The sequence below is a fragment of the Actinoplanes sp. L3-i22 genome, from assembly GCF_019704555.1.
GTDB lineage: Bacteria > Actinomycetota > Actinomycetes > Mycobacteriales > Micromonosporaceae > Actinoplanes.
Window position 1 is genome coordinate 3,379,932 of sequence record NZ_AP024745.1, and the last position, 57,671, is coordinate 3,437,602.

Consider the following 57,671-nt stretch of genomic DNA (forward strand, 5'->3'; position numbering starts at 1 on the left):
GCCTGCTGAAGCTGGACACCGCGACGGTCTCGGTGCTCGGCTTCGAGCACGAGGTCGACCCGGTGATCAGCGCGTGGAACGCCCCCTGCTGATCGTTCTCATCGGGCGGCGGCGCTCGCTCTGATCGGGCGGGCGGCGCTTGTTATCACCGGGTGGGCGGCGCTCGTTTTCATCGGGTGGGCGGCGCTCGTTTTCATCGGGCGGGCGGCCTCGTGAGACAGGACGGTTGTCTCACGAGGCCGGCCCCGCCCGGTCACAGGGTGGCTCTGGTGTCGCCCGGACCGCGAGCGATCAGCAATTCTCCATCGGGGGCACGCTCCCATACTCCGGACGTGGCATTCCACACACGTCACATCCGGCTGCCGCTGGTCACCGCCACCGAGACCCCGGGCCGGTCACTCTCGTCGCGACGGGCGTCCCAGCCGGGCTGTAGGACAGTCGGATCTCGCGCGGACCGAGCTGCCCCGCGGCGTGCGGGTGACCGGCACAGCGGCGGTGAGCAGGACGATCTTGACAACCGGATCGAGTGTCATGCCTCTATGCTGACACGTGTAAGTAGTAAAGTCACCCCATGCCCGAGCCCCGCCGGATCACCAGCGCCGATGTCGCCCGCCGGGCCGGGGTCTCCCGCGCCACGGTCAGCTACGTCCTGAACGCCACCCCCGGCCAGAGCATCTCCCCGGCCACCCGCGACCGGGTCCGGAAAGCCGCCGCCGGGCTCGGCTACGCGCCGTCGGCCGCCGCCCGCGCGCTCCGCACCGGCCGCTCCGACGTGGTGCTCTGCCTGCTGCCGGACTGGCCGATCGGCAACGAGGTCGGCAACCTGCTCGGCAACCTGTCCACCGCGCTCGCCCGGGAGGGCCTGACCTTCGTCGCGCACCCGGGCAGCCGCGAGGACCGGCCGATCGCCGAGATCTGGAAGGCGATCACCCCGGCCGCGGTGCTGTCCTTCACCGACTTCTCCGACGACGAGACCGAGGCGATGCGGGCCGCCGGGGTCGCGCTGGTCGTCGCCCTGCTCGGCCGCGCCGGGCGGCACGGCCAGGAGCTCGAGGTACCACAGCGCCTGATCGGCCGCCGACAGGCGGAACACCTTTCCGGTACGGGGCATCGGCGGCTCGGGTACGCGTATCCCGATGACCCGCGCCTGCGGATCTTCGCCGAGCCCCGGCTGGCCGGCGTCCGGACGGTCGGCGAGCCGGTGGTCCGGACCGTTCCGCTCGACACCGAGCCGGCCGCCGCGGCCGTCGCCGGGTGGTGTGCCGACGGGGTGACCGGGATCTGCGCGTACAACGACGAGGTCGCCCTGGCCGTGCTGGCCGGTGCCCGCTCGCTGGGCCCGGCCGCGCCGTCCGGCCTGTCGGTGATCGGCGTCGACGACATCCCGGCGGCGCGGCTCGCGGTGCCGCCGCTGACCACCGTGACCACCGATCAGGGGACCCTAGCGGCGCATCTGGCACACACGATCGTGGCCGCGGTCGGGGGCCGGCCGGCCCCCGTTCTGGCCACGGATGACCTGGTCCGGGTGGTGGTGCGGGAGTCGGCGTGATCCTCTGGGCGGGCGCTGACAACCAACCCACAGGTACGGCACACGGCGCTTCAAGGTCCGGGGCGAATCGTGAAGTCATCACGAGGGACTCACCGAGGAGATGGCCACCATGATCGAGCAGCTGACCCGCGAGACCACCGCAGGCACTGGCACTCCCGCGTCGGCCGCCGATCCGGTCGTCGCCATCCTCGGCCAGCAGAGCCGGGTCGGCGCCCTGGCGCAATACCTTCCGTCCGGGTGGACGATGCGGGCGCCGAGCTCGATCGACGACGTCCGGCCCGGGGAGATCGTGCTGCTCAGCGGGGCACGGAGCGAGGACGTGAGCCGGGCCCGGGCGGTGCTGCCCCGGGCCAGCCGGGTGGTGGTGCTGATCGACGAGTGGGCGCCGGCCGAGCTGGTGGCCGGGGTGCTGACCGCCGGGGCGGACGTGTGCGTCCGGGGCGGGCATCCGGCGATCCTCGCCGGGCACCTGGTGGCCTGCCGGCGGCGGCAGCTGTCGGAGCGATGGGCGAACCTGGACCTGGCCCACACCGCGTGAGGCCCGGCTCCGGCCCGGTCCCGGCCCGGTCAGCGGGCGGCGAGCAGGTGGGCCATCTCGGTGCGGGAGCGGACGCCCAGGCGGGCGAAGACGTTCCGCAGGTGGTGGTCCACGGTCCGGGTGCTGAGGTGCAGCTCCTGGGCCACCTCCCGGTTGGTGGCGCCCTCGGCGACCAGGGTCGCGATCCGTTCCTGCTGGGCGGTGAGCGCCGCCTTCTCCGGCTCGGACCGCTCGCCGGGGCGCTCGCCGGCGGCGCGCAGCTCCCGGACGCTTTGCGCCGCCCACGGCTCCGCGCCCAGCAGCCGGAACGTCTCCGCCGCCCGCCGCAGATGCTCCCGCGCCGCCACGTGCCGCCGGCGGCGTCGTAGCAACCGCCCGTACAGCAACTCGGTGTGCGCCCGCGGGAACCCGCCCTCCCCGGCCCGCCGCAGCGCCGCGTGGAAGTGCGCCTCGGCCGCCTCGTCGTCCCGGGTCCGCAGCGCCCGGCACCGGTCCCGCAGCGCCAGCCAGCCGGCCTGCCCGGTCCGCCCGGCCCACTCGTCGAACGCGGCCGCCACCGGATTCAGCGCCGGCTCCGGCCCGGCCGCCTCCAGCAGATGCGGCACCACCGCGACCCGCAGCAGCACCGACCCGCGCCCGGGCGGCCCGGCCACCACCAGGCCCAGCCGTTCCGCCGCGACCCGGGACCGCCCGTCCACCAGATCGAGCAGGGCGAGCGCCCACTCACACAGCGGCCGCGCCTGATCGGTCCCGGTCGCGGCCCGGATCCGCGCCTGCCCGTCCGCACGGTCGCCGACCAGCGCCGCGAGCACCGCGAGCAGCCCCAGATGGGTCCCGGCCAGCGCGGTCTGCCCGGTGCTCCGGGCCACCGCCACCCCGTCGAGCGCCGCGGTCGTCGCCGCGTCGTAGTCCCCGGTCGCCATCCCGGCCAGCACCGCCAGCTCGAGCGCCCGCGGCACCAGACTGTGCGCGCCGGCCGCCCCGGCGAGGACCGCCGCCCGCCCGGCCGTCGCGGTCGCCCGCCGCGCGTCGCCGACCAGGATTCCCGCGGTGGCCGCCCGGATCAGCGGGATCGGGTCGGCCACGTCCCCGGCCAGGGCCAGTTCCAGCCGGAACCGCCCGAACGCGGCAGGCTCGTCCCCGCCGGCGATCGCGGCCAGGCCGGCCACGTGGTGGTAGGCCATCGTGACGGCGGGCGGCTCGTCCCCGCGTCGCGCGGCGGCCACCCGCCGGGCCAGCGCGGCGAATCGACGCTGTTCCCCGGGCAGACCGGCGGCCTCACCCGCCAGCGACAGCGCGTCCAGCGCGGCGGCCGGATCGGCGTCGGCGAGATTCGCGGCGACGTCCATCAGGATGTCGCGGGAGGCGGGGTCGTCCGGCCGCATCTCGGCGGCGAGCCCCCGCACCCGGACCAGCGTCCGAACCCGCGCCCGCCGGCCACCCTCACCCGCTCCGTCCTCACCCGGGCCGCACCCGCGTGTTCCGTCCTCACCCGCCCTGCCCTCACCCGCGCCGCACCGGCGTGTCCCGTCCTCGCGCGTTCCGCCCTCACTCGTTCCCGCCTGGCCCGCTCCGCTCTCGTGTGCTCGGTCGTCCCGCGTTTCGCGCGTGCCCGGGAGGCTCTCGCTTGCTTCGCAGGCGCTTGCTCCGGTGTCGCGCAGGAGTTGGGTGGCCTCGTGCGGGCGGCCGGCCAGCCATGCGGACCGGGCCGCGTGCAGCAGCGCGAAATCCCGGGCGCGGGGATCCGGGGTGAGCAGCGCCGCGTACCGGAAAGCCGCTGTTGCCCCGGACGGCGCGGCCTGCGCGGCCGCATCGGTGAGTTCGGCGGCGAGCGCGAGGTCCACGCTGGTCGCGGCGGCCGCGCGGTGCAGGAGGGCGTCGAGCCGCCGGCCGCGAGCGGCCGAGACCCCAGCGAGGGCGAGGTGCGCTGTCCGGCGCGCGATCGCCGGCATTTCGCGGTACGCCACCACGCGCGCGACCGGTGATCCGAAGCGGACATGATCCCCCTCGACCGTGATCAGCCCCGCCTGTTCGGCCGCCAGCAGATCACCCAGCCCGTCGTCGGCGGGCAGCGGCCCAGGAAGCCCGTCGTCGGCGGACGGCAGCAGGCCGGGAAGCCCGTCGTCGGAGGCCGGCAGGAGGCCGGAAGGCACGTCGTCGGCGGACGGCAGCGGGCCGGGAAGCACGAACGGCAGCGTGGCGGCGTCGGCGGCGGCGAGCGGATCGGGGATCGGGGGCGACGGGGTGGTGGCGAGCAGGTCTTGCGGCGGGGGCGCTGGAGTGGTGGCGTGCGCGGTGGGCAACGAGGTGGCCGCGTGGGCGGCGAGCAGGTCGGGGAGCGGAGCCGGGGGATCGGCGGCGGCCAGCAACAACAGTCGGCGGGTGGCCGGCGGAAGCGCGGCGAACTCGGCGTGCAACCGACGGCGGAGCCGGCTGCCCGGCGGCAGGTCGTCCGGCAACTGGGCGTATCCACGGCGCTGGGCCGGCGAGAGCGACCTGGCCAGATCGACCAGCGCGGCCGGATTGCCGCCGCACAGCCCGATCAGCCCGATCGCCACGTCGTCGGCGAGGTCCGGGGCGTGGGCGTCCAGCAGGAGGCGGGACTCCTCCGGGGACAGCGGCCCGAGATGGCGGGCCGGGAAGAGCGACAGCCCGGGCGGCCCGGCGGCCAGGAAGGCGATCCGATCGCCACCCACGCGACGGGCGGCATACGCGATGACCCGCAGGGACGGGGCATCGAGCAGGTGCGCGTCGTCCAGGAGGCAGAGCAGCGGGCGGTGGGCTGACGCCGTACGCAAGGAATGAAGCAGGGAATCGCCCAGGGTGACCAGATCGCCGGGTTGAAAGTTTCCGCAATCGGCGAGCCGGCCCAGCGCGGCGAGCGGCAGCTCACGCTCGGCGGCCCAGCCCGGAACACTGCGCACCGCCCACCCACCGACCTGCCCCGGAACCTCACGACCCGCCCGGTCGGGTGCGTGGCCCGAAACCTCGCGGATCGCGCGGTCGGCGACCTGGCCCGGAACCTCGCGGATCGCCTGGCCGGCGGCGTGGCGCGCGGCCGAGCGCAGGAGCGTGCTCCGGCCGGAGCCCGGCGCCCCGCAGATCAGGAGCGCACCACCCCGACCGGCCGCGGCGGCACGCAGCAGGCGCTCAACTTCCTGCACTAAAGGTGCATGAAACATGCCGGAAGTCTGGCCCGCAACGCCCCGAACCGAAAGAAGAACGTCAATGTCGTGCACAGGATGAAATTTCCGGGATGTTGCGGTGCGATGAACGCGCCACCGATGCGCGGCCCACGACGGGCTGGCGAGGATCGCGGCCGGCGGCGAGTGCCGTCCCCAGCCTACCGCCGCCGTCCACCCTGGTCACTCGGCCGAAAGACGGGTCCTGGCCAGGCGTTTCCTTGCGTAGGGTCGGTCACCGTCGCCGACCTGTGGAGGAATCCTGAACGTCGAAGACGTGCACCTGGCCCGCCTGCGCGGCCTGGGGACGAACCCGGCAATCCCCGACGACCTCTTCCGCCGGGTGCTCGACCACCCCGGGTCGGCGAGCTGGCTCCCCGGTTGGCTGATCACGAGCCGCGACCGGTGGACCGACGCGTCGTTCGCCGCCGTCGCCGCCCACCCCGATCCGGCGATCCGCGCGAAGCTGGCCCGGTCCTGGCACAGTTCCGGCGCGCAGCGAGCCCGCCTGGTGGACGATCCGGACGTCACGGTGCGCATCGCGCTCGCGGCCGGGCCGGAGGGGCCGTCCGAGCCGATGCCCGCCGAGGCGTACCGGCGGCTGGCCACCGATCCGGACCGCCGGGTGTGGCGCCGCCTGTGGATCTCGGACTCGCTGCCTGACGTGGCGGGCGCCGTCCTGGCCACTCTCGACCATCCCGTCACCGGGCGCAGGGAGCCGCAGGAGGTCGGGCCGGCGGCGGCGCCGCGGTTCGGCGGCCTGCCCGCGGACGCACCCGGCGACGTGGTGCTCCGCGCGTTTCTGGAGAGCCGCTCGATCAAACGGGACGAGCTGCTGCGGCATCCGGCGTTTCCGCGGACCGACCTGGTCCGGCACGCCGATTCGCCGGACTGGGAGGCCCGCGCCCTGGTCCCGATGGATCCGGGAGCGTCGGCGGAGCTGATCGACCGGCTGAGCCGGGACGAGCATCCGTGGGTCCGTGCCCGGGCCGCGGCCGACGGGCGGCTGAGCGTCGCGCGGGTGCTGGAACTGCTGGCCGACGAGGTGACCGCCGAGTCGGCCGCGAGCAACCCGGGCCTGCCGCGCGAGGTGATGGAGCGCATCGTGGCGACGGGCGGGGCGGATCCTCCGTACCCGGAAATCGGTGGTCTTTGAAACGAGAACGACCGTGCCGGCATCGTCACGACGGGGGGACGAACGATGCCGGCACGGTGGTCTGGTGGTGGGTTACGAGGTGGCGGTGGCTGTCGGCTGCAGCACCTTGCAGGTCTCGATCGCCTTCTTGGTGGTGGCGTCCGACGTGTTCAGGTTCGCGGTGTCGGTCACGCCGTTCTTCTTGAGGCAGTCGGTGTACGCCGCGTTCGCGCCGCCGCCGCCGTTGCCCCGGCCGTTGCCGCCGCCGAAGCTGGGCCGCACCGAGGCGCACGCCTCCTGGGCCTTCTGCCAGGTCGCGTCGTCCACGTTGTCCGGCTTCTGGAAGCCGCCGCCGCCACCGGGGAAGCCGCCGCCGCCACGGGCTCCGGCGCTGCCGGAGGGCCGGGGCTCACCGGAGGCCCGCCCGGCGAAGGAGGGCCGGGCACCGCCGGAGGGACGCATGCCGGTGCCGCCGGACGGCATCGTGATCGTGACGCCGTTCTTCGCGAGGCAGTCGGTGTACGCCGTGAACGCCGCGTTGTTGCCGCCGCCGTTCTGGCCGGTCGTGCCGCTTGCCGAGCTGCTGTCGTCCTTGCTGCCGCACGCCGCGGTGAAAGCGACCGAAACGAACGCCACCGCCGCGCACGCCGCGGCCCGGCGGGCCACCTTCGACTTGTTCACCGGCACAGGCGTCTCCTCCATCGACACGGACCCGCCTCCTTTTTGCTCGGGCGGGCACGACGGCAAAGGAAACCCGGCGTTCCTATGCGCAAGGTCGGACCAGCCTAGGAATTGCCTTTGAGGCCGCTCCCGGAGCTCCTAGGGAACTCCGAGGCAGGACCGAGCCCGCGGCGAGGACGACTGGCCACACTCCCTGACCATGGGTGTTGTACTGGCCGGTCGCCGGCGATGGATCTGGCTCGGCGTTGCGGTCGTCGTGCTCGCGTTGCTCGCCTATGGCGTGGTGCGTGCGCTGACGGCGGACGGCGCCGAGGAGTCGAAGGCGGCCGAGACCGTCGCGGTGGACAAGGGCGCGGTGACCACCGAGGTGGCCACCACCGGGACGCTGGCGGCGGCGCAGACCCGCAGCCTGTCGTTCGCGGTGGACGGCACGGTCGAGACGGTCAAGGTCCGCGCCGGTACGACGGTGACCGCCGGCCAGGCCCTCGCCACGGTCGACGACACCGACGCGAAGCAGGCGGTCACCGACGCGCAGGACGCGCTGGACACCGCCGAGGACGCGCTCGACACGGCGGAGAACGCGAGTTCGACGACGTCCACGTCGACCACCGGGTGCAACGCGGCCGCCGCGTACCGGTTGCAGACGACCGCCACGCCGACCGCGACCGCGAGCGCCTCGGCGTCGCCCAGCGCGACCGCCACGGCGAGCCCGTCGGCGACGGCCACCAAGACCGCGACCACCAAGCCCACCGCGACCAAGACCACCAGCGGCGGCAAGACCGGCACCGGTACGGGCTCCGGCACCGGCACGTGTTCCGGGAGCGGCACCAGCAGCGGCGGCGGCCAGCAGGGCGGCAGCCAGAACAGCAGCACCGACGCCATCCTCAGCGCGCAGCAGCGGGTCAACTCGGCCGAGGTCGCCCTGGACGAGGCCGAGGACGCCCTGGACGGCGCCACCATCACCGCGCCGATCGCCGGCCGGATCCTCACCGTCAGCGGCAAGGTCGGCAGCCAGGTCAGCTCCGGGTCGGCGTTCATCACCCTGGCCGACATCTACGACATGCAGATCACCGCCTCCTTCCCGGAGGCCGACGCGGATCACCTGGCGGTCAAGCAGAAGGCGGTGATCACCCTGGCCGACAAGCCGGGCGAGACCTTCGACGCCACCCTGGTGGTGGTCGACCCGGTCGGGACCAGCGACGGCACCCTGACCACGTTCGGCGTGGTGCTCTCCTTCGTCGACGCGCCCAAGGACCTGCTGGTCGGGCAGAGCGCGCAGGTGAAGGTGACCACCGGCAGCAAGGCGGACGTGGTGCGGGTGCCCAGCACGGCGGTGCACGACGTCTCCGGGACGTCGGCCACCGTGCAGAAGGGCGGCACCGAGGCGAAGGTGGAGATCGGCCTCCGCGGCGACCAGTACACTGAGATCACCTCTGGGTTGACGGAGGGTGACGTGGTGTCCCGCTCCTGGTAAAAGACAGCGGTCTCATAGCTGATTCAAAGAAAACGTTGATAAATCTTTGCGGTGCTTTCCGAAACCCGTTACTCCATGACCGTCGGTGACACGTCGGCGCGGGCCACCCGCGTTCTCGTCGTGGACGACGAGCCGAACATCTCCGCGCTGCTCAGCCAGACGCTGCGGCTCGTCGCCTTCGACGTCCGGGTCGCCGAGACCGGGCACTCCGCCCTGGTGGCGGTGGCCGAGTTCGAGCCCGACCTGATCGTGCTCGACGTGATGCTGCCGGACGTGGACGGGTTCGAGGTCGCCCGGCGGCTGCGCGCCGCCGGGTCGCGGACCCCGGTGCTCTTCCTCACCGCACGTGACGCGGTCGAGGACCGGATCCTGGGGCTCTCGGCCGGTGCCGACGACTACGTCACCAAGCCGTTCAGCCTCGAGGAGGTCGTGCTACGAATCCGCGCGATCCTGCGGCGCAGCCAGCCGGAGGAACCGAAACCGGACACCGGGGTGTTCCGGTACGCCGACCTGGAATTGGACGAGGACGCTCACGAGGTACGCCGGGCGGGCCGTCTGATCGAGCTGTCGCCGACGGAGTTCAACCTGCTCCGCTACCTGATGATCAACGCCGGTCGAGTGGTGTCCAAGGCCCAGATCCTGGACCGGGTGTGGAAGTACGACTTCGGCGGGGACGGGCGGATCGTCGAGTCGTACGTCTACTATCTGCGCCGGAAGATCGACAAGACCGAGCCGGCACTGATCCACACCGTCCGGGGAGTGGGGTACGCCTTGAGACTGCCCCGCAGCGGAGAAGAGTGATCCGGCGCCGATTGCCGTGGAGTCGCTGGACGCTTCGGTCCCGTCTCGTCCTGGTGGTCGGCATCCTCGCCGCGATCGCCCTGGTCGCCGCGAACGTCGCCGGTTTCCTGCTGATCCGCTACTACCTGCAGGACCGGATCGATCAGCAGCTCACCGGCATGACCCGGTTCGCGACGCAGCAGCCGGAGGGCAACGTCGTACCCCGGAACCGGTTCTTCCGGGTCGGGCCGGATCAGATCACCTATCTGTATCTGGCCGACGGCACCCTGGACACGGCGCGCACCACCCCGGCCGACACCTCCCGCCCGGCCATCCCGCCGTTCACCGAGCTGGCGGCGCGGGCCGCGGCCCCGAAGCCGTACACGATCTCCAGCCCGAACGGCACCGACTGGCGGGTGATCGCCATCCCGGTCGGCGAGACCGGCGGCTACGCCCTGTTCGGCTCCTCGCTCGACGAGGTGCGGCAGACCACCGACCAGCTGCTGACCATCGACGCCGGCGTGATGCTGCTGATCCTGGCGTTGCTCGGGCTGGGCGCCGCCTGGGTGGTCCGGATCGGACTGCGCCCGCTCACCGAGATGGAGCACACGGCCGCGGACATCTCCGGCGGTGATCTCTCCCAGCGGGTGCCCGGCGCCGACCCGCACACCGAGCCCGGCCGGCTCGGCCTGGCGCTCAACTCGATGCTCGCCCGGATCGAGGGCGAGGCCCGCGCCCGGACCGCGTCCGAGCAGCGGCTCCGGCAGTTCGTCGCGGACGCCTCGCACGAGCTGCGCACCCCGCTCACCTCGATCCGCGGCTTCGCCGAGCTGTACCGGCGCGGCGGCGCCCCGCCCGGCGAGATGCTGGACGAGACGATGAGCCGGATCGAGGCCGAGGCGGCCCGGATGGGCGTGCTCGTCGAGGACCTGCTGATGCTGGCCCGCCTGGACCAGCAGCGCACCCGGGAGCTGCGCCGGATCGACCTGCTGGAGATCGCCGCCGACACCATCCGGGACGCGCACGCGCGGGTGCCCGGGCGCAAGGTGCTGCTCTCCGGGCTCAGCGACGACGAGGAGACGTTCGAGCCGGCCACCGTGCTCGGCGACGACCACGGGCTGCGGCAGGTGGCCACCAACCTGGTCGCCAACGCGCTCAACCACACGCCGGCCGGCACCCAGGTCACGGTCCGGGTCGGGCATCAGCTCGCCGGCCGGGCCGAGGGCGCTGCGGCGTGCTCCGGACCGATCACCGTCAGTGAAGGTTTGCCGGTGGCGGTGCTGGAGATCGAGGACGACGGGCCGGGCGTCCCGGCCGAGCACGCGCCGCGGATCTTCGAGCGGCTGTACCGCGCGGATCAGAGCCGGAACCGGGCCAGGGGCGGCGGATCCGGGCTGGGCCTGGCCATCGTCGCGGCGATAGTGCAGGGTCACGGCGGCTGGATCGAGCTGCACGAGACGCCCGGCGGCGGGGCGACCTTCCGGGTCCTGCTGCCGGCGATCAGCGACGCTTTCTGAAGACGCTTTCGGAAAGAGTCACTCGGCGCAGAGATTCAAAGCTGGCTCCGAGGTTCCGCCGAATCTCCTCCAAGGCCGCACCCCGAGAGTGTGCGGCATGAAGGTACGCCTGAGCCGCCACCCGTCTTTGGTGGTCAACGCCGTGATCGGCGTCGTGCTCGTCGCCGGGGCCATCACGGTGTACGAGACATTTTCCTCCTCCGATGACGGGGGAACGGCCGCCGTTGCCTCCGAACGCACGGTCTCGGTCCAGACGGGCACGGTCACCAAGACCGTGACCGCGGACGGCACCGTGGAGAGCGCGAGCACCGCCAGCGCCAGTTTCGAGACCAGTGGCACGGTCACCGCGATCAGCGTCAAGGTCGGCGACAAGGTCAAGAAGGGCCAGGTGCTGGCGAAGGTCGACCCGGCCGCGGCCAAGCGGACCCTGGCCGAGGCCGAGGCGAACCTGGACGCCGCGAACGACTCGCTGGACCGCGCCGAGAGCGCCGGCTCGGACACCACCGACGCGCAGAACTCGGTCGACTCGGCCGAGCTCGCCGTCACGGACGCCGAGGCCGGGGTCACCGGCACGGTGCTGAAGGCGCCGATGGCCGGCACCGTCACCTCGGTCGGTGGCACGGTCGGCAGCTCGGCCTCCGGCACCGGGTCGTCCTCGTCGAGCGGCTCCTCCGGCGGCTCGCAGGGCGGTGGCTCCACCAGCTCGTCCTCGTCGTCCTCGTCGACCGGCTTCATCGAGATCGCCGACCTGACCAAGATGCAGGTCGCCGCGAGCTTCGCCGAGGCGGACGCCACCAAGCTCAAGGAGAAGCAGGCCGCCACGGTCACCTGGAACGCGCTCAGCGGCACCAGCGAGACCGCCAAGGTCACCGCGATCGACCCGTCCGGCTCGACCTCGAACAGCGTGGTCACCTACGGCGTCACGCTGACCCTGGACAAGGTGCCGACCGGCGTCAAGGTCGGCCAGACCGTCTCGGTCGTGGTCACCACCGGCTCCAAGGAGAACGTCGTCGCGGTCAACTCGGCGGCGATCACCACGGCCGGCAACCGGCACACGGTGACCGTGGTCGCCAACGGCACGCAGGAGAACCGCTCGGTCGAGATCGGCCTGGAGGGCGACTCGACCACCGAGATCACCTCCGGCCTGACCGCGGGCGAGAGCGTGGTCGTCAAGACCACCTCGACCAGCAGCGGCAGCAGCACCCAGCAGGGTGGCGCGGGCTTCGGCGCCGGTGGCGGGAACTTCGGCGGCGGCGGCAACTTCGGCGGCGGCGCGGCACCGGGTGGCGGACGATGAGCCGGCCGGTCCTCGAGGTGCAAGACCTCAAGAAGATCTACGGTACGGGCGAGGCCACCGTGCACGCCCTGCGCGGCGCGTCGATGACCGTCTACCGCGGTGACTACGTCGCCATCATGGGCTCGTCCGGCTCCGGCAAGTCGACCCTGATGAACATCCTCGGCGCGCTGGACGTCCCCACCTTCGGGTCGTACAAGCTGGACGGCGTGGAGGTGGGCACCCTCTCGGACAGCCAGCTCGCGCTCGCCCGCAACCGGCTCATCGGATTCATCTTCCAGGCCTTCAACCTCATTCCCCGTACGACGGCGGTGGCCAACGTGGAGCTGCCGCTCGCGTACGCCGGGGTCAAACCCAAGGAGCGCCGCCGGCGGGCGATGGCCGCGCTGGACATCGTCGGCCTCGCCGACCGGGCCGGGCACGAGCCGAACCAGCTCTCCGGCGGTCAGCAGCAGCGGGTCGCGGTGGCCCGGGCGCTGGTCACCGAGCCGGCCCTGCTGCTCGCCGACGAGCCCACCGGCAACCTGGACAGCAAGTCCACCGACGACGTGCTGCAGGTCTTCGACGACCTGAGCGCGGCCGGCCGGACCATCGTGATCATCACGCACGAGGACGAGGTCGGCGCCCGCGCCAAGCGGCTGATCCGCCTGGTCGACGGCTCGATCGTGACCGACGTGCGGCAGTCCCCGATCGAGCTCGCGCCGGTCGGCGCGGCCGCGGCGCACGCCAAGGTGCAGGGGGTGGCCGCCGGTCACCTCGCGGCCGGGCACGGCACCGTGGCCCGGGCGTCCGGGCCCACCGGCACCACCTACGGCTCGGCGTCCCCCTACGCACCCCCGGTCGGGCGGCACAACGCATGAGCTTTTTCGAGGTAATCCGGTTCTCTTTGCGCGGGCTCTCGGCGAACAAGCTGCGCTCGGCGCTCACCATGCTCGGCATCCTGATCGGTGTCGCCGCGGTGATCCTGCTGGTCGCGGTCGGCAACGGCTCGGCCAAGGCGATCAGCGACCGGATCGAGGCGCTGGGCACCAACACGATCACCGTGATGAGCACCGGCCGCGGCGGGTCGTCCAGCACCGCCCTGACCAAGAAGATGTCCGACGCGCTGATCAACCCGGAGCTCGCCCCGGACATCAAGTCGGTCTCGCCGGTGGTGAGCGCGTCGTCGGCGACCATGACGTACGAGGGCACCGACCACTCGGTCAGCACGTTCGTCGGCACCACGAAGGACTGGTTCGGCGCGTCCAGCACCCCGGTCGAGAAGGGCGCGTCGTTCACCGAGGACGACGTCACCCAGGGCCGCCGGGTCGTGGTGATCGGGCAGACCGTCGCCGAGGAGCTGTTCCCCGGCATCGACCCGATCGACAAGCAGGTCACCGTGAGCGGCGCGCTGTTCACCGTGGTCGGCGTGCTGAAGGAGAAGAGCTCCACCGGCTTCCAGGACTCCAACGACACCGCGGTCGCCCCGCTCACCGCGGTGCAGCAGGTCCTGGCCGGCTACGGCTCGCTCACCTCGATCATCGTCGAGGCCAAGGACCCGGACAAGGTCGACGCGGTGCAGAGCGAGGTCTCCACGATCCTCAACCAGCAGCTGAACGTGAAGTCGACGACCTCCTCGTCCCGTAGCGGCAGTGGCGGCAACAGCGGCACCAGCAGCACGCCGTACCGGATCCAGAACGCCTCCTCGCTGCTGGAGACGCAGACCGAGACCGCCGACACGTTCACCACCCTGCTCGGGGCGGTGGCCGCGATCAGTCTGCTGGTCGGCGGCATCGGCATCACCAACATCATGCTGGTCACGGTGACCGAGCGGACCCGGGAGATCGGCATCCGCAAGGCGCTCGGCGCACCCCGCCGGGTGATCCTGACCCAGTTCCTGATCGAGGCGACCCTGCTGAGTGTGCTCGGCGGCGCCCTCGGCGTGGCCGCCGCCCTGATCGGCAGCCATTTCACGATCGTCGGCGTGAAACCGGTGATCGTGCCCAGTTCGATCGGGCTCGCCGTCGGTGTGTCCGTCGCGATCGGGCTGTTCTTCGGCGGCCTGCCCGCCGCCCGCGCCGCCCGCCTGCGTCCCATCGACGCGCTGCGCTACGAGTGAGGACTGAAGCTGTGAACCGGATGAACGACGAGACCGCCCTCCTGCCGACCGTCTCGGGGCCCGGCGTCGACCCGATCGAGCCGGACGACCCGGACCACGACGGCCTGGCCCGGGAGCTCGCCGCGGTCGCGCCCAAGAAGTGGTGGAACAAGGGCACGATCGGGCTGGGCGTGGCCGTACTGCTGATGGGTGGCTTCCTCGGCGGGATCTACTCGCAGAAGCAGTGGGGGACCACCACGACCGCCGCCACCGGCTTCGGCGGCGGCACCCGCGGCACCGGCGGCGGCTTCCCGAGCGGCCTGAGCGCCAGCGGCTTCCCGGGCGGCGGCAACTTCGGCGGCGGCCAGGGAACCGGGACGGGGACCGGGACCGGTACGGGCACCGGCACCGGCACCGGCACCGGGACGACCGCCGCGGCGGCCGACACCACGGGCACGGTCAAGCTGATCAGCGGCACCACGATCTACGTGCAGACCACGGACGGCACGGTGGTGACGGTCAACACCGACGGCAAGACCTCGGTGGCGACCGCCAAGAAGGGCAAGCTGACCGACGTCAAGGCCGGCGACGCGATCACGGTCAAGGGCGCGACCGGCACGGACGGTGCCGTTACCGCCACTTCGGTCACTTCTCAGGCCAAGTGACGAAATACGCATTGATGAGGGCGGTCGTCGCTCCCTAGGCTGGGCCCAGCTCAGAACCTAGGGGGTGGCGCTTGTCGCGCGACTCGCCGACACTGCACGGCCGGGCGTCGTTGCTCGCGGAGATCGACGCGCGCCTCACCATGGGTGGCGGGCTGTCCCTCTACGGGCCGCCCGGCATCGGCAAGACCGTCCTGCTCGATGCCGTCGCCGACCAGGCCGCGGCCCGCGGCGAGCTGATCCTCCGGTTGCGGCCCGCCCGGGGCGAAAGAACTTTGGCGTACGCGGGGATGGCCGACCTCGTCCGGCAGATCCCCCCGGAGGCGGTCGCCGCCCTGGCACCCGCCGCCCGCAACGCGCTCGCCGCGCTGCGCCAGGGCCGGCCGCCCCGCACCGGCGTGCCCGCCCTGGCCCGGCGCCTGCTGCTGCCCGCCCTGCTCGCGCACTGCGCCCGCAGCACCGGGGTGCTGCTGGTCCTCGACGACGCGCAGTGGCTCGACCCGGAGTCGGCCGCGCTGATCGCGTTCGCGATGCGCCGCCGCCCCGGCGCCCGGATCCGGGCCGTCGCCGCCGAGCGCCGCCCCGACCTCACCGGCCACCGCCGCGCCGCCCGGCTCGTCCCGGCCCCGGTCACCGAGATCGCCGTGCCGCCGCTCGCGCCGGACGACCTCTCCGCCATGCTCGAGGCCCGCGGGCTGCCCTGCCGGACCGCCAGCCGGCTGCACCGGGCCAGCGCCGGCAACCCGTTCCTGGCCCTCGCCCTGGGCAGCACCGGCGCCGACGGCCCGGCCTGGCGCCCGGCGCCGCTGCCCGAGGCCGCCCGCGACCTCGCCCGGGACCTGCTCGGCCCGCTCTCCGCCGAGGTCCACGCGACGCTGCTGGTGGCCGCGCTGGCCACCGACCCGACGGTCACCCTGCTGCGCCGGGCCGGCCGGGACGACGCCGACCGGGAACTGCGCCTGGCCGCCGCGGCGGGCGTGGTCGACGTGTCCGGGGAGGCGATCCATTTCACGCCGCCGCTGGTCGCGCAGGTGCTCGTCGAGGAGACCGGCGCCGGCGAGCGCGCCGGGACGCACGCCGCCCTGGCCGCGGCGGCGCTCGACCCGCTGGAGGCGCTGCGGCACCGGGCCCTGCGCAGCGCCCGCCCGGACGCCGCGGTCGCCCGCCGCCTGGCCGCCGCGGCCGGCCAGTGCGCCGCGCGGGGCGCCGACCGGACCGCCGCCGAGTTCTACCTGCTCGCCGCCGACCGGTCGCCGCACCAGCTGGCCACCGTCCGGCTCGACTGGCTGGTCGCGGCCGCCCGCAACGCGCTCACCGGCGGCGCCCCGGCGCTGGCCGGCCGCGCCGCCGAGGCCGTGATCGCCGCCGACGCGCCCGCCGGGCACCGGGTCCGCGCCCGCGTCGTCCTGATCGACCTGGCCGGTCAGGCGCTCGGCGAGATGGGCGAGATGTTCGCCGCCGCCCTCGCCGAGGCCGGCGACGACCCCGCGCTGCTCGCCCCGGTCCGCCTGCGACTCACCTGGCAGGCCATGATCACCGGCGAGCCGGACCGGGCCGCCTTCGAGGCCCGGAGCACCGCCGAGATCGCCCGCCGGGCCGGCGACGCGACCAGCGAGGCGATGGCGCTGAGCAGCCTGGCCCAGATCCAGCGGATGCGCGGCGAGCCGGCCTGGCACGACTCGCTCGCCCGTGCGCTGGCCCTGCCGGCCTCCCCGGCCCCGGACTGGCTGCACTACGGCCCGCACTACATGGCCGCCCGTTTCGCCCTGATCGACGACCGCCTCGACGAGGCGCGCGCCGAACTCCTCCGGCTGCTCGCGGTCGCCGAACACGACCGGATCGGCGAGGCCCGCGTCGAGGTGCTCCGCAGCCTCTCCGAGGTGGCGACGCGGGCCGGCCGCTGCCGGGAGGCGCTGCGGTACGCCCATCGCGCCGTCCAGGCCGCCCAGGAGGCCGGTCTGAGCCCGGGCCCGACCTGGTACACCGCCGCCGTCGCGGAACTGGCCGGCGGCAGTCTGGCGTCGGCCGCCGGGTTCGCGCGGCGCGGCATCCGGGCGTCCGAGCAGGAGGGCGACAACCTCTACCTGCGGCGCAACCTGCACGCGCTGGGCCAGGCCGGCCTGCGCTCCGGCGACACCCGGGCCGGCGTGGCGGCGCTGCGCCGGCTGCGCGACCTGGAGGCCGAGGCCGGCAACTCGGACCCGATGATCGTCCGCTGGCACGCCGACCTGGCCACCGGGCTGGCCGCCCTCGGCGAGCACGTGGAGGCGGCGGAGACGCTGGCCCACGCCCGCAAGGCCGCCGAGCAGCTGGGCAGCAGCCCGGCGCTGGCCGGCTACCTGGACCGGGCGACCGCGATCGTCCAGTCGGAGAGCGGCCAGTCGGACTCCGCGGTCGAGCTGTCGACGTCGGCCGCGCACCTGTTCGAGCAGCTGCGGCAGCCGGTCGAGCAGGGCCACGCGCTCCTGGTCGCCGGCGGGGCGGAACGCCGCCGGCGCCGGTACGCGGCCGCCCGGCTGCTGATCGGCGCCGCGCTGGCGATCTTCATGTCGGCGGACGCCCGCCCGTGGGCGGAGGAGACCGAGCGTGCCCTGGCCCGCACCGAGGGCAGCCTGGCCCCGGAACAGGGCCTGACCTCGACCGAGCTGCGGATCGCCGCGATGGTGCGGGACGGCGCCAGCAACCGCGAGATCGCCACCCGGTTGTACCTGAGCGTCAAGACCGTCGAGGCGACCCTGACCCGCGTCTACCGCAAGCTGGGGGTCCGCTCCCGCACCCAGCTGTCCTCCCGCCTCCAGGCCATCGACGGCGGCCCCTTCCCCGAACCCACCTCCCCCGCCTGACCCCGCCCGCCTGACATGGCCCGCCTGGCAGCGCCCGCTTTGTCCTGTCCGCGCCCCGCCTGATCCTGTCCGCGCGCCCGCCTGGTCCTGTCCGCGCGGCCGTTTGATCCCGCCCGCGCGGGCCGCACGAACTCGGCCGTGCGCGCTGCGTCGACCGCCGCGCCACCGCCACCGACCATGCCCGCCGCGAGCCCGACCCCACTCGCCGGGAGCACGCCTGACCGCAGCCGGCATCACCTCCTGTCCATCGTCGCCTTCGCTGAAGCAGTGGCCGCGCCGTCCATTGTGGCGAAAACCAGAGAGCCTCGCGGACGGGCTGTGGATAACTCGGCACTGTGGAAAACCGGCGCCCGGTGTCTGAGATCACGACACTCCGCTGACCAGGAAGTTGACGACAGAGAGTGAGCTGGGTTACCGCTATACGGTGGTGGCGGTCACTTTCATCTTCCAGGTTTTACCTGGTCGATTTGGGGATGAAGCCTAGGCGCGGCACTGTTGTACCCGGAAGCGACGAGGCTTTCTCCGTCACTATCCGTCAAGGAGTGCCTGATGCCGTTCATCCGTGAAATCCGTACGTCGATCTCGAACCGTCTCGCCGAGCGCCGCGCCCACCGTCAGCTGTCGGCCGAGCTCGCCACCTTCCGCACCGCCGCCGAGCGGACCGAACTGGACCTCGTCCTGGGCCGGCACACCGCCGAGGAGACCCGCGAGATCGAGGCCATCCTGAACCGCCAGGACGCCGAGCGCCGCTACCACTCCACCGTCCAGTCGGGCGTCGGCCAGCACTGACGATTTAATCCGCGGACCAGCCCCGCCGAGCAGTCAGACGGCCGAGCAGTCAGTGCCGCGTTTTGAGCGCCGGCGAGCCAGGAACGTCCAGGTTCGAGCGGCGGCCGCCGCTCGAACGACCCGGGCCGTGATCGTCACCCCGCGAGGTGGGCGAGCGCACTCGGGCCGTGGTCGCCGCCCGGCGAGGTGGGCGTGCTCACCCGGGTCGTGATCGCCGCCTCGCGTGGCGGGCGTGCTCACCCGGGCTGTGATCGTCACCCCGCGAGGTGGGCGCGTTCCCGCCACGGTCCCCGTCGCGGGGTTTGGCAGTAACCGTGCCCAGCCACGGACGTCGCCCCGGAGGGCTTCGCGTCATGGACGCGCCAGCGGCCAGCGAAGCCCGCAGGGGTCCCGGCGGGAGCGACGGTCTGTACCCCGGCGGACGCACGACATGAAGTTCTTGAAGTTGGTCTTTCCGAAGGCAGCGGCGCCGCTGCCGGAGCACCACACTGGACCCCGGGTCGGCCCTACGACCCGGCGGGTGACCGCGGCTGGTCCGGACCGTCCCCGGACCGCGCGCGGGTGGACCCGCAACCGCCCCCGGCGCACGTCGCGCCGGGGGCGGTTCCATGTCGGGGGTCACTCGTGGGGCTGGTGCTCCGGGTGGGCGCGGAGGCTGCCGGCGTGCGCCTTCTGCGACGGATCGCGACCGGATTTGATCAGGCTGGCGACCGTCGTGACGACGAGGATGCCGATGATCACCCCGAGGGAGACCGGCGTGCTGACCTCGGGCACCGCGTCGCTCAGCGACTTGTGCGCCCAGTGCAGGATCAGCTTCACGCCGATGAAGGCGAGGATCACCGAGAGCCCGGTCGACAGGTAGACCAGCCGGTCCAGCAGGCCCTTGACCAGGAAGAACAGGGCGCGGAGGCCGAGCAGCGCGAACGCGTTCGCGACGAAGACGATGTAGGCCTCCTCGGTCACGCCGAAGACCGCGGGGATCGAGTCGAGCGCGAAGAGGATGTCGGTGCTGCCGATCGCGAGCAGGACCAGGAACAGCGGGGTGACCATCCGCTTCCCGTCGACCCGGGTGATCATCTTGCCGTCGACGTAGTCCTCGGTCACCGGGAGCAGCCGGCGACCGGCTTTGACCAGTGCGTTGTCCTCGATGCTGGGGTCCTCGTCGCGGTGCCGGAACAACTGCACCGCGGTGTAGATCAGGATCAGCCCGAAGATCAGGAACATGAACGAGAACATGTTCAGCAGCGTCGCCCCGAGCGCGATGAAGACGACGCGCAGCACCAGGGCGATGATGATCCCGAAGGTGAGCGCTTCCTGCTGGTAGCGCTCGGGCACGGCGAACGTGCTCATGATGATCACGAAAACGAAGAGATTGTCGACCGACAGGCTCTTCTCGACGATGTAACCGGCGAAATATTCGGTGCCGTAACCCCAACCGGCGACGCTCGCGAAGACGACGCCGAAGGCGATAGCGACGGCGATGTAGAAGATCGACCAACCCGCGGCTTCGCGGAATCCGACGACGTGCGGACGCAACACCCCCAAGGTCAAATCGAGGGCGAGCAGGGCGACGATGACACCTATCGTCAGGGTCCAGCCGAGCGCGGTGACCTCAAGCATGCTCAAAGGATCCCCAAAGTTCCTGCAAAGAACGCCCTGAATTCCCTGGAAGAACCCTGTGCGCCGAGAGTTTCCGCAGGTCTGCAGGACCCCCAGCCCGGTTGCGGCGGCAGATCCGGCGCCGGCTCCGCTCGCTTTTCCTTCGGTACGGAGCAATCGCGCCGAGTGAATATGGGGGAGAGCGTCTCGCCGAGCCGGTCCGGCGCTTCGCGCCGAGTGCGTCGCCCCGCGCGCCGCGGAACAAGGAGCGCGAGCGCGGAAACGTTGCGCGAGCCCGGAAACGTTGCGCGAGCCCGGAAACGTTGCGCGAGCCCGGAAACGTCGCGGAAGCGTCTCGCGACCGCGGAAACAAAAGGAGCGCGCCGGGCCAGGGGAGAGAGGTCGGCCCGGCGCGCCCGGTCAGGAACGGCTGCTCAGACCGTCACGAACGACCGCTTGGCGAGCCCCATCCAGAACCCGTCGATCGGCTGCTCCGGCGCCTTGTCCGGGCTCTCGGAGGCGCCGAGCGTCAGGAACATCGGCGCGAAGTGCTCGATGGTCGGGTGCGCGTACGGCATCCCGGGCGCGACGGCGCGGAAGTCCGCCAGCTCGTCGACCGCGCCGCGGGCCAGGGCCTCGGCGGCCCACGAGTCGAACTCGCGCGACCAGCCGGGCGCCGCCGCGTTCGGGCTCCAGTCGCGCAGGAACGGCAGGCCGTGCGTGGTGAAGCCGGAGCCGACGATCAGCACGCCCTCGTCACGCAGCGGCGCGAGCCGGGCGCCGAGCTCCAGGAGCCGGTCGGGTTCGAGGGTCGGCAGCGACATCTGCAGGACCGGAATGTCCGCTTCCGGATACATAACGGTGAGCGGGACGTACGCACCGTGATCAAGACCACGATTCGTCCGGGCAACTGTTTCGCCGTCCGGCATCAGCGCGGCCACCTGATCGGCCAGAACCGGGGCACCCGGGGCACGGTATTGCACCTCGTAGTAACGCTGGGCGAACCCTCCGAAGTCATACACAAGCGGGACGGTCTCGGTCGCACCGAGCATCAACGGGGCCGACTCCCAGTGCGCCGAGGCCATCAGGATGGCCTTCGGGCGGGGCAGGGTGGCGGCCAGGTCACGCAGCTGCGCGACCCAGGTGGGGTCATCCACCAGGGGCGGCGCGCCGTGGCTCAGGAACAGGGTGGGCATCCGCACGGTGACCTCCGTTGAAACTTCAACTAACTGACCACCACCGTACGCGGAAATGATTGATCCTTCAACTATCCTCACGGAAACTTACTGAGCGTAGTAATTGATCTTGATTTGTGACGCTCAGCCACGTTGATCGACTTGTGTGACGCCATCGATCAACGTTTCCGAATCGTTAAGTCCCGGGTGATATCCCAGCTCTCACAGGGTTATTGATCGACGCTCGAAATAGCTGGCAGGCGTTGTGATCAACTTGTCCCACTGTGGATTCGACATTTGTCGCATCTGGACGTTGCGAGAAACGATCCGGTTTGGCAGGCTACACGCGGTCGCGCTACGGGGAGCGCAACGTTATTGCTTCGTGGTACGTCACCTTGACTACGTTCGGTGAACTGCGCGGGCATTCCCAAGGCGACGAGAGGAGAACGACTGTGGCGTCACCGCCGCAGCTACCGCCCGCGGATGATCTCTACCTGACCGCGCACGACACGATCCGCGGCAAATCGCTGCTGTCCCCGGCCACCCTGGGGTTGGGTCTGGGTGCCGCGCTTCTGGGTGAGTTGATGCTGTGGCGGCGCATCGATCTCGTCGAGACCGAGTTGATCGTCATCGACGAACGCCCGACCGGCGACGCGGCCACCACCGCGCTGCTGGAGCAGATCCGGCGCGAGGCGGGACAGCACGGAGTGCGCAACTGGATCTCCTACCTGTCCACCGGCATCGGCACCGACCTGGTCGAGCGCCGTCTCGCGCGGGGCGGTCTGATCAAACGGGTGGAGAAGCGCGGGCTGCTCGGGACCAAGACGTCGTTCGTGCCGGCCGACTCGATGACCGCCGGCTGGCCGGCCACCCGGATCCGCACCAAGGTCTCCCGCGACGAGCAACTCGACGTCGCCGACCTGCTGCTCGCCGGCCTGATCCTGGCCACCGGCCTGGACCAGACCGTGCTGGCCACCCTCAACGCCCGTGACCGGACCCGGCTGTTCGATCAGTTCCGCCGACTGTTCCCGGCGATGCTGCAACAACTCGTCGCGCACGCGGAGGCCGCCGTCGGCGACGCCGTGATGGCGCGCCGCGCCTGACTTTTCGCCCCCTCACCCCTCAGATAAAAAACTGGAGATTCGCGTGTCTTCGACCGCAACTCAACCCTCGGAGAGTCAGCTCTCCAACGCACTGGCCCGGGACCGGCTCGGCGTCGCCTCGGTCGTCTTCTTCGTCATGTCGGCGGCGGCCCCGCTGACCGTGGTCGCCGGCGTCGTGCCGACCGGCCTCGCGGTGACCGGCCTGACCGGCATCTCGATCGCGTTCCTCGCGGTCGCCCTGGTCCTGGCGATCTTCTCGGTCGGCTACGTCGCGATGGCGCGGCACATCTCCAACGCGGGCGCCTTCTACGCGTACGTGTCCCGGGGCCTCGGCCGTCCGGTCGGCGTCGGCGCCTCGTGGGTGGCGCTGCTCGCGTACAACATGTTCCAGGTCGCCTCGTACGGCGGCTTCGGCGCGATCGCCCAGCCGCTGTTCCAGGACTGGTTCGGCGTGGACATCCCGTGGTGGGGCCTGGCCCTGGTGGCCTGGCTCATGGTCGCGGTCCTGGGGGTCCGGGACGTCGCCGTCAACGGCAAGGTGCTCGCCACCCTGCTGGTCGCCGAGATCGCGCTGACCGTCGTGTTCAGCGTCGCCGAGATCCTCTCCAACGGCTTCCACGCCTCGTCCGCCCCGGTCGACGCGTCCCAGCTGACCGGCGCCGGCGCCGGCGCGCTGCTGGTCATGGCGATCACCGGCTTCGTCGGGTTCGAGCAGTCGGTGGTGTTCTCCGAGGAGTCGCGCGACCCGAAGCGCACCGTGCCGCGCGCCACGTACATCGCGATCGCCCTGATCGCCGTGCTCTACGCGTTCGCGTCCTGGGCGATGATCTCCGCGGCCGGTTCCGACCAGGTCGTCGCGCGCGCCGGTGCGGAGGGCCCCGAGCTCTTCTTCAACCTGGCCGCCGGCCCGCTCGGCAGCATCGCGCTGCACCTGGGCCACATCCTGTTCCTGACCTCGCTGATCGCCGCGATGATCTCGTTCCACAACATCATCTCGCGGTACATGTTCTCGCTGGGCCGGGAGGGCGTGCTGCCCCGCCTGTTCGGCAAGACCGTGCCGGGCACCGGCGCCCCGAAGAACGGCTCGCTCGCCCAGTCCGTGGTCGGCCTGGTCGTCATCGTGGCCTACGCGGTCGCCGGCTGGGACCCGCTGGTCCAGCTCTTCTTCTGGGGCGGCACCGGTGGTGGCCTCGGCGTCCTGCTGCTGATCACGCTCACCGCGTTCGCGGTCATCGGCTACTTCGCCCGCAACCCCGAGGGTGAGGACGTGCTGCACCGCATCGTCGCCCCGGTGATCGGCGCGGTCCTGCTGGTCGTCGTCTCCTACCTGGCGCTGGACAACATCGCCACGCTGCTGGGCGTCGAGCCGGGCAGCAACACGGCGATCATCGTGCCGTCGTCGTTCGGCGTGGTCCTGGCCCTCGGCATCATCTGGGGCCTGTACCTGCGCTCCGGCCGCCCGCAGGTCTACGCCGGCATCGGCCTCGGCGCCAGCAGCGCGACCACCGGCAGCGGCGGTTTCGCCGCGGCGCTCAACGAGAACAACGACCCGGCCACCGGGGGCTACCACGACGGGGGCCACCACCGATGACCGAGTTCACCATCCGGCCGGCCCGGGCGGACGAGCTCACCGCGATCGGCGCGCTGATCTCGCGCTCGTTCGACGAGCTGGACGCCGACTCGTACCTGGTCCCGGTCCCCGAGGACCGGGAGCGGGTGATGGCCGACTTCTTCACGCTGGAGACCGAGTACGCCTTCAGCCACGGCAAGGTCGAGGTCATCGACCACGAGGACGGCGGCTACGCGGCCGCCGCCGTGTGGTACGACCGGGTCCGTCCGCTGCCGGAGTTCCCGAACTACATGGAGCGGCTGACCGAGCTCGCCGGTGACCACCTGGACCGCTTCGGCGCCCTGGGGGAGCTGTTCGAGAAGAACCACCCCACCGATCAGCACTGGCACCTGCAGTTCCTCGCCGTCCGGCCGGAGATGCAGGGCCACGGGCTGGGCGGCGTGCTGATGAAGAACGTGCACGACATCCTGGACGCGGCGGGTCTCCCGGCGTACCTGGAGGCCACGAACGAGAACAACGTGCGGCTGTACCGGCGTTACGGCTACACCGACATGGACCCGTTCGCGATCCTGCTCCCGGACGGCACCCCGTTCTTCCGGATGTGGCGTCCCGCCGCCTAGGTTCCACCACACAAGGTCAAAATCAAGATCCGGGAGGGGTACGGCGTGAAGCCGTGCCCCTCCCGTCGTTTCCCTCCGGCTATTGACGTGGACGCACTCCCGTAATTGCATGTAAACAGGTCCACTCAGCGTCGCCGAAGGATCACCCAGCGCTGGCGGGCCTGGTTCATCGCGTCCGTGACCTTGGTGGCCGGAGGGACGAACATGCTTGTCCATGAAGTCCTGACGATGGGGCGCATCGGGGTCGACCTCTATCCCGAGCAGGCCGGGGTGCCGCTCGGCGAGGTGCGCACGTTCGCGAAGTCCCTCGGCGGCAGTCCGTCCAACGTGGCGGTGGCCGCGGCCCGGTACGGCCGGCGAGCCGCGGTGATCACCCGGGTCGGAGCCGACCCGTTCGGGGAGTATCTGCGCTCGGCACTGCGGGACTTCGGGGTGGACGACCGGTTCGTCGGCGTCGTCCCGGGGCTGCCGACGCCGGTGACCTTCTGCGAGCTCTTTCCGCCTGATCATTTTCCGCTCTACTTCTACCGGTACCCCAAGGCCCCGGATCTGATGATCCACGAGTCCGAACTGGACCTGGACGCGATCCGCTCGGCGGCGATCTTCTGGGTCACCGGCACCGGCCTCAGCACCGACCCGTCCCGCTCGGCGACGCTGGCTGCCCTGTCCGCCCGCAGCCGGCCCGACGCCTCGTCGGCCGCGGCCGGATCGCTTCGGCGGGCGACCGTTTTCGACCTGGACTGGCGGCCGATGTTCTGGGACTCGGATCCGCGGCCCTGGTATGCCGAGGCGTTGCGGCACGCCACGGTCGCGGTCGGGAACCTCGACGAGGTCGAGATCGCGGTGGGCACCCGGGACCCCGCCGCGGCCGCCGCCGCGCTGCTGGCGCACGGTGTCGAGCTGGCTGTGATCAAACAGGGCCCGGCCGGGGTGGCCGCCTACCGCCGCGACGCGACGGCGTACGCGAAGCCCTGCGAGATCGAGGTCGTGAACGGCCTCGGCGCCGGTGACGCCTTCGGCGGCGCCCTGTGCCACGGCCTGCTCGCCGGCCTGGACCTCACCGAGACGATCCACTTCGCCAACGCCGCCGGCGCCCTGGTCGCCTCCCGGCTGGCCTGCGCCGACGCCATGCCCACCGAGCCGGAGGTCCGCGAGCTGCTCCGCGCCGGGGCAGGTCATGGCTGACGCCCGGGTCAACCCGGTGGTCCCGCGCGGCTCCACCGCCGCGCGCCCGTTCGACGTGAACGTCAACCCGGAGAACGCCGGCTGGGCCCATAGTGGACTGCGCGTCGTCCAGCTCCCGGTCGGCGGCCGGGTCAAGTTCGTCACCGCCGGCGACGAGATGCTTGTCCTGCCGCTCGCCGGCGGCTGCGACGTGGCCTGTGACGACGAGCGCCTCACGCTGACCGGGCGGCGCTCGGTCTTCTCCCGGGTGACCGATTTCGCCTACCTCCCGTGCGGCGCCGAGGTCACCCTGCGGGCGCCGAACGGCGGCCGGTTCGCGCTGCCGGCCGCGCGGGCCGGGCGCCGGCTGCCGTTCCGCTACGGCCCGGCCGAGGACGTCCCGGTCGAGCTGCGCGGCGCCGGCTCGGCGAGCCGGCAGGTCAACAACTTCTGCACGCCGGAGTCGTTCGAGGCGGACGCCCTGATCGCGGTCGAGGTGCTCACCCCGGGCGGGAACTGGTCGTCGTATCCACCACACAAGCACGACGAGCAGAGCGACGACGAGTCCCGCCTCGAGGAGATCTACTACTTCGAGGTGGCGCCGTCGCCGTCCGGCCGGCCGGGCTGCGGTTACCAGCGGGTCTACGGCCATCCGGACCGCCCGATCGACGTGTGCGCCGAGGTGCGCAGCGGGGACGTCGTGCTGATCCCCTACGGCTGGCACGGCCCGTCGATGGCGGCCCCCGGCTACGACCTCTACTACCTCAACGTGATGGCCGGCCCCGGCGAGCGGCGCTGGCTGATCCGCGACGACCCGGCTCATGACTGGGTCCGCGGGGCGTGGGCGGTCCAGCGGATCGACCCACGCCTGCCCCTCACCACGGCCCGGGAGCGGAGGCGCACGTGACGCACCGGCTCACCGTCGCACAGGCGGTAGTACGGTTCCTCGCCAATCAGTTCACCGAACGGGACGGGATCCGGCAGCGGGCGGTCGCCGGGTTCCTCGGCATCTTCGGGCACGGCAACGTGGCCGGGATCGGGCAGGCGCTGCTGCAGGCCCAGCGCACCGGGTCCCCGGACATGCCCTACCGGCTCGCCCGCAACGAGCAGGCCATGGTGCACACCGCGGTCGGCTACGCCCGGATGCGCAACCGGCTGTCCACGATGGCCTGCACCGCCTCGATCGGGCCCGGCTCGACCAACATGCTCACCGGCGCCGCGCTGGCCACCGTCAACCGGATCCCGGTGCTGCTGCTGCCCTCCGACGTCTTCGCCACCCGGGTCGCCACGCCGGTGCTGCAGGAGCTCGAGGACCCACGGTTCGGCGACATCTCGGTCAACGACGCGTTCCGTCCGCTGTCCCGGTTCTTCGACCGGGTCTGGCGACCCGAGCAGCTGCCCGCGGCGCTGCTCGGCGCGATGCGCGTGCTGACCGACCCGGCCGACACCGGCGCGGTCACCCTCTGCCTTCCCCAGGACGTCCAGGCCGAGGCGTACGAGTATCCGGACGAGCTGTTCGCCGAGCGGATCTGGCACGTGACCCGGCCGGCGCCCGACCCGCTCGCGGTGGAGCGGGCCGCGGCGGTGCTCCGGGGCGCCCGCCGCCCACTGATCGTCGCCGGCGGGGGAGTCCTCTACTCCGAGGCGTCCGCCCAGCTGGACCGCTTCGCGCGGGAGACCGGCATCCCGGTCGCCGACACCCAGGCCGGCAAGGGCGCGCTCAGCTGGGACCACCCGAACGCGGTCGGCGGGCTCGGCGCGACCGGCAGCCCGGTGGCGAACCGGCTCGCCGGGCACGCCGACGTGGTGCTGGGCGTCGGCACCCGGTACTCGGACTTCACCACGGCCTCGCGGACCGCGTTCCGCCACCCGCAGGTCCGCTTCGTCAACCTCAACGTGGCCGGCTTCGACGCCGGCAAGCTCGCCGCGCTGCCGCTGGTCGCGGACGCCCGGGCCGGGTTGCAGGTGCTGCTCCCGGCCCTGCACGGGCGGCGCTTCACCGGCGACTTCCACGACGACGTGGCGGCGTGGAACGCGACGGTCGACCGGGCGTACCGCAAGAAGGCCGGCGAGCTGCCCACCCAGACCGAGGTGATCGGCGTGGTGAACGACGCGTGCGGCGCCCGCGACGTGGTCGTGCAGGCGGCCGGCAGCATGCCCGGCGATCTGCAGCGCCTCTGGCGGGCCCGCGATCCGAAGCAGTACCACGTCGAGTACGGCTACTCCTGCATGGGCTTCGAGATCGCCGGCGCCCTCGGGATCAAGCTGGCCGACCCGTCCCGCGAGGTGTACGCGCTGGTCGGGGACGGCTCCTACCTGATGATGGCGCAGGAGATCGTCACCGCGATCGCGGAGGGCGTGAAGCTGATCGTGGTGCTCGTGCAGAACTTCGGGTTCGCGTCGATCGGCGCGCTCTCCGAGGACGTCGGCTCGCAGCGCTTCGGCACCAGTTACCGGTTCAAGAGCGCGCAGACCGGCGATTACGACGGCGCCCTGCTCCCGGTCGACCTGGCCGCGAACGCGGAGAGCCTGGGCGCGGCGGTGATCCGCTGCCGGACCGGGGCGGATCTCGCCGAGGGCCTGAAACGCGCCCGCGAGACGGACCGCCTGACCGTGGTGCACATCGAGACCGACCCGCTCGCCGGCGGCCTGTCGTCGGAGTCCTGGTGGGACGTCCCGGTGGCGGAGGTGGCGACCCTGCACAGCACCCGGAACGCCCGGGCCGGATACCTGGAGGGCAAGCGCGACCAGCGGCATCACCTGCGACCCGGAGGCCAATGAGACATGACCGGCACACGACGGCTTCGCCTGGGCAGCTGCCCGGACTCCTGGGGCGTCTGGTACGCCGACGACCCGCGGCAGACGCCCTGGTCGCGATTCCTCGACGAGCTGGTGACGGCCGGCTACCGCTGGCTGGAGCTCGGACCCTACGGATACCTCCCGACCGACCCCGGACGGCTGGCCGACGAGCTGGCGGCGCGCGGGCTGAGCTGCGCGGCGGGCACGGTCGGCGGGGTCGGCGGGCCGCACCGGAACTTCCCGGACGTGGTCGCGGAGACCCGTCGCGTCGCGGAGCTGACCCGGGCCGCCGGCGGGCGCAACGTGGTCTTCGTGCCGGTGCCGGGGTACCGCGACGACGCGACCGGCGGCTATCTCGAGGCCGCCGAGCTCGGGCCGGAACAGTGGCGGGCGCTGCTGGACAACACCGACACGCTGGGGCGGATCGTCGCCGAGGAGTACGGCCTGAGCCTGCGGTTCCACCCGCACGCCGACTACCAGGTGGAGAACCAGCGGCAGGTGGAGCGGTTCCTGGACGGGACCGACCCGCGGTTCGTGTCGTTGTGCCTGGACACCGGTCATCTCGCGTACCGCCGCGCCGACGTGCTGGAGCTGATCCGCGCGTACCCCGAGCGGGTCGGGTACGTCCACCTCAAGCAGATGGACCCGCACCTCGCCGCCCGCGCCGCCGCCGAGGATCTCGCCTTCGGCCAGGCCGTCGCGCTGGGCGTCAGCGTCGCCCCGCCGGCCGGGGCACCCGACGTGCCGGCCGTCCTCGCCGCGCTCGCCGCCCTCGGGACGGACCTGTTCGTCGTAGTGGAGCAGGACATGTACCCGGTGGAATTCGACGTTCCGCTGCCGATCGCCACCCGCACCCGCAGGTATCTCGAAGAGACGGGAGATTTTCGATGAGGCCCTTTCTCGTGAGGCCCTTTCTCGCCGCCGCGACGGTGGCGGTCCTCTCGCTCGCCGCGTGCAGCGGCGGCGGCCGGGACGCGTCCGACGCGGACAAGTCCGGTGGTGGTGGCAACGCGCCCGGCAGCTCCGGTTACACGATCGCCTTCGTCACCCACGAGACGCCCGGTGACACGTTCTGGGACAAGGTCCGGGCCGGGGCCGAGCAGGCCGCCAAGGACGAGGGCGTCACCCTGAAATACTCCAACGACCCGGACGCCGGCAAGCAGGCCGGGCTGATCCAGAGCGCGGTCGACGCCAAGGTCAACGGGATCGCGACCACCCTGGTCACCCCGGACGCCCTGGCCGGCTCGGTCAAGGCGGCGACCACCGCGGGCATCCCGGTGGTGGGTCTGAACGCCGGCATCGACCAGTACCAGAAGCTCGGCGCGCTGATGTACTTCGGCTCCGACGAGTCCCTGGCCGGCACCAGCCTCGGCAAGCGGATCGCCGGCGAGGGCGCCAAGCACCCGCTCTGCGTGATCCACCAGACCGGCTCGGTGTCCCTGGAAGCCCGCTGCGCGGGCGTCAGGAGCGCCGTTCCCGGTACGGAGAATCTGCAGGTCAACGGTGCCGATGACAGTGCCGTGACGACGACCCTGCAGGCCAAACTGGCGCAGGACAAGTCGATCGACTACGTGGTGACGCTGGGCGCGCCGATCGCCCTGGACGCGATCAACGCCAAGCAGCAGGCGTCGTCCGCCGCCAAGCTGGTCACCTTCGACCTGAACCAGGAGATGGCCAAGCGGATCAAGGACGGGCAGGTCGAGTTCGCCATCGACCAGCAGCCCTACGTGCAGGGGTACATGGCGGTCACGTCGCTCTACCTCTACCTCAAGAACGGCAACGACATCGGCGGCGGCCGGCCGGTGCTGACCGGACCGTCGTTCGTGGACCAGTCGAACATCGACAAGATCCTGCCGTTCACCGAGAAGAACACCCGGTGAGCACGTCCCCCGGCGCCACCGCTCCAGCCGCGGAGCCGGCCGCGGAACCGACCGCGGGGCCGGCCGTGGGGCGGTGGCTGCGGCCCGGGCTCCACCCGCGCGCTCTGCTGGCCCGGCCCGAGGTGGGCGCGCTGGCCGCCGCTGTGGTGATCTTCCTGTTCTTCCTGCTGGTGGCGCCGTCGTTCCGGTCGTTCGCATCGTTCTGCACCGTCCTCTATCAGTCGTCCACGATCGGGATCGTCGCGGTCGGGGTGGGCCTGCTGATGATCGGCGGCGAGTTCGACCTGTCCGCCGGCGTGATCACGACCAGCGCCGGCTTGGTCAACTCGATGTTCTGCTGGTACTTCGGGGTGAACCTCTGGGTGGGTGCGGTCCTCTCGCTGGGGTTCTGTCTGCTGGTCGGATTCCTCAACGGCTGGCTGGTGATGCGCACCGGCATCCCCAGCTTCCTGATCACGCTGGGCACGTTCTTCGTGCTGCAGGGCGCGAACCTCGGCGTGACGAAGCTGGTCACCGGCTCGGTGTCGAGCCGCGACATCAGTGCGATCGACGGCTTCGACTCGCTGCGGAAGGTCTTCGCCTCGAGCTTCACCGTGGGCCCGGCGACGGTCTGGATCACCGTGCTGTGGTGGGCGCTCTTCGTCGGCCTGGCCGCCTGGATCCTGCAACGGGCCCGGACCGGCAACTGGATCTACGCCGTCGGCGGCTCGGCCGACAGCGCCCGCGCCGTGGGCGTCCCGGTCGTCCGCACCAAGATCGGCCTGTTCATGGCCGTGTCATTCCTCGGCTGGTTCGTCGGCATGCACCTGCTCTACCGCTTCAACACGCTGCAGGCGGGCAACGGCGTCGGCAACGAATTCCTCTACATCATCGCCGCGGTGGTCGGCGGCACGCTGCTGACCGGCGGCTTCGGCAACGCGCTCGGCGTGGCGATCGGCGCCTTCATCTTCGGGATGACCAGCCTGGGCATCGTCTACGCCGGCTGGGATCCCAACTGGTTCAAGGCCTTCCTGGGGGTCATGCTCCTCCTCGCGGTCCTGGTCAACACCTACGTCAAACGCCTTGCCACCTCATCCACCCGCTTCACCCCACCCCCTCCCGAAGCACCCACCCGCAACCCGTCACCCGCCGGCCCACCGCCCGCCGAGCCGTCGCCCGCCGGCCCATCGCCTGCCGAGCCGTCGCCCGCCAACCCGCCGTCTCGTGAGCCGTCGTCTCGCGGGGCCACGGCGCGCGGGAAGGAGGACTGACGTGACCGACACCCTGGCCGAGCACGCCGACCGTGGACTGCGGCCCGGCGGACTGCTCGTCGAACTGACCGGCGTGGGCAAGAGCTACGGCCCGATCCGCGCGCTCTACGCCGTCGACCTGAGCGTCCGCGCCGGCGAGGTGACCTGCGTCCTCGGGGACAACGGCGCCGGCAAATCGACGCTCATAAAGATCATTTCAGGACTTCATCCGCATACCTCGGGTCGCTTGACGGTGGACGGGGTGGAGCGGCGCCTCGGGTCACCCCGGGAGGCCCTGGATCTCGGCATCGCGACGGTCTATCAGGACCTCGCCGTGGTTCCGCTGATGGAGGTCTGGCGCAACTTCTTCCTCGGCTCGGAGCTGGTCGCCGGCCGCTTCCCGCTCGCCGGGATGCGGATCCGCGAGATGAAGCGGATCGCGGATCAGGAGCTCCGCAAGATGGGCATCGTGGTGTCCGACATCGATCAGCCGATCGGGACGCTCTCCGGTGGTCAGCGGCAGTGCGTCGCGATCGCGCGGGCGGTCTACTTCGGCGCCCGCGTCCTGATCCTGGACGAGCCGACGGCGGCGCTCGGCGTGAAGCAGTCCGGCGTGGTGCTGAAGTACATCGCCGCGGCCCGGGACGCGGGGCTCGGCGTCGTCTTCATCACGCACAATCCGCAGCACGCCTACCTGGTGGGGGACCACTTCGTGATCCTCCAGCGGGGCGCGGCCGTGCTCGATGCCCGGCGCGGAAGCGTCACCCTGGCGGACCTGACCACGCAGATGGCCGGTGGCGACGAACTCGCCGAGTTGTCGCGTGAACTGGAACGCCCGTCATGAGAGCCACCCTCGTCATCGGAGTCACCTTCCGTCACGACCGCCTTCGCGATCGGGCTCCATCTTCCCGCGGCCGAGGCCGTTCTGCCAAGGAAAACTTGTTTCCGCAATGCCCTCCACCAGCGACAATGCGGAAACTCTCGTCCGTTCGCGCGGCTCCGACCAGGAGCGGAACGTCGTGACTGCCCGTGCGCAACTGCGGGTCGGCGTGATCGGCACCGGCATGATCGGGCAGGACCACATCCGGCGGATGACCACGGTGCTCTCCGGCATCTCGGTGGTCGCCGTCACCGATGTGGACACCGCCGTGGCCGCCCGGGTGGCGGACTCGGTCGGCGCGGTCGCCCACCCCGACGGCCTGGGCCTGGTGGCCGCCGCGGAGGTCGACGCGGTGGTGGTCTGCTCGTGGGGCGGAACCCACGAGGAGTACGTGCGCGCGGCGATCGAGGCCGGCAAGCCGGTCTTCTGCGAGAAGCCGCTCGCCACCACCCAGGAGGCCTGCCTGCGGATCGTGGCGGCGGAGGTCGCGCACGGCAGCCGGCTGGTCCAGGTCGGCTACATGCGGCGGTACGACCCGGCCTACCGGGCGCTGAAGCAGGTGCTGGAGAGCGGCGTGATCGGGGCGCCGCTGATGATGCACTGCGCGCACCGCAACGCCGGGGTCCCGGCCTTCTACGAGCCGGAGAACACGATCACCGACACCGCGGTGCACGAGATCGACATGGCGCGGTGGATGTTCGGCAGCGAGGTCGCCGCGGTGCGGGTGCTGCGGCCGCGGGCGAGCCGGAACGCGGGGGAGCTGCCGGACCCGCTGCTGCTCGTGCTGGAGCTGGCCAACGAGGTGCTGGTGGACGTCGAGATCTCGGTCAACGTCCGATATGGATACGACATCCGGGGCGAGATCCTGGGCGAGGACGGCACGGTCGCGCTGGGCGATCCCGGGCTGATCTCGGTCCGGCACGCCGGTCACGTCACCAGTCCGGTGCCGCCCGGCTGGCGTGACCGGTTCGGGGCCGCCTACGACGTCGAGCTGCGCGAGTGGGCCGACTCGGTTACCGGTGGGGAGGCGATCGGCGGGCCCGGGGCCTGGGACGGCTATGCCGCCGCGGCGGTCTCGGACGCGGCGGTGCGCGCGCTGCGGACCGGTGAACGCGTCACCGTCGCGCTCGCGGAGCGGCCCGCACTCTATGGCCGGGCGAGGTAGCCGGCACAACGCCGTACGGCGGAAGCAGTCTGGTTTTGATCGGAAGTTTGGCGCGCGGGAGTGCCATCGCCGACGTCGTTGGCGGCGATGACACCCGGCCTCCGGGCGGACTCATCCCGCGTGCGGTGCTGGTTCGCGAGGGTTTCCGGCCCGCCTGGGGCAAGGTTAACTCATTGTTCTTCTTGATCCGCTTGATCATCGGATGTGTCTATTGTCCGAAGTCCGTCGAAGGCCAGCCGCACCACCGTGTCGGCCAGCGCCTCCGGCCGGCCGCGGTCCGGCCGGTACCACTCGACCAGCGAGTTGACCATGCCGAAGAGCAGCCGCGCCGCGGTCGCCGGGTCGACGTCGCGGCGGATCCCGCCCTCCGCCTGAGCCTGTTTGACCAGGTCGGTGACGAGGGTGTCGAACTCCCGGCGGCGGATCAGGGCGTGCTGCTCCACCTCGGTGTTTCCGCGGACGCGCAGCAGCAGCGTGACGAACTCCAGGCGCTCGGCGAGCACCAGGACACTGCTCCGGACCAGCTCCTCCAGCCGCACGGTCGCGCCGGTCTCCGCGTCGCGCACCCGCGTCGCGGCCTCGAACAGGCCGTCGACCGCCCGATCCACCGCCATCGCCAGCAGTTGCTCCTTGCCGGTGACATGGTGATAGAGCGTGGATTTGGTGATGCCGAGCGTCTCCGCGATGTCGAACATGCTGGTCGCGTCGTACCCGTGGGTGTTGAACAGCCGGACCGCGGCGGCCAGCACCGCGTCGACGTCGTGGCCGGGCCGGCCGCGGCGGCGCGGGGCGGGCTGCGCGGTGTCCATGCGGCGAAATATGTCAGACCTGGCGAGGAGAGTCAGCTTGGGGCTTGAATAACCGACCGAAGGGTTGGTAAAACGGTAGGGCAGCCGATCGCAACGGAGCGAGGGAATGACCACACCCGCAGACCTGTACGCATCCCACCGTGAGCTACTCGAGCGCGCGATCGCGGCAACCGCCGCGCGTGACTACTGGTCCGCGTTCCCCGAGTCGCCCAGCAAGTCCGTCTATGGGGAGGACGCGGCGCCCGCCGGTGAGCGGGCGTTCGCCGCCCTCCTCGGCAAACAGTTCCCGGTCGACGTCCCCGGCGCCGCCGGCACGGTGTCCACCGAGCGCTCGCCGTACGGCATCGAGCTCGGTGTCAGCTATCCGAAGGCGGATCCGCTCGCCCTGGTCGCGGCCGCCCGCGCCACGATCCCGGCGTGGCGGGCCGTCGGCCCCGAGGGCCGGGCCGGGGTGGCCGCCGAGATCCTCCGCCGGATCAACGCGCGCATCTTCGAGATGGCGCACGCCGTGCAGCACACCTCCGGCCAGGCGTTCGTGATGGCCTTCCAGGCCGGCGGCGCGCACGCGCAGGACCGCGCGCTCGAGGCGATCGCCTACGCGCTGGCCGCCACCACCCGGATGCCGGCGCGGGCCGCCTGGGCCAAGCCGCAGCGCGGGGCCGACCCGCTGAGCATGGCCAAGACCGGCACGGTCGTCGGCCGTGGCGTCGCGCTGGTGATCGGCTGCACCACGTTCCCGACCTGGAACAGCTATCCCGGCCTGTTCGCCAGCCTGGTCACCGGCAACCCGGTGATCGTCAAGCCGCACCCCGGCGCGGTCCTGCCGCTGGCCATCACCGTGCAGGTGTGCCGGGAGGTGCTGGCCGAGGCCGGCCTCGACCCGGACATCGTCACCCTCGCCGCCGAGGAGCCGGGCGACGGCATCGCGGCGACCCTGGCGACCCATCCCGACGTGCGGATCGTCGACTTCACCGGCTCCAGCGAGTTCGGTGACTGGCTGGAGGCGAACGCGCGGCAGGCCGTCGTCTACACCGAGAAGGCCGGCCTCAACACGGTCGTCCTCGACTCGACGAGCGACTATCGCGGGCTGCTGCGCAACCTGGCGTTCTCGCTCTCGCTCTACAGCGGCCAGATGTGCACCACCCCGCAGAACCTGCTGATCCCGCGCGACGGCATCGACACCGACGCCGGTCACCGCACGCCGGAGGAGTTCGGCGCCGACCTGGCCACGGCGCTGGACAAGCTGCTCGGCGACCCGAAACGGGCCGCCGGGACGCTCGGCGCGATCGTCAACGACGGCGTGCTGGCCCGGCTCACCGAGGCGGCCGGGTCGCCGGGCGTGCTGCACACGTCCGGCCGGGTGGACGACGAGCAGTTCCCCGGCGCCACCATCCGGACCCCGGTGGTGGTGCGGCTCGACGCCGCCGACGAGAAGAGCTACACCCGCGAGTGGTTCGGGCCGGTGTCGTTCCTGATCACGACCGACTCGACCGAGCACAGCCTGCGGGTCCTCACCGAGACGGTGCGGGCGCACGGGGCGCTGACCGCGCTGGTGCACTCCAGCTCCCCGCAGGTGCTGGCGGCGGCCCGGGAGGCGGCGCTGGACGCCGGCGTCCACCTGTCGGAGAACCTGACCGGGGGCGTCTTCGTGAACCAGACGGCCGCGTTCAGCGACCTGCACGGCACCGGGGCGAACCCGGCGGCGACCGCCTCGCTGACCGACGACTACTTCGTGAGCGGGCGGTTCTTCACGCTGCAGTCCCGGCACCACGTGGCACCCGCGGCCACGTCATGAACGGGTCCGGCGGCGGCCTCGGCGGGGTGATCGCGGCGACCTCCTGTCGCGATCCCTTGCAGGCCGCCGCCGGTCCGATCACCCAGGCACGGCGATCCAGACACGACGATCCCACGGACAGAGGCAGCACAGTGGCAGAGAAGAGGGCGCGCCGTGAGCGGTGAGGAGACCTTCGCGGACACCATCGCGCGCGACCAGCGGGTGGAGCCGCGGGACTGGATGCCGGACGGCTACCGGCAGACCCTGATCCGGCAGATCGCCCAGCACGCCCACTCCGAGATCATCGGCATGCAGCCGGAGGGGGACTGGATCACCCGCGCCCCGACCCTGCGGCGCAAGGCGATCCTGCTGGCCAAGGTGCAGGACGAGGCCGGCCACGGCCTCTATCTGTACTCGGCCGCCGAGACGCTCGGCGCGGACCGGGGCGACCTGACCCGGCGGCTGATCGAGGGCCGGCAGAAGTATTCGTCGATCTTCAACTACCCGACGACGACCTTCGCCGACGTCGGCGTGATCGGCTGGCTGGTCGATGGCGCCGCGATCTGCAACCAGGTCCCGCTCTGCCGCAGCTCGTTCGGGCCCTACGCCCGGGCCATGATCCGGATCTGCAAGGAGGAGTCCTTCCACCAGCGGCAGGGCTACGAGTTGCTGATGACCATGATGGGCGGCTCCCCGGCGCAGCGCGACATGGTGCAGGACGCGGTGAACCGCTGGTGGTGGCCGTCGCTGATGATGTTCGGCCCGCCCGACGCCGACTCACCGAACTCGGCCCGCTCGATGGCCTGGAAGATCAAGCGGCACAGCAACGACGAGCTGCGGCAGCGGTTCGTCGACATGTCGGTGCCGCAGGCCGAGGCGCTCGGCGTCACCCTGCCCGACCCGGAGCTGCGGTGGAACGCCGAGCGGGAGCACTACGACTTCGGCGAGCCGGACTGGTCGGAGCTGCAACGGGTGATCACCGGGGACGGGCCGCTCAACAAGGAGCGGATCGCCCGGCGCAAGCAGGCGGACAGCGACGGCGCATGGGTGCGCGAGGCGGCGGCCGCGCACGCGGCGAAACACGGGAGTGGACGATGAGCGAGGAAATCCGGCACGAGTGGCCGCTCTTCGAGGTGTTCGTGCGGGCCAAGCGCGGTCTCAACCACGTGCACGTGGGCTCGCTGCGGGCCGCCGACCACCGGATGGCGGTGCAGCACGCGCGGGATCTCTACACCCGGCGCAACGAGGGGGTCAGCATCTGGGTGGTGCGCTCCGACGACGTGGTTGCCAATGATCCCGACGACAAGGCGGCGTACTTCGAGCCGAGCGCCGACAAGGTGTACCGGCATCCGACGTACTACGCGATCCCCGACTCGGTTCCGCACATCTGATGGCCTTCGACGATGCGTACGGTGCGCTTACCGACCACGATGACGACGCCCGCTGGGCTTACGGAACAGGCTTCACCGATCCGCTGGCCGGGGTGCCGGCCGACCTGCCGGACGGGGTGGACCGGGCCGACCTGACGGCGTACTGCCTGATGCTCGGCGACGATGCGCTGATCATGTCGCACCGGCTGCAGCAGTGGGTGACCCGCGCGCCCGAGCTGGAGGACGAGCTGGCCCTGGCCAACATCGGGCTGGACCTGCTCGGCCAGGCGCGGCTGCTGCTCACCCGGGCCGGCACGGCCGAGGGTGCGGGCCGCGACGAGGACGAGCTGGCGTACCGGCGGGACCCGCACGAGTTCCGCAACGTCCGGCTCGCCGAACACCCCGACGCGGACTTCGCCCACCTGATGGCCCGCCTGCTGGTCTTCACGACGTGGCGGCTGGCGCTCTTCGACCGGCTGGCCGGCTCGCGGGACACGATGCTGGCCGCGATCGCCGCCAAGGGGGTCAAGGAGCTCACGTATCACCGGGACTACGCCGCGCGGTGGGTGGTCCGGCTCGGGGACGGCACCGCGCTCTCGCACGAGCGGATGGCCGCCGCGGTCGCGGTGACCCTTCCGGCGGCGGGGGAGCTGTTCCAGCCGCACGAGGTCGAGCGGCGACTGGCCGGGGCCGGGGTGGCCGTCGATCCGGCCGTGCTGCGCGACGAGTTCGACGCGGTGCTGGCACAGGTGCTGACCGCGGCGACCATCGACCCCGCCTCCGTGCCGGCCGAGGCTGTGCCGGTCGAGGCTGTGCCGGCCGGGCGCGGCGGGGAGCACACGGCGGAGTTGACCGGGATTCTCGCCGAGATGCAGGAGCTGGCCCGGGCCGTTCCCGGAGGCACCTGGTGAACGCGAAGACAGCGCTGACAGCCGTGGCCGCCGAGACCGCGGAGTGGGTCGTCGGGCAGGTGGTCGATCCGGAGCTGCCGATGGTCACCCTCGCCGAGCTCGGGATCGTGCGGGAGGTCCGGCAGCAGGACGACGGCGTGACGGTGACGATCACGCCGACGTATTCGGGATGTCCGGCGATGGAGAGCATCCGCGCGGACATCGCCACGGCTCTGCGAGGGGCCGGGTTCGGGCGGGTCGAGGTGCGTACCGTGCTGGCGCCGGCCTGGACCACCGACTGGATCAGCGAGACCGGCCGCCGCAAGCTCGCCGAGGCCGGCATCGCACCGCCCGGCGTCGCGCCGAGACGGGCCGCCGGTCCGATCCCGCTCACCCTGACGCCCCGGGCGAGCGCGATCCGGTGCCCGCGCTGCGGGTCGCCGGAGACCGAGGCGGTCGCCGCGTTCGGCGCCACGGCCTGCCGCGAGCTGCGGCGCTGCCCGGCCTGCCGGGAGCCGTTCGAGCACATGAAGGAGATCTGACGTGGCGATCGGTGGGTTCCACGCGCTGCGGGTCGCCGCGGTCGACCGGCTCTGCGCGGACGCCGTCGCGGTAACCCTGGACGTGCCGGGCGAGCTGGCCGAGCGGTTCGCGTTCCGGCCCGGGCAGTCGCTGACCGTGCGCCGCGCCGACGAGCGGCGGACCTACTCGATCTGCGCGCCGGCCGGTGGCGCGCCCCGGATCGGGGTGCGCGAGGTGCCCGGCGGGGTGATCTCCGGCTGGATCGTGCACGACCTGCGGCCCGGCGACGAGCTGGAGGTCGCGCCGCCGTCCGGGACGTTCACGCCGGACCTGACCGCGGGTGGGCGGCACGTGCTGATCGCGGCCGGTTCCGGGATCACGCCGGTGCTGTCCATCGTCGCGTCCCTGCTGCGGGAGCCGGACGCCGAGGTGGTCCTGCTCTACGGCAACCGGCGCACCGACACGGTGATGTTCGCCGAGGAGCTGGCCGACCTGAAGGACCGGTATCCGGCCCGGCTCGAACTGGTGCACGTGCTGTCCCGGGAGCCGCGCGAGGCCGACCTGTTCTCCGGCCGGCTGGACGCGGCCCGGCTGCGGGAGCTGTTGCCGCTGCTCATCGACGTCGCCGCGGTCGAGCACTGGTGGCTGTGCGGGCCGTTCGGGATGGTGACCGACGCGACCGGGGTGCTCGCCGAGGCCGGGGTGGCACCCGAGCGGATCCATCGGGAGCTGTTCTGGGTGGACGAGGCGCCGCCCGAGCCGGTCCGGCCGGAACCCGAGTCGCGCGGGCCGAGCAGCGAGATCACCGTGCGCCTGGACGGCCGGGCCACCACGGTCACCGTCGAGGAAGGGATGACGGTGCTCGACGGGGTGCAGCGGTCCCGGCCGGATCTGCCGTTCGCGTGCAAGGGCGGCGTCTGCGGGACGTGCCGGGCGCGGGTGGTCGAGGGTGACGTGACGATGCGGCGCAACTTCGCGCTGGAGGCGGCGGAACTGGCGGCGGGGTTCGTGCTGACGTGCCAGAGCCTGGCCACCTCACCGAAGGTCGTGGTCGACTTCGACGAGTGATCCGGGGCTCCGGGGCCAAGGACGGGCGAGCGGGGTGCGCCGCGCGGGGTCCGCGGCGAGGCGGGGGCTGGGCTCGTGCAGTGGGCCGAGACGCCCCGTGCGTCTCGGCCCGGGTGGGTTACTCCGGGATCTGGGCCAGGGCGAAGATCTGGCTCTCCTGCGGGCCGTCGGTCGGGGTGAAGAAGACCGTCTCGATGCTGACGACCGTGAAGCCGTGCGCCTCCAGGACCGCCTTGAGGTCCGGCTCCAGGTAGCCGGAGACGGTCACCGGGACGCCCATGAACTCGATCGGGATGCTGTCGGCGTCGAAGTTGACCATGCCGAGGGCGAAGTAGCCGCCCGGCTTGAGCCAGCCGACGACCTTGTCGAACGTGCGCTCGATGTCGGCCTTGCTCAGCATCAGCAGGGAGAAGAACGCGGTCACCGCCTCGAACTGCCCGAAGTCGGCGGGCAGCTCGGCGAAGTTCGCGTGCACGAACTCGGCCGCGGGCACCTGTTCGCGGGCCAGGCGCAGCATCCCCTCGGCGATGTCCACACCCACCACGCGGTGATCGGACTCGGTCAGAACCTTGGCCGTGGGGACACCGGTGCCGCAGCCCAGATCGAGCACCGAGGCACCGGCCGGCAGTGTCGTGCTGATCTCCTCGATCAGCGCCGCCTGGAACGGATTATGGCTATGTTCGCCCTGGTACTTCTCAGCGAGTTGATCGAAAACCTCCATGGGCGAACGCTACCGCGCCCGGATGCTCCACAATAGAAGATGATCGGCTTCAAAACAGCCGGGTCACGCCTTCGGTGGCGATCCGCTCGTCGAGCCGGGAACGATCGAGGTTCGCGCACAGCACGATCGACGCTCCGGCGGTCAGCGGGGCCAGCAACCAGATCAACGGTTCCTCCGACGCGCCGGTCTCGATCAGCACCCGGTCGCCGTGCACGATCCCGCGCGACCGGGCGATTCCGGCCGCGGTCGCCCCGTACTCCCCGAACGTGGTGCCGTCCGGGATCGCCGCCGCGGCGGCCCCGGCGCGATCCGGCGGCGGCGTCGCGCCCAGATGCGCGCGCACGGCCGGCGGAAAATCCCGATACCCCTTCGGTACGGCGTCGGCCGGCGCCCCGTGCGGCGCCAGTCCCAGCACGAACTGATGCGTGGCCGGCGGCACGTCGTCCAGCCAGTTCCCGACCCGCCGCCGCTCCACGAACGTCACGTCCAGCGCCGGCCCGGCATTGCTCAGCCCGGCCGTGCTCCAGCCCCGGAACGACACCTCGAGCCCGGCCGACCACGCCCCGAGCAGCACCGCCGCGGTCTGCCAGTGCGGCGGCAGCATCACCCCGGCCCGGCTCCCCGGCCGCAGCCCGCACTCGCCGGTGAGCAGCGCCGCGGTCGCCGCACTCCAGCCGCCCAGCTCGGCCGCGGTCAGCCCGATCCGTTCCCCGGTGGCGTCGTCGTAGAACGTGATCAACTCGCCGGGGCGCCGCTGTTCGATGCCGTTCATCGCCGCCCAACCTACCCACCCGTGCCGGTCCTCCGGCCGCGGTGTCCCACGATGGTGCGACGATCCGCCGGCGGCGGGAGAGTCAGGCGGCGTGGCGGAATTCGGTCAGTTCGCGGGCCTCGGCGGCGTAGCGGGCGAGCAGGTGGACCGTCGCCGGCCCGGCCTCCCCGTCCGCCGCCAGGCCGACCCGGATCTGGAACGCCCGCACCGCCTCGGTCAGGTCGGCCGCCGCCGGCCCCACCTCGACGCCGAAGTCCGCGAACAGCTCCCGCAGGCTCGCCGGGTCGGCGGTCGGCGCGGTCTCCGACCAGCCGATCAGCCCGCCGACCGCGGTACCGACCATGGTGAGCACACCTCGTGCGGTCATCGCTACCTCCCGATTCGCTGTGTTACTCCAGCATCGGGATTCCCGCTGTGCCTGACATCTGCCGACGGTCTCTATCACCTGTGCCTATCTACTACTTTCGGCCGATCCGCTCGGAGCGGACAGGGCCGCGCGGAACAGGCGGGCGGCTTCGGCCAGGTCCGCCGGGGGATAAAGCGAAAAACTGAGGCGTACGTGGTCAGCCCCGTCACCCCCGTCCCCGGCGAAGAACCGCGTCCCGTCGAGGAACGACACGCCCCGAGACTCGGCCTCCGGCAGCAGCGACGCCGCGGTCCACGGCGCCGGCAGCCGCAGCCAGAGGAACCATCCACCGGCCGGGGCCGGCACCCCGAGTCCGCCCGCGAGCGCGTCCCGCTGGGCGCGATACGCCTCGCGGATCGTCGCGAGATGGTCGGCATAGGCGCCGGACGATCCGAACACCGCCATCGTCATCGCGGTGGTGTGGTTGACCCCGCCACCGCTGTCCACATACCCGAGGTCGGCCAGCCGCCGGATCAGTGCCGGAGCCGCGTTCACCCAGCCCAGACGCAGGCCGGGCGCGACCGTCTTGGCGAACGACCCGATCCGTACGACGAAGTCGGCCCCTCGGGCGAGATCCCACAGCGCGGGTGGCGGGCTCCCGTCGTACGCAAGCTCCCGGTATGTGTCGTCCTCGACAACCGTGAGCCGGGCCGCCTCCGCGACCCGCAGCAAAGCGTCCCGTTCCGCGGCCGTCAGGCTGCGACCGGTCGGGTTGCCGAAGGTCGGCACCAGATAGAGCAGCGACACCCGATGCCCGGTCCGCCGCAGGTCACCGACCTGCGCCTCGATCGCGGCGGCGTCGCCGGCCGGCGCCCGGACCAGCCGGACCCCGCGGTCGGCGAGGACGCGCAGCGCCAGGTGGTACGTCGGAGCGTCCACCAGCACGGTGTCCCCGGGCTCGGTCAGAACCGTGCTGACCAGCGACAACGCGTGTGACGCGCCGGCCGTCACGAAGGTCCGGCCGAAGCCCGCGCCCAGCCACTCGATCAGCGGCGCCGGCCCGGCCGGATGACCGTAGGTGAGCGCCCGCCACCCGGACTCGCGCATCGCCCGCGCGGTCGCCTCGGCCCAGGCGCCGGTGGGCAGCAGGTCCGGCCGCGGATGCCCCCAGCCCAGGTCGAGAACGCCGGGCCGCGCCACGAACTGGGTGATCGGCCGATCATCCGGGGCAGAGTTCCGCACGTGCGACTCCGATCAGCTGACGGGCCTGGGCCGGGGTGACCCCGTATCCGGTCAGCGTGTCACGGTGTTCGTCCCGGATCGAGGCGCACGCCTCGTCGCCGAGGTCGGTGATCTCCTCGTCGCGCCGGTCGAGGGCCACCTCGGGCATCTGCTGCCGGACCGCGGCGACGAAGCGGTCGGCGGCCGGCGCGGCGGCCGACGGGGCCGGCGACGGTGGGGCGACCCAGACCGGGTCCGCGCTCGAACAGCCCGCGAGAAGCACGGCAAACCCCAGGGAAACGGCAATACGACGATAAATCACCGGAAAGACCGTAGAGCAGCCCCCGTGGGACGCCCGGACGCCGTGCCGGACCCGGACGGGGGACACAGCGAAGTCACAGAGCGCTCACCGCTCCGGGACAAAATCCCGCGGCAACGTAGTCGGCATGACCGATCTGCTGAACCGCCCCGCCGACGACCACCGCCAGGCGCCCGGACACCTCTTCCCGATTCCGCCGCTGATGGTGCAGACCCCGCGCGACCCGCGGTGGAAGAGCCGGATCGCCGGCGGCGCCGCGGTCCTGGTGCTGGTCGGCGGGGGCGGCAGCGCCGGCGCGTTCCTGACTGAGCGGTACCTGAACGGCGGCTCGGCGTCCGCTGCGAGCAGCACCTCCGGCACGACGGTCGCGGCCACCACGATCACCGAGGGCGACGAGCTGGCCCCGATGGTCGCCAAGGTCCAGCCGAGCATCGTGACCGTGCTCGTCGACAGCACCCAGGAGTCGTCGCTCGGCTCCGGCGTGGTGCTCAGCGCGGACGGTCTGATCCTCACCAACAACCACGTGATCTCCTCGAACGGCACGGTCAGCGTGCGGCTGTCCGACGGGCGGACCGTGCCGGCCAAGGTCGTCGCCGCCGACACCACGCACGACCTCGCGCTGGTCCAGGCGACCGGGCTGACCGGGCTGACGCCGGTCACGTTCGGGACCGACGACAGCCTCGCGGTCGGCGACACCGTGCTCGCGTTCGGCGCGCCGCTCGGCCTGGAGGGCACGGTGACCTCGGGCATCGTCTCCGCCAAGGACCGCAGCCTGGACACCGGCGAGGAGAAGCTCACCGGCCTGCTGCAGACCGACGCCGCGATCAACCAGGGGAACTCCGGCGGCGCGCTGGTCGACACGGCCGGCCAGGTGGTCGGGATCAACGTCGCCATCGCCACCTCCGGCGACAGCACCGGCAGCGTCGGGCTCGGCTTCGCGATCCCGGCCGACACCGTGACCAGCGTGGTCAAGCAGCTCGAGGCTCAGATCGACAGCTGACTGCCGGATCCGAACCAGCGGTTCAGCGCGGCGGTCAGCGGCTCGTCCGACCCGTCGGTCCACGCGACGTAGTTGTCCGGGCGGACCAGCATCGCCGAACCCGACGGCAGCGGCGCGGTGACCACGTCGACCCGGTCCCGCCACGGCGCGACCTCCACGGCCAGCGTTCCGGTGTTGTCGACCAGGAGCGGGCGCCCACTGTGCGTGAGCGTGCCGAGCTCGGGAGCGAAGTCGCCGCAATGGTCGTACCGGAAATCGGTCCCGGCGATCAGCGCGGCCAGCCGGCGGACCACCGTCTCCTCCTCCATCAGCTCCGCGAAGAGCGTGCGCAGCGCGGTCACCGCGGGCCCCGGCCCGGCCAGCAGCGCCTGCGCCTGGGTGTGCATGACCACCCGCCCGGCCACCGGCCGCCGCTCCGACTCGTAGGTGTCGAGCAGCCCGGCCGGCGCCCAGCCGGCCACCTGAGCGGCGAGTTTCCAGCCCAGGTTGATCGCGTCCTGCAGACCCAGGTTGAGCCCCGGCCCGCCCATCGCGGAATGCACGTGCGCCGCGTCGCCGAGCAGCAGCACCCGATCCCGGCGATAGCTGTCGGCGATCCGCGAGTTGCCACCGGCGAGCCGCCGCAGCGTGTGCGGCTCGGGCCCGGTCGGCGGGAGCAGCGGCACGTCCACCCCGATCACATAGCTCAGCGCTTCCAGCACCTCGGCCAGCGTCACCGGCTCCGCACCGGCCGGCCGCGCGGTCGTCGACGCGGTGATCAGATTCCGACCGTCCGGGAACGGGGCGAAGGCGACCAGGCCGCGCTCGGTGCGGTGGTGCTGGAACGGCGGGATCAGCCCGTACCCAGGGATCAGCAGCCCGCCGGTGACCGGATCACGGAGACCGTCCGGGACGTCGACCGCGGCGGTCCGGGAAACGGACTGGTCATCGGTGACGCCGGGGAACGCGAACCCGCTCAGCTTGCGGGTGACGCTGCGGCCACCGTCCGCGCCGACCAGGTAGCGGGCCTCGATCCGATAGCGACCGTCCGGACCGTCGACGTCCGCGACCACCCGGTCATCCTTCTGATCCAGACCGGTCAGCTGGTGTCCACCACGGACCTCCACACCGAGCTCGGCGGCCCGCTCGGCGAGCATCGCCTCGATCTTCTGCTGCGACGCCAGCAGGATGTCCATCGGGTTGTCCGCGAGATCGGCCAGCCGCAGCGGGAACGCCGCGAAGATGTGCCCCGGCGCCGGGACGGGTCCGCCGGGGCGGCCGGTCAGGCGCTCGTAGAGTCCGCGCCGGTGCAGCATCGGGATGATCCGGCCGACCAGGCCGTTCGCGCGCTGCTCGGGGGAGGGGCCGGTGCGGCGCTCGATCACGAGAGGGTGGACGCCGGCGAGGGCCAGCTCGCAGGCGAGCATGAGACCGTTGGGTCCGCCCCCGACAATCACAACATCAAAAACCATGATAAAACCCCTTATTGGGTACGGCGTGAGCCGCGCGATCCCCGGATCGAGGAGCGCGGCTGTAGCACATGCTGGAGATCATCGGCGGTTGTCCACAGTGGCTCGCTGTCCACAGGGCACCGACATGATCGTGAACTTCCACGCGATAATTACGGCTGTGGAGGTGGCCCCCCTCAGGGAGGGCGGGCCCTGCTCTCGGCGCTCTGACCTGCGGTTTTGCAATCGGCGCCTGGTCAGGCCGTGCTTGTTCCGGGCGGTAATTCGTCGATCAGGGCCTGGCGGCGCTGCGCTGGGCCGTGCTCGTCGGGCCGTGGTCCGTCGATCTGGGCCCGGCCGGACGCTGCCGTGTCGGGCCGTGCTCGTCGGGCTGCGGTTCGTGGAACTGGGGTCCGGCCGGGCGGCGTTGCGTCGAGCCGTGCCCATCGAGCTGTGCTGGTAAGGCTGGGCCCGTCAGTCGGTCCGGTCGGACGGGCGGCGTCGCGTCGGGCTGGCGCTCGGGTCGGGGTTGACGCGCCGGTCGGGCTGATGCCCGGGTCGGGGTTGACGGGCTGGTCGGGCTGATGCCCGGGTCGGGGTTGATGCGCTGGTCAGGGTTGGGGCAGGCCTGCCCGGATCTGGCGCAGCGCCTCGCTCAGCAGCGCCGGCACCGTGCCCCACCGGTCGCCGCCGCCGTTCAGGAACTGCTGGATGACCACGTCGTTCGCCGCCAGCACCGCTGCCGCGACCAGTTTCGGATAGAGGTCCTTCTCCACGTCGAGCCCGCACCGCTCGGCGACGGCCTGCCCGATCGCGTGGACCGCGTCGCCGCTGCCGCGCAGGATCTCGGCCTGCAGCGCCGGGACGGCCATCATCCGGCGGACGCCGGCCACCCACTCGTCCGGATCCGGCTCCGGATGGGCGAGGACTTCCGGCCCGGGTGCGAACTGCCCGAGCATGGCCTGGGTGATCGAGTCCCAGAGCGGCTCGCCGGCCGGTCGTTCGCGCAGCGTGTCCGCCACGCCGAAGCAGCGGTCGCGGTGCCGGGCCGCGACTGCCTCGGCCTTGCTGGCGAAGTAGTTGTTGAACGTGCGGGGTGACACCCCGGCGGCCGCCGCGATGTCCTCCACCAGCACCTTGTCGTATCCGCGCTCGGCGACGAGCCGGATCGCGGCCCAGCTGAGCGCGGTCCGGGTGGCCTGTTTCTTGGTGTCCCGGAGTCCCATGCGTCCCACGCTACCAAAAAGTGCGTGCCCCGCAAAGTTGCGTGTTCCGCACTTTTCTCAGTCCACTCTCAGCATCGACGAGCGGAAGAGGCGAACGGAAGAGGCGAACGCAGGAGACGAACGCAGGAGACGAGCGGAAGGGGCGAACGGAAGAGGCGAGGGGAGGAGAGCGGAGAGGGTTGCGGGTGGGGGAGACACTCCGGACATGGGGATTGCGGTGACAGTGATCATTGCGGTTGTGGCGGTGCTGGCGGCGGCGATCGTGGTGGTCCGGCGGCGCGGGGAGAGCACGGACAAGAGCGCGGACAAGAGCACGGACAAGAGCACGGGCAAGGCGGGCCGGGCGGCGCTGCGGGGGCTCGCCCGGGATCAGCGGAGCCGCCGCCGCAGCCCGATGCGCGGCATGGACAACGACGGCACCGGCGGCGACTTCACCAGCGACTCGTCCGGAGTCCCGTAGAACGAGCAGACCCCGGGGCGACGGCGAAACCGCCACCCCGGGGAGGCCCGCCGCCCGGGGGGAGGCTCAGCCACCCGGGGAGGCTCAGCCACCCGGGGAGGCTCAGCCACCCGGGGAGGCTCAGCCACCCGGGGAGGCTCAGCCGGCCAGGTGTCCCCAGCGGCGCTCGAGCTCCGGCCAGGTGCCCTGGTCCTCGGCCCGGCCGCCGATCAGCACCACGACCCGGTCGGCCTGGGCCAGCGCCGCCCGCTTGGACGTCGAGCCGACCACGGTCACCCCGTGGCTGCGCAGCGCCCGCCACAACTCCAGCTCGGTGGTCACGTCCAGCGCCGACGACACGTCGTCCGCGATCAGCAGCTCGGTGCGCGGCGCCAGCGCCCGGGCCAGGGCCAGCCGCTGCAGCTGGCCGCCGGACAACCGGGTGCCCTTGTGCCCGATCAGCAGCTGCAGCCCGCCGCCAGAGGCGGTCAGGTCGTGCTCCAGCTGGGCCACCGACACCGCGTCGGCCGCGTCCACCTCGTGTCCGAGCTGGATGTTGTCGGCCACCGTCCCGGACAGCACCCGGGGTAGCTGCGCCACGTAGCCCACCTGGTTCGGCCGCAGGAACAGCTCCGGGTCGCGGACCGGCTCGCCGTTCCACCGCAGGTCGCCGGTGTGGTGCACGATCCCGGCGAGCGCGCGCAGCAGGGACGACTTGCCGGAGCCGACCGGGCCGACGACCAGCACCAGCTCGCCGCGGTCCACGGTCAGGTCCACATCCCGTACCCCCTGGGCGCCGTTCTCGTGGACGGCGCTGAAGCCGCGCAGCTCCAGGGTGCGCAGCGGATTTCGCGCCGCCACCGGCGGAGCCGGTGCCGTGCCGGCCGAGATGTCCACCCCGGGCACGTCCGAGGAGTACGCCCCGGCGCCCGCCATCGCCACCGTCCGGGCCGTCCAGACCCGGGCCGACGGGAAGTGCGAGACCAGCGACGCCGTGGTCCACGCGAACCACCGCGCCGAGCCGAGCGTGGCCACCGCGATCAGCGTCGCCGCCGAGGTGAGCCGCCCGTCCAGGTACATCGCCCAGACCGCGATCGGCAGCAGCCCGCTGGCGACCGACGGGGTCGACCGCGCCCAGACCTGGATCGCGATCTCCCGCCACTGCAGCTCGCTGCGGCGCGCGTCGAGCCGGGCCAGGTGGGCCAGCACCGGACCGGTCGCGCCGGCCAGCTTCACCGTGCGCGCCGCGGACAGCGACGACACCAGCGAGGTCGCGAACGCCGCGCGGGCCGCCACGGTCCGCCGGGCGGCCTGCTCCAGCCGCGGCCCGAACAGGGTCGCGGCCAGGCCGGACACCAGCATCGTGCCGACGAAGAACAGGGCCGGTACGAACGACTGCGAGGTCGCCGTCATGGCGATCACGGTCAGCAGGGCGACACCGTTGTCGATCAGGTTGTCGGCGAGCATCACCACCCGCTCGGTGTCCCCGCCCTGCGCGACCACCTCGGCCGGGGTGTACTTGCTGACCCGGCGCGGGCCGATCTGGCCGTGCACCAGGCGCAGGCTGATCCGCAGCATCTGCCGCACCCACCACTCCGGGAACCAGGCCCCGGTGTAGTAGAGCGTCGGGATCAGCACGAGCAGCGCCGCCGCGATCCCGGCCGCCGGCAGCATCGGGTTGCCGACGCCGTCGACGACGTCCGCCCAGAGCAGCGGCAGGATCGCGCCGTCCAGGCCGAACAGCACCATCAGCACGAACAGGCTGACCGCGCCGAGGCCGTACCGCGCGTCGTTGGTGGCCAGCCGGGCGATCTCGCGCATCGTCCGGGTCGGCTCCGGCACGGGCAGCGGCGGCGGCTCCACACTGGGCAGCGGGTTGCCGAGCGCGTCCGGGCCGAGCTCCACCTTGGCCGCGGCGTCCCAGTCGTGGTCCTCTTCGACCAGGGCGACGCCGCCCGCACCCGGGCCGGGCGCGGCCGGGACGGCGAGGTTGCTGCTCGCCATCAACTCGGCGAACCGCCGTGACTCGCGCAGCGGCCCGGCCTCCAGGACCTGGCCGTCGGCGAGCACCACGACCTCGTCGCAGCGCTGCACCGAGGAGAGCCGGTGCGCCACGATGACGCCGATGCGGCCCTCCAGCAGCCGGTCGGTGGCGCGCTGCACCCACGACTCGGTGACCGGGTCCATCCGGGCGGTCGCCTCGTCCAGGATCACCACCTGCGGGTCGCGGACCAGGATCCGGGCGAACGCGACCAGCTGCTCCTGACCGGCGGAGAGCTTGTAGCCGCCCTCGCCGAGCTTGGTGTCGATCCCGTCCGGCAGCCCGCTGACCCAGGCGGACAGGCCCAGCTCGTCGAGCGCCGCGGCGGCGCGGGGCTGCAGTTCCCCGTCGAACAGCGCGATGTTCTCGGCGAGCGTGCCGGCCAGGATCTCGGTGCGTTGCGGCACGATCGCGGTCCAGCGCCGCAGCCCGTCGACGCCGATGTCGTTGAGGTCGGCGCCGCCGAGGAAGACCGTGCCGGGCGGCACGTCGACGGCCCGGGTGAGCACTTTGGCCAGGGTGGACTTGCCCGATCCGGTCCGGCCGATCAGCGCGTACGACCGGCCGCGCGCGAAGGTCAGGCTCACGCCGCGCAGCGCCGGCGGCCGGCCGCTGTCCGCCTCGCCGTAGCGGAACGTCAGGTCCCGCACGGTCAGGTCGCCGTCGACCGGCGGCACGCCCTCGGTCGGCTCCTGCGGCACCTCGCGCAGCATCTGCACGCGGCCCCACGCGCCGAGCGCGTTCTGCAGCTCGGGCACCATCCGGGTGACCTGCTCCAGCGTTCCGCCGAAGCCGAGCGCGAGGAGCCACACCGCGGTCAGTCGCGCGCCGTCGATATGCCCATTGACCAGGGCCCAGGCCCCGACCAACACCAAAACCGCGATTAACGTACGGGTGATGGCCCCGGCCCACATGGTGATCTTCGACGAGGCGCGCCACACGCGGCGCCCGCGGGCCAGCACCTCGCGGGCCCGGTCCGCGAAGAGGCGCTGCACGTACGGCGCGGCCAGGCTGGTCCGCACGTCGTCCTGCCCGTGGATCGCCTCCTCCATCACGGCGGCCAGGTCGGACCAGGCCTCCTCCTCGGAGATGCGCACCGGGGAGATCCGCTGGATCGGCTTGTTCATGGTCACGAAGATCAGGCCGGCGACCGCGATCATCGCGAGCCCGGCCGGCCACCAGACGAAGGTCGTGGTGACGATCGACAGCGTGGCCACGGCCAGCGACTGCGCGATCCGCACGCCGCTGCCGCGCAGCTCGGAGCCGACCTGGTAGACGTCGGAGTCGATCCGGTCGAGCATCTCGCCGACCGGCGTGTTCTCCAGCGTCGGGATGTCCTGGCCGAACGCGACCCGGTTCAGGCCGCGCCGGGCCCGGGCCGCCCAGTCGGCGGTCAGCCGGGCCGCGACCAGCCCGACGAAGATGTCACTGAGCACCGCCGCGCCGAGCGCCACGGCCAGCATGGTGAAGAGCGATACGGACCGGTTGACCAGCACCGACCCGGCCAGCGCCAGCGCCAGCGAGGACCCGGCCGCGCCGAGCACGATCAAGAACGCGGCAAGCGCTGTGCGCCTTCGGGAGGTAGCCCACAGGTCGCGGAGCAGACGCATACGAAGTCCTCAGGACGATGGGGAAGGCGGTGACCCCATCCTGCGCAGTCCATGCACGCCGCCTCAACCGGTTTATTCCCGGCACTTCACCCACCCGACCCACTACTCCCACCCGACGTGACCACCGTCTCCACCCGCCACGCCGTGGCGCCGAGCGGCCGCGACTCGCGTTGCGGGCTGGCGCTCACGGCTGTTCCGGGCCCACCGGGCGACCGTGAGTGCCAGCTGAGGCCGCGACCGGCGCAGTGGGTCGGCGCCGACCGGCGCGGCGGGCTGGCGGCGTGTGGGGTGGGTGCGGGGTTACTTCTCGGTGTGGAGGGTGAGGAGGGTGATCTCGCTTGGGGCGAAGATCCGGAACGGCGGCCCCCAGAAGCCCGTGCCCCGGCTGGTGTAGAGCTGGGTGCGCTCGGAGTGGCGGGACAGGCCCTGCAGGACCGGCTGGTCGATCCGGACCAGGTAGTGGAAGGGCCACATCTGGCCGCCGTGGGTGTGGCCGGACAGCTGCAGGTCGATGCCGTGCGCGACGGCGCCGGTGATCTGCTGCGGCTGGTGGGCCAGGAGCAGGACCGGGAGTTCCGGGTCGGTGCCGGCCAGGGCGGCCTCGTGGTCCATGTGGTGGCCGGGGACGCCGGAGCCGGCCGCGGTGCGGTCGTCGACGCCGGCGACCACCAGGGTGTCGCCGCCGCGGGTGACGAGCAGGTGCCGGTTGTGCAGCGAGTCCCAGCCGAGCGAGGTCATGTACTCCACCCAGCCCGCGGCGCCGCTCATGTACTCGTGGTTGCCGGTCACGTAGACCCGGGCCATCGACGCGCGGACGTCGCCGAGCGGGGACGCCTGGTCGATGCGCTGCGGCACCTCGCCGTCGGCGATGTCGCCGGTGTGCGCGACGATGTCCGGGTTCAGCGAGTTGATCACGTCGACCACGCCGCGGGACCAGCGGGCCCGGTCGGTCGGGCCGTAGTGGGTGTCGGTGATCAGCACGACGCGCAGGCCGTCCAGCCCGGCGCCGAGCCGGGGGATGGTGACGTCGATCTCGCGCACCCGGGAGACCCGCATCGCCTCGGTGTACCCCCAGATCAGCAGGATCAGGGAGATCACCAGGACCGACGCGGTGACGACGCGCGAGCGGACCGGGTCGGGCACGCCGGCCAGGGCCAGGACCAGGCCGAGCAGCTGACCGAGGACGGACCAGACGAACAGCACCCAGACCACGCCGAGGGTGGTGTCGGCGATCCGGGCGCTGCGGTCGTCATGGCGCCCGTGCCCGCGGAACATCAGCACCGGGAAGATCGCCGCGACCAGCGCGACGACCAGCGTGCCGGCGATGAAGACGGGGGCCGGCCAGGCGTTGCCCGACCAGACCAGGGTGGCCCACGGCACGCCGAACAGCAGCGCGATCACCGCGACCAGGATGACACCGAACCGGGACCTGCCCCGGCGCCGCCGCGGCTCGGCGTCGACCACCGCTTCTTCCACTGACATGCGAGCAAGCATGCCACCGGCGGCCGACAAAAACCCGTGCGGTGGATCAGCTGCGAGCGAACCGGGGGATCTAGCCGGGATCGGAGCCGAGGGATCGGAGCACCGACGACGGCACCACCAGGTCCGCCCGCTCCCGGGTGGTGGCGATCAGCGTGGCGTTCCGCTCGTCGGTGCCGGTCGCCCAGGCCCGCGCCGCGGCCGGCTCCTTGCCGAACCGGACGTGCCGGGCGATCAGCCGCCGCAGCCGTTCCGCCGGGTCGAGATCGGTGTACCAGACCTCGCCGAACACCCCGTGCAGCCCGGCCCATCGCTCGTCCGGGAGCAGCAGATAGTTCCCCTCGGTGACCAGCAGCCGGACCGGGCGGGGCACGCCGATCGCCCCGGCGATCGGCTGTTCGAGCACCCGCTCGAAGCCCGGCGCGTACACCATCTCGTCCTCGTCGGCGAGGAAGCGGCGCAGCAGCGCCGCGTACCCCCAGGCGTCGAAGGTCTCCGGGGCGCCCTTGCGGTCGCGCAGCCCGAGCCGGTCCAGCTCGGCGTCGGCGAGGTGGAAGCCGTCCATCGGCACGTGCGCCACCCGATCGCCGGGGAGCGCGGCGACCAGCGACTCGGCGAGGGTGGTCTTGCCGGCGCCGGGCGGCCCGGCGATGCCCAGGACCGCGCGCCGCCCGTCGGCGGCCAGCGCGCCGGCCCGGTCGACGAGTTCCGCGAACGTGCTCCCCATGCGGATGACCGTAGCGTGGTCGGATCACGGACTCTCGGACCTACCGGACCGTTCGGGCCATGTCGGGCGGGAGTCGGCGCAGTGGAACCTGTCGGAGTCCACAAAGGGCTACCGAGAGGATGCGAATGATCACCCTGGGTTCGATGATCGGCGGGGCGCTGCTCGCCGGTCTGATGGTCAACCCGGCGCCGGCGCCGGCCGGCCCGGTGGCGACCGGGCTGGACAATCCGCGCGGCCTGGCGTTCGGCCCGGACGGCACGCTCTACGTCGCCGAGGCCGGGCACGGCGGCCCGTGCGCACCGGTGCGGCGCGGCGGGCGGATCTGCGCCGGGCCCTCGGGCGCGATCGCCGCGATCCGGAACGGTCAGGTCCGCCGGATCGTCACGAGTCTGCCGTCGCAGGCGTCACCGACCGGCGCGGAGGCGGTCGGACCGGCGGATGTGACCGTGGACGAGGGCGGCACCCCGCGCTTCACCGGGGGCCGGGGCTCGGTGCTGGCCGCCGGGCGCGGGCGGTTCGTGGTGAGCGCGGACGGCAGCCGCCTGGTGCGGATCGGCACCCGCGGCCGGACCAGCACGATCGCCGAGTTCCCGGCGGGCGGTGTGACGTCGGTGGCGCGCGGCCCGGACGGCGCGCTCTACCTGGGCGGGCGGGCCGGGGTCTGGCGGATCGTGCCGCCGGCGCGGCCGGAGCTCTACGCCGCCGGGCCGGCGATCACCGATCTGGCCTGGGGGCCGGGCGGCCGGCTCTACGCGCTGACCGGGGACTCGCTGATCAGAATCGGGCCGCGCGGGACCCGCCAGGTGGTGCTCTCGAAGGGCCTGCGGGCGCCGGGCGGCCTGACCGTCCGCGGCCGTGACGCCTACGTCACCACCTGCGGGACCTGCGCCGGAACCGGCTCGGTGCTCCGGATCAGACTGCGATAAGAAGAAAGAAACCCGATTACGACGGTACGGACCCGGGTCCGTACCGTCGTAATCTCTAACCGAGACCCAGCCGCAGCCCTGCCACCCCGGCCGGGGAGAGCGGGCGGGCAGTGGCCCGGGAAAGGTCGGCGCGGATGCCGTCCGGCAGCTCCTCGCCGAGCGCGCAGAGGGCCGGGTAGAGGTCGAGGACCTGGCGGTGGCTGAGCGCCCCGGCGCCGATCAGCAGCCCGTTGAGCGCGGTCGGCGTCTGGCCGAGCTCGCCGCAGAGCTCCTTGCGCCAGGCCGGGTCGTGGATCTGATCGGCGAACTCGCGGGCGATCCGGTTGCCGGCCGGGGAGCGCAGGCCGCCGAGGGTGTTCTGCCGGTGCCGGGCGATCGGCGGGGCCAGCCGGCAGGCGATGCCGAGGCGGCGGGCCAGCTGCGGCACGGTGAGCACGTCCATGCCGTTCGCGCAGTTCTCGCAGAGCCGCTGGAAGGTCTTGGCGTGGATCACCGTGGCCGGCCGCTGACAGGCGCCGTCCAGGCCGCAGGAGGGGTCGAGGATCACTTCGGTGAGGGTGCCCTCGTGGTCGAATCGCCCGACCGCGAAGTAGATCGCGGGCTGGGTGCGGTAACGGGCCAGGGCGGCGCGGGCGCTGACGTATCCGTCGGGGTCGACGCCGATGCGTGGCACACCGGCTTCGGTGTGCAGCTGGATGAGCCGGAACATGGTGCACGCTCCCGGGGTGAAGCGAATTCGGTGTCGTTTCCCGGTACGCGCGTCATCGCAAAAAAGTTCAGTCGTCACTCTCTGTTGTTGATCGGTGACGACATTTGCGCTGGCAGGCGTTCCGGGAGCAAGCGCAGATTACTCGGTGTAACGTAAATTGGCTAGCGCCGGACGGCGGTTCACCCACCTCGGTAACGGACTGCTGGCATCCTGGTGACGATGACGACGGACAGTGCGCTCTGCGTGTGCGGGCACCCGGCCGGGGCGCACCGGCACTATCGCCCGGGCAGTGAATGTGTGACCTGTGCGCCGGGGCGGTGCCCGCGGTTCCGTCGTTCCCGCTGGTGGCGCCGGTGGACGGACTGACCGGCGCCCGCATGCTGGGCGACCGGGGGTGCGAAAGCCTAGTAGCTCTGTAGGCTTACCTCACTTTGCGCGCGAGCTCGCGGCGTTCGAGGGGGGACCCCATGGCACTTCCCGACTTCCTGATAGCCGGCGTTCCCAAGGCCGGCACGACAGCCCTGCACGCGGCCCTGACCGGGCATCCGGAGCTGTACCTGTCCCCGGTCAAGGAGCCGAAGTTCTTCCTCTCCGACGGGCCGCCACCGGAGCACGGCGGCCCGGGTGACGTGCAGACCTACCAGGAGCACGTCTGGCGGCGGCCGGACTACGAGGCGCTGTTCGCCAAGGCGCCGGCCGGCGCGCGGCTCGGCGAGGCGACCCCGTTCTACCTGCACGACCTGGACGCGCACGACCGGATCCGGAAGCTGACCCCGGAGGTGCGGATCGTCCTGCTGCTGCGCGACCCGGTGGACCGGGCGCACTCCAACTGGACCCACCTGTGGAACGCCGGCCTGGAGGCGGAGGCCGACTTCCTGGCCGCCTGCCGCGCCGAGCCGGCCCGGATCGCGGCCGGCTGGGCGCAGTTCTGGCACTACCTGGGCCTGGGGCGGTACGGCCACCAGCTCGAGCACCTCTACGAGCGCTTCCCGCGCGAGCAGGTGCTGCTGCTGCGCTACAAGGAGCTCAAGGACGCGCCGGCGGCCACGCTCGACCGGGTCTGCGCGTTCCTCGGGGTGCGCACCGGGCTGCTCACCGCGATCCCGAAGGAGAACGTGAACCGGCACGTCGTCGAGGACACCGCGGTCAACGCGGTGCTGCGCGGCCTGCTGCGCACCGGCGGCACGTTCGGGCAGCACTTCCCGGTGCCGCTGCGGCTGGCCGCCCGGGGGCCGCTGCTGACGCTGCTGCACCGCAAGAAGGGGACACGCCCGGTCACGACACCCGCCGAGCGGGCCGCGCTGCTGCCACACTTCACCGACGACATCGCGCTGCTCCAGGAGCTCACCGGCGAGCGGTTCGACGACTGGCTGAGCGTCGACCGGCACGCCCGGGCCACACCGCATTCACAGGAGGTCAAGTGACCGTCGGAACCACCACCCTGCCGCTGCCGAGCTGGGAAGACTCCACCGTGGTGGTGGAGCCGCCGGGCACCGAGCCGGGGGCCTGGTCCGGCGCGCCCAGCTCGATCGTGGCCGACGGGCACGTCTACCTCGCCTACCGGCTGCGGCTGCCGATCGGGGCCGGCCGGGGCATCGCCAACGTCGTCGCCCGGTCCTCCGACGGGCTGAACTTCACCGTGGTGGCCGAGATCGGCAAGGACACCTTCGGGGCGGAATCGCTGGAACGGCCGGCGCTGGTGCGTACCCCGGAGGGGCGCTGGCGGCTCTACGTCAGCGCGGCCACCCCGGAGACCAAGCACTGGCGGGTCGACCTGCTGGAGGCGGACACCCCGGAAGGGCTGGCCACCGCCGCGGCGGTCACCGTGCTGGCCGGCGACGAGACGGCGGCCTGGAAGGACCCGGTGCTGCACCACGACGAGCACGGCTGGCACCTGTGGGCGTCGGTGCACCCGCTGGAGTCGTGGGACGACGCCGACCGGATGACCACCGAGTACGCGACCAGCCCGGACGGCGTGCACTGGACCCGGCGGCGGACCGCGCTGGCCGGCCGGCCCGGGCGCTGGGACGCGCGCGGCGTCCGGGTGTCCTCCGTCCAGGTGACCGGGGACGAGATCACGGTCGCCTACGACGGGCGGGCGACGGCGGGGGAGAACTGGGAGGAGCGCACCGGGGTGGCCCGCGGCGCGCGCCTGCCGGACGGGACGTTCGGCGAGCTCACCGCGGAGGAGCACGAGCCGATCGGGAGCCCGCACCCGCCGTACGGGCTGCGCTACCTGAGCCTGGTCGACCTGCCGGACGGGGGCCGGCGGATCTACTACGAGGCGACGCGTGCGGATGGGGCGCATGACCTCCGTACGGAAAGGGTCTGATCGCTCTGGGTTATCGGTCTTGAACCTGAACCCCTGCTCAAGGATGGTTCGGTACTGAGAGGACCGTCACTCTGGGTGGGGTTGGGCGTGGGCTCCGGACGTCGGTGACCTAGCGTGGGGATCGACGTCAGGGCCCGCGTGACAACAGCGGTGCCCGGTCGAATGGCGGAACCGGCTCACAAGGCTCGGTTCCGCCATTTTTGCGGTTTGTGCCGGAGGGTTCGGGGTATCCCGGCCC

The 57,671-nt window shown here is 72.2% G+C and carries 51 protein-coding genes (1 of these 51 only partly in view); 35 read left to right on the top strand and 16 right to left on the bottom strand.

The genetic code is table 11. From position 1 onward, the window contains the following. From L3i22_RS14945 to L3i22_RS14955, 3 genes are all read left to right on the top strand, one after another. A protein-coding gene (locus L3i22_RS14945; protein WP_221327568.1) for a histidine phosphatase family protein crosses the window boundary here: on the top strand, window positions 1–92 show its final stretch. The gene continues 475 nt to the left of window position 1, outside the view; only the last 92 of its 567 coding nucleotides appear in the window; its start codon lies beyond the left edge, outside the window; it ends in the stop codon at window positions 90–92. Between the two features lie 479 nt (window positions 93–571). Continuing rightward, complete coding sequence (locus L3i22_RS14950) at window positions 572–1,549, top strand: LacI family DNA-binding transcriptional regulator (protein WP_221327569.1); 978 nt, start codon at window positions 572–574, stop codon at window positions 1,547–1,549. A gap of 109 nt (window positions 1,550–1,658) precedes the next feature. Further along, a complete protein-coding gene (locus tag L3i22_RS14955; protein WP_221327570.1) occupies window positions 1,659–2,087 on the top strand; it encodes a hypothetical protein in 429 nt (142 codons plus the stop codon). Between the two features lie 29 nt (window positions 2,088–2,116). Here L3i22_RS14955 and L3i22_RS54330 read toward each other — a convergent pair whose 3' ends face one another. Next, window positions 2,117–5,251 (bottom strand): LuxR C-terminal-related transcriptional regulator, encoded by a 3,135-nt coding sequence (locus L3i22_RS54330; RefSeq protein ID WP_221327571.1) that lies wholly within the window; start codon window positions 5,249–5,251, stop codon window positions 2,117–2,119. A gap of 295 nt (window positions 5,252–5,546) precedes the next feature. Here L3i22_RS54330 and L3i22_RS14965 point away from each other — a divergent pair, with 295 nt between their 5' ends. Next, window positions 5,547–6,425 (top strand): hypothetical protein, encoded by an 879-nt coding sequence (locus L3i22_RS14965; RefSeq protein WP_221327572.1) that lies wholly within the window; start codon window positions 5,547–5,549, stop codon window positions 6,423–6,425. Between the two features lie 72 nt (window positions 6,426–6,497). On the opposite strand, the gene L3i22_RS14970 is transcribed toward L3i22_RS14965, so the two are convergent. Further along, window positions 6,498–7,106: a hypothetical protein gene (locus L3i22_RS14970; RefSeq protein ID WP_255658241.1), complete on the bottom strand. Its 609-nt coding sequence runs from the start codon at window positions 7,104–7,106 to the stop codon at window positions 6,498–6,500. Between the two features lie 178 nt (window positions 7,107–7,284). Here L3i22_RS14970 and L3i22_RS14975 point away from each other — a divergent pair, with 178 nt between their 5' ends. The 9 genes from L3i22_RS14975 (at window position 7,285) to L3i22_RS15015 (ending at window position 18,521) form a co-directional block, all read left to right on the top strand. After that, the gene (locus L3i22_RS14975) at window positions 7,285–8,559 is read left to right on the top strand and encodes an efflux RND transporter periplasmic adaptor subunit (RefSeq protein WP_221327573.1); all 1,275 of its coding nucleotides are present in this window, start codon (window positions 7,285–7,287) and stop codon (window positions 8,557–8,559) included. A 75-nt stretch (window positions 8,560–8,634) separates the two neighbouring features. Next, the gene (locus tag L3i22_RS14980) at window positions 8,635–9,360 is read left to right on the top strand and encodes a response regulator transcription factor (RefSeq protein ID WP_221327574.1); all 726 of its coding nucleotides are present in this window, start codon (window positions 8,635–8,637) and stop codon (window positions 9,358–9,360) included. After that, window positions 9,357–10,856 (top strand): cell wall metabolism sensor histidine kinase WalK, encoded by a 1,500-nt coding sequence (locus L3i22_RS14985; protein ID WP_255658244.1) that lies wholly within the window; start codon window positions 9,357–9,359, stop codon window positions 10,854–10,856. The genes L3i22_RS14980 and L3i22_RS14985 overlap by 4 nt, the downstream gene beginning before the upstream one ends. Before the next feature lie 97 nt (window positions 10,857–10,953). Continuing rightward, complete coding sequence (locus tag L3i22_RS14990; protein ID WP_221327575.1) at window positions 10,954–12,153, top strand: efflux RND transporter periplasmic adaptor subunit; 1,200 nt, start codon at window positions 10,954–10,956, stop codon at window positions 12,151–12,153. Next, a complete protein-coding gene (locus tag L3i22_RS14995) occupies window positions 12,150–13,010 on the top strand; it encodes an ABC transporter ATP-binding protein (RefSeq protein WP_221327576.1) in 861 nt (286 codons plus the stop codon). Before L3i22_RS14990 ends, L3i22_RS14995 begins: the two co-directional genes overlap by 4 nt. After that, window positions 13,007–14,248: an ABC transporter permease gene (locus tag L3i22_RS15000; RefSeq protein WP_221327577.1), complete on the top strand. Its 1,242-nt coding sequence runs from the start codon at window positions 13,007–13,009 to the stop codon at window positions 14,246–14,248. Before L3i22_RS14995 ends, L3i22_RS15000 begins: the two co-directional genes overlap by 4 nt. Window positions 14,249–14,268: 20 nt before the next feature. Continuing rightward, window positions 14,269–14,892 (top strand): hypothetical protein, encoded by a 624-nt coding sequence (locus tag L3i22_RS15005; protein ID WP_221327578.1) that lies wholly within the window; start codon window positions 14,269–14,271, stop codon window positions 14,890–14,892. A 71-nt stretch (window positions 14,893–14,963) separates the two neighbouring features. Next, window positions 14,964–17,732 (top strand): LuxR family transcriptional regulator, encoded by a 2,769-nt coding sequence (locus tag L3i22_RS15010; protein ID WP_221327579.1) that lies wholly within the window; start codon window positions 14,964–14,966, stop codon window positions 17,730–17,732. Between the two features lie 549 nt (window positions 17,733–18,281). Beyond that, a complete protein-coding gene (locus L3i22_RS15015; protein WP_221327580.1) occupies window positions 18,282–18,521 on the top strand; it encodes a hypothetical protein in 240 nt (79 codons plus the stop codon). A 618-nt stretch (window positions 18,522–19,139) separates the two neighbouring features. Here L3i22_RS15015 and L3i22_RS15020 read toward each other — a convergent pair. Together L3i22_RS15020 and L3i22_RS15025 are read right to left on the bottom strand one after the other, a co-directional pair. Further along, the gene (locus tag L3i22_RS15020; protein ID WP_221327581.1) at window positions 19,140–20,141 is read right to left on the bottom strand and encodes a TerC family protein; all 1,002 of its coding nucleotides are present in this window, start codon (window positions 20,139–20,141) and stop codon (window positions 19,140–19,142) included. Window positions 20,142–20,554: 413 nt separating this feature from the next. After that, complete coding sequence (locus tag L3i22_RS15025; protein WP_221329968.1) at window positions 20,555–21,316, bottom strand: dioxygenase; 762 nt, start codon at window positions 21,314–21,316, stop codon at window positions 20,555–20,557. Between the two features lie 431 nt (window positions 21,317–21,747). On the opposite strand from L3i22_RS15025, the gene L3i22_RS15030 reads away from it, so the two are divergent. The 11 genes from L3i22_RS15030 (at window position 21,748) to L3i22_RS15080 (ending at window position 33,705) form a co-directional block, all read left to right on the top strand. Continuing rightward, on the top strand, window positions 21,748–22,398 hold the full coding sequence (locus L3i22_RS15030; RefSeq protein ID WP_221327582.1) for a GPP34 family phosphoprotein: 651 nt from the start codon (window positions 21,748–21,750) through the stop codon (window positions 22,396–22,398). 43 nt (window positions 22,399–22,441) lie between these two features. Continuing rightward, complete coding sequence (locus L3i22_RS15035; RefSeq protein ID WP_221327583.1) at window positions 22,442–23,989, top strand: APC family permease; 1,548 nt, start codon at window positions 22,442–22,444, stop codon at window positions 23,987–23,989. After that, on the top strand, window positions 23,986–24,588 hold the full coding sequence (locus L3i22_RS15040; RefSeq protein ID WP_221327584.1) for a GNAT family N-acetyltransferase: 603 nt from the start codon (window positions 23,986–23,988) through the stop codon (window positions 24,586–24,588). Before L3i22_RS15035 ends, L3i22_RS15040 begins: the two co-directional genes overlap by 4 nt. Window positions 24,589–24,792: 204 nt before the next feature. After that, on the top strand, window positions 24,793–25,773 hold the full coding sequence (gene iolC, locus L3i22_RS15045; protein WP_221327585.1) for a 5-dehydro-2-deoxygluconokinase: 981 nt from the start codon (window positions 24,793–24,795) through the stop codon (window positions 25,771–25,773). Next, window positions 25,766–26,659 (top strand): 5-deoxy-glucuronate isomerase, encoded by an 894-nt coding sequence (gene iolB, locus L3i22_RS15050; RefSeq protein ID WP_221327586.1) that lies wholly within the window; start codon window positions 25,766–25,768, stop codon window positions 26,657–26,659. Before iolC ends, iolB begins: the two co-directional genes overlap by 8 nt. After that, window positions 26,656–28,533, top strand: coding sequence for a 3D-(3,5/4)-trihydroxycyclohexane-1,2-dione acylhydrolase (decyclizing) (iolD, locus tag L3i22_RS15055; protein ID WP_221327587.1), 1,878 nt, complete (start codon window positions 26,656–26,658; stop codon window positions 28,531–28,533). The genes iolB and iolD overlap by 4 nt, the downstream gene beginning before the upstream one ends. 3 nt (window positions 28,534–28,536) lie before the next feature. Continuing rightward, the gene (locus tag L3i22_RS15060; protein WP_221327588.1) at window positions 28,537–29,442 is read left to right on the top strand and encodes a TIM barrel protein; all 906 of its coding nucleotides are present in this window, start codon (window positions 28,537–28,539) and stop codon (window positions 29,440–29,442) included. Between the two features lie 11 nt (window positions 29,443–29,453). Then, window positions 29,454–30,431 (top strand): substrate-binding domain-containing protein, encoded by a 978-nt coding sequence (locus L3i22_RS15065; RefSeq protein ID WP_255658245.1) that lies wholly within the window; start codon window positions 29,454–29,456, stop codon window positions 30,429–30,431. Next, a complete protein-coding gene (locus tag L3i22_RS15070; protein ID WP_255658246.1) occupies window positions 30,428–31,681 on the top strand; it encodes an ABC transporter permease in 1,254 nt (417 codons plus the stop codon). Before L3i22_RS15065 ends, L3i22_RS15070 begins: the two co-directional genes overlap by 4 nt. Before the next feature lies 1 nt (window position 31,682). Next, window positions 31,683–32,504 carry an ATP-binding cassette domain-containing protein gene (locus L3i22_RS15075; RefSeq protein ID WP_221327590.1) on the top strand — a complete coding sequence of 274 codons (822 nt, stop codon included), beginning with the start codon at window positions 31,683–31,685 and terminating at the stop codon, window positions 32,502–32,504. Window positions 32,505–32,679: 175 nt separating this feature from the next. After that, window positions 32,680–33,705: a Gfo/Idh/MocA family protein gene (locus tag L3i22_RS15080; RefSeq protein ID WP_255658247.1), complete on the top strand. Its 1,026-nt coding sequence runs from the start codon at window positions 32,680–32,682 to the stop codon at window positions 33,703–33,705. Window positions 33,706–33,875: 170 nt separating this feature from the next. Here L3i22_RS15080 and L3i22_RS15085 read toward each other — a convergent pair whose 3' ends face one another. Further along, on the bottom strand, window positions 33,876–34,514 hold the full coding sequence (locus L3i22_RS15085; RefSeq protein ID WP_221327592.1) for a TetR/AcrR family transcriptional regulator: 639 nt from the start codon (window positions 34,512–34,514) through the stop codon (window positions 33,876–33,878). A 106-nt stretch (window positions 34,515–34,620) separates the two neighbouring features. Between L3i22_RS15085 and paaN the strand changes: the two genes are divergently transcribed. From paaN to paaE, 6 genes are all read left to right on the top strand, one after another. Continuing rightward, complete coding sequence (paaN, locus tag L3i22_RS15090) at window positions 34,621–36,309, top strand: phenylacetic acid degradation protein PaaN (protein WP_221327593.1); 1,689 nt, start codon at window positions 34,621–34,623, stop codon at window positions 36,307–36,309. 108 nt (window positions 36,310–36,417) lie between these two features. Then, window positions 36,418–37,386, top strand: a complete 969-nt coding sequence (gene paaA, locus L3i22_RS15095) for a 1,2-phenylacetyl-CoA epoxidase subunit PaaA (RefSeq protein WP_221329970.1) — start codon at window positions 36,418–36,420, stop codon at window positions 37,384–37,386. Next, window positions 37,383–37,679 carry a 1,2-phenylacetyl-CoA epoxidase subunit PaaB gene (paaB, locus tag L3i22_RS15100; RefSeq protein ID WP_221327594.1) on the top strand — a complete coding sequence of 99 codons (297 nt, stop codon included), beginning with the start codon at window positions 37,383–37,385 and terminating at the stop codon, window positions 37,677–37,679. The genes paaA and paaB overlap by 4 nt, the downstream gene beginning before the upstream one ends. After that, window positions 37,679–38,569, top strand: coding sequence for a 1,2-phenylacetyl-CoA epoxidase subunit PaaC (paaC, locus tag L3i22_RS15105; protein WP_221327595.1), 891 nt, complete (start codon window positions 37,679–37,681; stop codon window positions 38,567–38,569). The genes paaB and paaC overlap by 1 nt, the downstream gene beginning before the upstream one ends. Then, window positions 38,563–39,090, top strand: coding sequence for a 1,2-phenylacetyl-CoA epoxidase subunit PaaD (gene paaD, locus L3i22_RS15110; protein WP_370644541.1), 528 nt, complete (start codon window positions 38,563–38,565; stop codon window positions 39,088–39,090). The genes paaC and paaD overlap by 7 nt, the downstream gene beginning before the upstream one ends. A gap of 1 nt (window position 39,091) precedes the next feature. Further along, on the top strand, window positions 39,092–40,138 hold the full coding sequence (gene paaE / locus L3i22_RS15115) for a 1,2-phenylacetyl-CoA epoxidase subunit PaaE (protein WP_221327596.1): 1,047 nt from the start codon (window positions 39,092–39,094) through the stop codon (window positions 40,136–40,138). A gap of 118 nt (window positions 40,139–40,256) precedes the next feature. On the opposite strand, the gene L3i22_RS15120 is transcribed toward paaE, so the two are convergent. From L3i22_RS15120 to L3i22_RS15140, 5 genes are all read right to left on the bottom strand, one after another. Further along, window positions 40,257–40,859, bottom strand: coding sequence for a class I SAM-dependent methyltransferase (locus L3i22_RS15120; protein WP_221327597.1), 603 nt, complete (start codon window positions 40,857–40,859; stop codon window positions 40,257–40,259). 49 nt (window positions 40,860–40,908) lie between these two features. Next, on the bottom strand, window positions 40,909–41,631 hold the full coding sequence (locus tag L3i22_RS15125) for a TIGR03089 family protein (protein WP_221327598.1): 723 nt from the start codon (window positions 41,629–41,631) through the stop codon (window positions 40,909–40,911). An 82-nt stretch (window positions 41,632–41,713) separates the two neighbouring features. Beyond that, the gene (locus tag L3i22_RS15130; RefSeq protein WP_221327599.1) at window positions 41,714–41,998 is read right to left on the bottom strand and encodes a peptidoglycan-binding protein; all 285 of its coding nucleotides are present in this window, start codon (window positions 41,996–41,998) and stop codon (window positions 41,714–41,716) included. A gap of 84 nt (window positions 41,999–42,082) precedes the next feature. Further along, entirely contained in the window at window positions 42,083–43,219 is a 1,137-nt protein-coding gene (locus tag L3i22_RS15135; RefSeq protein WP_221327600.1) for a PLP-dependent aminotransferase family protein, read from the bottom strand. Then, on the bottom strand, window positions 43,197–43,520 hold the full coding sequence (locus L3i22_RS15140; protein ID WP_221327601.1) for a DUF732 domain-containing protein: 324 nt from the start codon (window positions 43,518–43,520) through the stop codon (window positions 43,197–43,199). Before L3i22_RS15140 ends, L3i22_RS15135 begins: the two co-directional genes overlap by 23 nt. A gap of 124 nt (window positions 43,521–43,644) precedes the next feature. Here L3i22_RS15140 and L3i22_RS15145 point away from each other — a divergent pair, with 124 nt between their 5' ends. Continuing rightward, window positions 43,645–44,517: a S1C family serine protease gene (locus L3i22_RS15145; RefSeq protein WP_221327602.1), complete on the top strand. Its 873-nt coding sequence runs from the start codon at window positions 43,645–43,647 to the stop codon at window positions 44,515–44,517. Here the strand turns inward: L3i22_RS15145 and L3i22_RS15150 are convergent. Continuing rightward, window positions 44,502–45,968, bottom strand: coding sequence for an FAD-dependent monooxygenase (locus L3i22_RS15150; RefSeq protein ID WP_221327603.1), 1,467 nt, complete (start codon window positions 45,966–45,968; stop codon window positions 44,502–44,504). The genes L3i22_RS15145 and L3i22_RS15150 overlap by 16 nt on opposite strands. A 587-nt stretch (window positions 45,969–46,555) precedes the next feature. Then, window positions 46,556–47,170: a TetR/AcrR family transcriptional regulator gene (locus L3i22_RS15155; RefSeq protein WP_221327604.1), complete on the bottom strand. Its 615-nt coding sequence runs from the start codon at window positions 47,168–47,170 to the stop codon at window positions 46,556–46,558. 217 nt (window positions 47,171–47,387) lie between these two features. Between L3i22_RS15155 and L3i22_RS15160 the strand changes: the two genes are divergently transcribed. Further along, window positions 47,388–47,630, top strand: a complete 243-nt coding sequence (locus tag L3i22_RS15160; protein ID WP_221327605.1) for a hypothetical protein — start codon at window positions 47,388–47,390, stop codon at window positions 47,628–47,630. A 138-nt stretch (window positions 47,631–47,768) separates the two neighbouring features. On the opposite strand, the gene L3i22_RS15165 is transcribed toward L3i22_RS15160, so the two are convergent. The 3 genes from L3i22_RS15165 to L3i22_RS15175 all read right to left on the bottom strand — a co-directional run bounded on the left by L3i22_RS15165 (window position 47,769) and on the right by L3i22_RS15175 (window position 53,466). After that, window positions 47,769–51,260, bottom strand: coding sequence for an ABC transporter ATP-binding protein (locus L3i22_RS15165; RefSeq protein WP_221327606.1), 3,492 nt, complete (start codon window positions 51,258–51,260; stop codon window positions 47,769–47,771). Window positions 51,261–51,560: 300 nt separating this feature from the next. After that, entirely contained in the window at window positions 51,561–52,742 is a 1,182-nt protein-coding gene (locus L3i22_RS15170) for a metallophosphoesterase (RefSeq protein WP_255658248.1), read from the bottom strand. Window positions 52,743–52,812: 70 nt separating this feature from the next. Next, a complete protein-coding gene (locus tag L3i22_RS15175) occupies window positions 52,813–53,466 on the bottom strand; it encodes a nucleoside/nucleotide kinase family protein (RefSeq protein WP_221327608.1) in 654 nt (217 codons plus the stop codon). Between the two features lie 125 nt (window positions 53,467–53,591). On the opposite strand from L3i22_RS15175, the gene L3i22_RS15180 reads away from it, so the two are divergent. After that, window positions 53,592–54,392, top strand: coding sequence for a ScyD/ScyE family protein (locus tag L3i22_RS15180; RefSeq protein WP_221327609.1), 801 nt, complete (start codon window positions 53,592–53,594; stop codon window positions 54,390–54,392). Between the two features lie 55 nt (window positions 54,393–54,447). Here L3i22_RS15180 and L3i22_RS15185 read toward each other — a convergent pair whose 3' ends face one another. After that, entirely contained in the window at window positions 54,448–55,101 is a 654-nt protein-coding gene (locus L3i22_RS15185) for a hypothetical protein (RefSeq protein WP_221327610.1), read from the bottom strand. Window positions 55,102–55,568: 467 nt separating this feature from the next. On the opposite strand from L3i22_RS15185, the gene L3i22_RS15190 reads away from it, so the two are divergent. Both L3i22_RS15190 and L3i22_RS15195 read left to right on the top strand, forming a co-directional pair. Continuing rightward, window positions 55,569–56,525 carry a sulfotransferase gene (locus L3i22_RS15190; RefSeq protein WP_221327611.1) on the top strand — a complete coding sequence of 319 codons (957 nt, stop codon included), beginning with the start codon at window positions 55,569–55,571 and terminating at the stop codon, window positions 56,523–56,525. Beyond that, window positions 56,522–57,433 (top strand): hypothetical protein, encoded by a 912-nt coding sequence (locus L3i22_RS15195; protein WP_221327612.1) that lies wholly within the window; start codon window positions 56,522–56,524, stop codon window positions 57,431–57,433. The genes L3i22_RS15190 and L3i22_RS15195 overlap by 4 nt, the downstream gene beginning before the upstream one ends. Window positions 57,434–57,671: the final 238 nt, after the last annotated feature.

Coding starts and splice junctions, on each gene's coding strand:
- L3i22_RS14950 (WP_221327569.1), top strand. CDS start 572: ATGCCCGAGCCCCGCCGGATCACCAGCGCCGATGTCGCCCGCCGGGCC.
- L3i22_RS14955 (WP_221327570.1), top strand. CDS start 1,659: ATGATCGAGCAGCTGACCCGCGAGACCACCGCAGGCACTGGCACTCCC.
- L3i22_RS14970 (WP_255658241.1), bottom strand. CDS start 7,106: ATGGAGGAGACGCCTGTGCCGGTGAACAAGTCGAAGGTGGCCCGCCGG.
- L3i22_RS14975 (WP_221327573.1), top strand. CDS start 7,285: ATGGGTGTTGTACTGGCCGGTCGCCGGCGATGGATCTGGCTCGGCGTT.
- L3i22_RS14980 (WP_221327574.1), top strand. CDS start 8,635: ATGACCGTCGGTGACACGTCGGCGCGGGCCACCCGCGTTCTCGTCGTG.
- L3i22_RS14990 (WP_221327575.1), top strand. CDS start 10,954: ATGAAGGTACGCCTGAGCCGCCACCCGTCTTTGGTGGTCAACGCCGTG.
- L3i22_RS14995 (WP_221327576.1), top strand. CDS start 12,150: ATGAGCCGGCCGGTCCTCGAGGTGCAAGACCTCAAGAAGATCTACGGT.
- L3i22_RS15000 (WP_221327577.1), top strand. CDS start 13,007: ATGAGCTTTTTCGAGGTAATCCGGTTCTCTTTGCGCGGGCTCTCGGCG.
- L3i22_RS15005 (WP_221327578.1), top strand. CDS start 14,269: ATGAACGACGAGACCGCCCTCCTGCCGACCGTCTCGGGGCCCGGCGTC.
- L3i22_RS15015 (WP_221327580.1), top strand. CDS start 18,282: ATGCCGTTCATCCGTGAAATCCGTACGTCGATCTCGAACCGTCTCGCC.
- L3i22_RS15020 (WP_221327581.1), bottom strand. CDS start 20,141: ATGCTTGAGGTCACCGCGCTCGGCTGGACCCTGACGATAGGTGTCATC.
- L3i22_RS15025 (WP_221329968.1), bottom strand. CDS start 21,316: ATGCCCACCCTGTTCCTGAGCCACGGCGCGCCGCCCCTGGTGGATGAC.
- L3i22_RS15040 (WP_221327584.1), top strand. CDS start 23,986: ATGACCGAGTTCACCATCCGGCCGGCCCGGGCGGACGAGCTCACCGCG.
- iolC (WP_221327585.1), top strand. CDS start 24,793: ATGCTTGTCCATGAAGTCCTGACGATGGGGCGCATCGGGGTCGACCTC.
- iolB (WP_221327586.1), top strand. CDS start 25,766: ATGGCTGACGCCCGGGTCAACCCGGTGGTCCCGCGCGGCTCCACCGCC.
- L3i22_RS15060 (WP_221327588.1), top strand. CDS start 28,537: ATGACCGGCACACGACGGCTTCGCCTGGGCAGCTGCCCGGACTCCTGG.
- L3i22_RS15085 (WP_221327592.1), bottom strand. CDS start 34,514: ATGGACACCGCGCAGCCCGCCCCGCGCCGCCGCGGCCGGCCCGGCCAC.
- paaN (WP_221327593.1), top strand. CDS start 34,621: ATGACCACACCCGCAGACCTGTACGCATCCCACCGTGAGCTACTCGAG.
- paaB (WP_221327594.1), top strand. CDS start 37,383: ATGAGCGAGGAAATCCGGCACGAGTGGCCGCTCTTCGAGGTGTTCGTG.
- paaC (WP_221327595.1), top strand. CDS start 37,679: ATGGCCTTCGACGATGCGTACGGTGCGCTTACCGACCACGATGACGAC.
- L3i22_RS15120 (WP_221327597.1), bottom strand. CDS start 40,859: ATGGAGGTTTTCGATCAACTCGCTGAGAAGTACCAGGGCGAACATAGC.
- L3i22_RS15125 (WP_221327598.1), bottom strand. CDS start 41,631: ATGAACGGCATCGAACAGCGGCGCCCCGGCGAGTTGATCACGTTCTAC.
- L3i22_RS15130 (WP_221327599.1), bottom strand. CDS start 41,998: ATGACCGCACGAGGTGTGCTCACCATGGTCGGTACCGCGGTCGGCGGG.
- L3i22_RS15145 (WP_221327602.1), top strand. CDS start 43,645: ATGACCGATCTGCTGAACCGCCCCGCCGACGACCACCGCCAGGCGCCC.
- L3i22_RS15150 (WP_221327603.1), bottom strand. CDS start 45,968: ATGGTTTTTGATGTTGTGATTGTCGGGGGCGGACCCAACGGTCTCATG.
- L3i22_RS15155 (WP_221327604.1), bottom strand. CDS start 47,170: ATGGGACTCCGGGACACCAAGAAACAGGCCACCCGGACCGCGCTCAGC.
- L3i22_RS15165 (WP_221327606.1), bottom strand. CDS start 51,260: ATGCGTCTGCTCCGCGACCTGTGGGCTACCTCCCGAAGGCGCACAGCG.
- L3i22_RS15170 (WP_255658248.1), bottom strand. CDS start 52,742: ATGTCAGTGGAAGAAGCGGTGGTCGACGCCGAGCCGCGGCGGCGCCGG.
- L3i22_RS15175 (WP_221327608.1), bottom strand. CDS start 53,466: ATGGGGAGCACGTTCGCGGAACTCGTCGACCGGGCCGGCGCGCTGGCC.
- L3i22_RS15180 (WP_221327609.1), top strand. CDS start 53,592: ATGATCACCCTGGGTTCGATGATCGGCGGGGCGCTGCTCGCCGGTCTG.
- L3i22_RS15185 (WP_221327610.1), bottom strand. CDS start 55,101: ATGTTCCGGCTCATCCAGCTGCACACCGAAGCCGGTGTGCCACGCATC.
- L3i22_RS15190 (WP_221327611.1), top strand. CDS start 55,569: ATGGCACTTCCCGACTTCCTGATAGCCGGCGTTCCCAAGGCCGGCACG.